Raw genomic sequence first — 54,256 nt, forward strand, 5'->3', positions numbered from 1 at the left:
GGCCCGCCGCGCCCCGCGGGCGCGGACGACGCGCTGACGCGGGCTCGCGGCATCCGCCGGAACGCCCGCTGCCGGGCGGTCGTCGTCGCGCCCGCTCGCGTCGCCCGTGCCCATCAGCTCGCCGCGGCCTCCGCCGGCTCCGCCTGCGCCTTCCCGAGCACCGCGGCAACCCGCTCGGCCACCGACTCCGGGTCGCCGAACAGCTCGAAGCTGTGCACGCGCAGGTAGTGCCACCCGAGTCGGCGCAGCACGTCGGGCCGCAGGCGCAGCGACTCGCGGAGGCTCTGCCCGGCGAGCGCCGGATCGGTCTCGACCACCACCGCGCGGCCGGCGTGCGCCGCCGCGAGCGACAGCGTGCCGCGGTGTCCGACGCTCACCCGGATGCCGCGCCGCTCGAGCCGCGTCGCGAGGTCGACGAGCATGGGGTCGCCGCGACCGCGGTCGCGCAGGCCGTCCTTCTGCTCCTCCGTGTGCGAGAGCACGCTCGCGAGGGCCACCACGCCGTGCCGCTGCCGGCCGTCGTCGATGTCCTCGGGCCGGAACGCCGACACGATGTCCATCGACCGCCGGGCGCGGGTCATCGCGACCGCGAGCAGGCGCTCTCCCCCGGGCTCGCCGAGCGAGCCGAAGTTCGACAGCAACCGGCCGTGCGGGGTGCGCCCGTACCCGATCGAGAAGATGACCCGGTCGCGGCTCTGGGCGACGGCCTGCTCGAGCGTGAGCACCGTGAACGGCTCCGCGCGGTCGCGCAGGATGAAGTCCGACAGGTCGGTGCGCTTGGCGAACGCGGCGAGCACCGACTGGTGCACGCGGGCGGCGTGGCGGGCGCTCGCCGTGATCACCATGAGCGACTCGCGGGGCCGCTTCACGGCGTGCTCCATGACGAGCTCGACGACCTTGCCCACCTCGGCGTCGAGGCTCTCGACCGTGCCCGTCACGGGATCCGGCAGGCCGTTGCCCCGCACGTAGTGCAGGCCGAGGCTGCCGTGGCCGAGGAAGCTCCCCGCCCAGGGCATCGACACGATGCGCCCGCCGTAGAAGCGCCGGTTGACGAGCTCGGCCAGGTCTTCGCCGCCCGCTCGGTAGCTGCGGGTGAGCGTCAGCGTGGGCAGGAGGTCGGCGAGCCGGGCGAGCGCCGAGTCCGCGTGGAGGGCGTCGACGTCGTCGGCATGCGCCGCGCCGTCGGGTTCGCTGCGGATGGCCGTCTCGAAGCGGGTCGGCGTCTGCGTCACGGGGTCGCCGAACGCGACGACCTGCGTCGCGCGTCGGATGGCGCCCAGGTTCTCGGCGATCGTCGTCGCGCCCGCGTCGACGAGGATGACCGTGTCGAAGGGGATGGCGTCGTCGATCGCGGGCACCTCGTACGGCGAGGACAACCACACGGGCGCGAGCGCGCGGAACAGGTGCGGCGCCTCGCGGTGCAGGCGGTCGGGCCGGACCCGGTCGCCCCGCAGCATCCGCCGCAGTCGCTCGGCCTCGTCGGGATGGTCGACGAGCGCGACCCGCCAGGCCTCGGACAGGCGCCACGCGAGGAGCGGTCCGGCGGCCGACGCGTGCGCGTCGTCGACGAGCCGGAAGTCGGCCTCGAGGCGATCGAGCACCGTCGTGTTCGCGCCGAGCAGCGCACGGTCCGAGCCGAGCATCGTCTCCAGGACCGACTGCCACCAGGCGAGGTCGAGCTCGGATGCCACGAGGTGCTCGGGAACGTGCCGACGGGCCAGGTCGACGAGGAGCGGGTCGAGGCCGAGGTCGCGCAGACGCTGCAGCAGTGCGGTGCGCTCCTGGAGGTTGTGCAGCACCTCCGACTCGGCGGCGAGGCCGACGAGCGTGGCCTCGAGGTCGCGGAGCGGCCGGGCCGCGAGGCGGCGCGGCGTGCCGTCGAGCCCGAGCGGCACGTCGAGCGCCTGCAGGTCGGACGCGACCGTGTGGAACGCCACGTGCACGTCGTCGAGGCCGACGGGGACGCTGGGCACGGCGCCCGCCTCGGAGTACCGGTGCCACAGCGTGCGCTGCTGCTGGATGCCGCGGAGCGCCGCGTTGAGGTCGCCGACGTGCACCCCGGGGCGCACGTACTCGAGCGCGAGTCGCTTCAGCCGCCGGCGGTTCGTTCCCGACATACCGGTCTCGCGCCGGGGCGCGGTCGCCGCGATGAGTTCGCCGAGCGGACGGTCGTACACCGCCGGGAGGAACTTGTCGAGCGTGTCGCGCACGTCGTGCAGCAGCCGGAGGAACACGCCGAGCTCGGCCACCGACTCGAACTGCCGCAGCCGCGTCTGCCCGATGAGCTGCCGGGCCCGCTCGAGCAGTCGCGGCACGTCGGTGCTGCTCAGGCGCTTCGCGAGCTCGTGTGCGGCCGACGCCTCCTCGGAGGTCTCGAACGAGGCGCCGTACCACGGCGAGTCCCCGGGGCCGTAGCGGAACTCGCCGAGCGTGGCGGCCCGCACGAGGTCGGCCGCGGCGGCCTCCCGTCCCTTCGCGAGCGCGACGAGCGAGTCGCGATCGAGTCGAGACGTGGTGTCGGGCGGCGTGGGCAGCGCGGCGAGTCCGGCCAGCGCGGTGAGGGCGTCGAGCACCGAGACGCCGAGCTCGGGATCGGTCCGCGTGAGGGCGTGACGGTAGTCGAGGAGCACGCGACGCAGCCGCACGAGCGCGTCGTCGACGTCCGCGATCCGCGGCTGCTCGGCCTTCTCGTTGCGCGAGATCGACTGGATGAGGTCGCGGCGCAGGCCCGAGGTGGTCACGGCGAGCCCGCCGAGCCCGACCTGTCCCAGGCGGTGCGCGATGCCGTCGAGGCTCGCGCGGCGGGCGCCCACGACGAGGACGCGCCGGTCGTTGGAGACGAGCGCGCCGATCGCGTTGACGATGGTCTGGGTGCCGCCCGTGCCCGGGAGCGTCTTGACCACGAGCGAGGCGCCCTGCTCGATCCGCGCGATGACCTGCTCCTGCTCGGCGTCGGCGTCCAGGAGGAGCCGGTCGGTCGAGGGCGGGCGCTCGTCCTGCGGGACGATGCGCGGCGGCTCGAGGGGCCGGGCGACCTCCGTGCGGGCCGAGGGGTTGCCGGCGATCGCGTCGATGACCGGATGCTCGAGCCGCGCGGCATCCGCCCCCATGGCCGGGCCGACCTCGGCGAACGAGGAGACGACGAGGCGCGGGGCGACGTGGAAGTGCGGCAGGTGGGAGGTGAGGCCGCGAAGCCGGTCGATGACGGGCTGGGGCTTGAAGACGCCGTTGGTGATCGCGAGCGCGACGAACGCGTCGGCGTCGAGCGTGATCTGGAAGCGGTCGTGGAGCTCGCGCGCGAGGGCCGGGTTGAGGAACGGCTGGCCCTTGAGCTTCAGCTCGAAGTCGCGACCGTACCGACGGATGGCGAGGGGCCGGAGCAGCACGGGCGCGAGGAAGTCCTCGCCCTGGTCGTGCCACGAGGCGAGGCCGATCGCGAGGTGCACCGACTCGATGCCGCGCACCGACCGGAGCTCGATGCCCTTCTGCGTGATCTCGGCGGCGGCGAGCCGGGCGTTGCGGAGGGCGAGCTCGTCGCGGATCAGGCTCGACAGCAGTGTGGAGTTGCCCGTGATGAACTGCGGCAGGCCGCCCGGGTGCGTCGTCGAGAGCTCGATGCGCGTGCGCGCCGAGTCGTCGAAGTGGATGAGCGGCGACCGGCCGCCGAGCTCGCGCAGTTCCGCATGCCAGCGACGCCAGCTGGGCTCCGCGATGTTCGACGCGGTCACGCCGGGCTCGCCGACGGACACCGCGTGGGGCGCCGCGGGGTCGCGATGGAAGGCCGAGGGCCCCGGCGAGCCGGGGGCGGCGTCCTCGGCCTCGTCCTCGAGGAACCCGTCCCCGCTGTCGTTCCGATCGAGCCGTTGCACACCGACACCATACGGCCCGGTTGCCGGATCGCTCGGAGCATCGCCGCGCACGGCGCTATTTGAATACCCACGGGGTATGAAATACCATCGGGGTATGCCTGTGAAGTCGACCACCCCCGCCGAGGCGCACGCCGCCGCCGACCTCTACCTCCTCGACGTCCGCGAACCCGATGAGGTCGCGCAGGCCCGCGTCGAGGGCGCGCACCACATCCCGCTCGGGTCCCTCGTCGACCGCCTCGACGAGGTCCCGCGCGACCGCACGGTGCACGTCATGTGCCACGCGGGCGGGCGCAGCGCCCGCGCCGCCGCCTACCTCGACGCCCAGGGCATCGAGGCCGTGAACGTCGAGGGCGGCATCGCCGAGTGGCACCGCACCGGCCTGCCCGTCACGATCGGAGGAATCGCATGAGCATCGCCTCGGAGTCCACTCCGAAGTCCGACGCCCAGCGCCGCATCGCCAATCGGTTGAAGCGCGCGCGCGGCCAGCTCAACGCCGTGATCGAGGCCGTCGAGTCCGGCGCCGACTGCCGCACCGTCGTGAACCAGCTCGCCGCCGTCTCCAGCGCCCTCGATCGCGCCGGGTTCGCCGTGATCTCCACGGCGATGCGCGACTGCGCGACCGACCCGGAGGGCGCCGGCGAGGGCGACCGGCTCGATTTCGACGAGCTCGAGAAGCTCTTCCTCTCGCTGTCCTGACCGCGGGCCCCGGCCGGTTCGCCCCGCGACGACGACGGCCGCCGATCGATGATCTCCGATCGGCGGCCGTCGCGTGCCCGAGGGTGCGCCGGATCGGCGCCCCGGCGTCAGACGAGGGAGGACAGTTCGAGTCCGTGCGCCTTGGCGACGCCCTCGTTGGTCAGCTTGCCGGCCGTGGCGTTCAGCCCCTTCGCCAGTGCCGCGTCGTCGGCGAGCGCGGCCTCCCAGCCGCGGTCGGCGATCTTCAGCACATACGGCAGGGTCGCGTTGGTGAGGGCCGGCGTCGACGTCGCCGGCACGGCGCCCGGCATGTTCGCGACGCAGTAGTAGATGGCTTCGTGCACGCGGAACGTCGGCTCGGCGTGGGTGGTGGGGCGCGAACCCTCGAAGCAGCCGCCCTGGTCGATGGCGATGTCCACGAGCACGGCACCGCGCTTCATGGTGGAGACCATCTCGTCGGTGACGACCTTCGGCGCCGCCGCGCCGGGCACGAGCACCGCGCCGATGACGAGGTCGGCGTCGCGGACCTGGCGCGCGATCTCGTAGGGCGACGACGCGAGCGTCTTGATGCGGTGCTCGTACCGCGCGTCGAGCTCCCGGAGCTTCGGCAGCGAGATGTCCATGACGGTGACGTCGGCGCCGAGGCCGAGGGCCGTCGCGGCGGCCTGCTCGCCGGCGACGCCGCCGCCGATCACGAGGACCTTCGCCGGGGCGGTGCCGGGCACGCCCGCCAGCAGGACGCCGCGGCCGCCCTTCGAGGCGTGCAGCTCGGCGGCGCCGACCTGCGGCGCCAGGCGACCGGCGACCTCGCTCATCGGCGTGAGGAGCGGCAGGGAGCGGTCGGGAAGCTGCACGGTCTCGTAGGCGATCGCGGTGACGCCGGAGTCGAGGATCGCGCGCGTCAGCGGCAGGTCGGCCGCGAGGTGCAGGTAGGTGAAGAGCGTGAGGTCCTCGCGCAGGTAGCCGTACTCGGAGGCGACCGGCTCCTTCACCTTCAGCACGAGCTCGGCCGCCCACGCCTCGGCGGCCGTCTCCACGATGTGGGCACCGGCGGAGCGGTACTCGTCGTCGTGGTAGCCGGCGCCGGCGCCGGCGCCGGCCTGGATGTCGACGCGGTGACCGCGCTGGGCGAGCGCGTGCGCTCCGGCCGGCGTCATCGCGACGCGGAATTCGTTGTTCTTGACCTCAGCGGGCACGCCGATGTGCATGGTTTCTCCGAATGCTGTGTGGACTGGTCCTTCCATCGTCGCCTGTCGTTCGCCGGAACGGAAGTGAAGCCGCATGTCGTTCGGTAGACTTGCGGCATCCGTCTCGAAAGTTCGAAGGAGGGCTCGGCCGTGACCGATCTGCCGCAGTTCAGCGAACCCGCCCGCGTCGTCCTCGACGACATCGACCGGCAGATCATCGCGCGACTCCACGCGAACGCCCGCATCCCCAACGTCGACCTGGCCCGCGAGGTCGGCGTCTCGCCGTCGACCTGCCTCGCCAGGGTGCGAGCGCTGCGGGAGCGCGGCGTGATCACGCGCTACACCGCGGAGATCAACCCCGCGGCTCTCGGCTACACCCTCCAGGCGCTGATCTCGGTCCGCATCCGCCCCGGGGCCCGGCACCTCATGGAGCAGATCTCCGACGAACTGCGCGGCGAGCCCGAGGTGGCGCAGCTGTTCTTCCTCGGCGGCAGCGAGGACTTCCTCATCCACGTGCGCGTCCGCGACAGCGAGCACGTGCGCCAGTTCGTGCTGAAGAACCTCTCCGCGAATCCCGCCGTCGCCCTCACCGAGACCAACCTCGTGTTCGAGCACCACACGGCGAACTCCGCGGGGCTGCGCACCGTGCTCTGACCGCGCGCGCTCAGGTGCCGACGGGCAGGATCTCGCCGAGGTCCAACCCCTGCGGCGCCTCGAGCTGGTCGTAGGTGCAGCTCTCGGGCGTGCGATCCGGTCGCCACCGGCGGAACTGGGCGGTGTGACGGAACCGGTCCCCCTCCATGTGGTCGTAGGCGACCTCGACGACGAGCTGGGGACGGAGCGGCACGAACGAGAGGTCCTTCCCCGCGCTCCATCGGCTCACCGCGCCCGGCATCCGGCCCGTCCGATGCGCCTCCTCGTCGGCCCACTCCCCCCAGGGATGCCGCGACAGGTCCTCCTCCACGAACGGAGCCAGCTCATCGACGAGTTCGCGCCGTCGCGCCATCGGGAACGACGCCGCGACGCCCACGTGCTGCAGCCGGCCGTCGGCGCCGTACAACCCGAGCAGGAGCGAACCCACGACGTCGCCGGACTTGTGCCAGCGGTACCCCGCGACGACGCAGTCGGCCGTGCGCTCGTGCTTGATCTTGAACATCGTGCGGCGGTCCGGCTCGTACGTGCCATCGAGCGGCTTGGCGACGACCCCGTCGAGCCCCGCCCCCTCGAAGCGCTCGAACCAGTCGCGGGCTTCGACCGGGTCGCCCGTCGACGGCGTCACGAAGACCGGGTCGGATGCCGCGGCGAGCGCTTCCTCGAGCCGCGCCCGCCGCTCCGAGAACGGGCGCCCGGTGAGATCGTCGTCGCCGATCGCGAGCAGATCGAACGCGACGAACGACACGGGCGTCTGCTCGGCAAGCAGACGCACGCGGCTCGCCGCCGGATGGATGCGCTGCTGCAGCGCGTCGAAGTCGAGTCGGCCGTCGCGGACGAGGATGATCTCGCCGTCGACGACGCAGCGCTCCGGCAGGTTGGCGCGCAGCGCGTCGACGAGCTCGGGGAAGTACCGGGTCATCGGTCGCTCGTTCCGGCTTCCGAGTTCGACCTCCTCGCCGTCGCGGAAGACGATCGTGCGGAAACCGTCCCATTTCGGCTCGACGTGGCCGACATCCGGGATCTCCTTGACCGACTTGGCGAGCATCGGCTTCACGGGCGGCATCACCGGCAGGTCCATCCGACCATCATGCGCCCTGGGTGCGTCACCGCGCAGCCGTCGACGTGGGACACCGGGCCGGGTAGCATCCGCCTCTCGAACGGTCAAGGGACTCCCCGGGGATGTCCCCACCGCGTACCGTCGAAGACGGCGGTCGCGCACGGGGGGTGCCGACCTGCCGCCGAGAAGGGGATGACGATGTCCGACCCGCAGAGCGGCGACCCGGAGACGGAGCGCGAACTCGACGCCGCCGTCGCCGAGGCCGAACGCCATGCCCGCGCCGAAGAGGACGCGGATCCGAACGAACAAGTCGCCGTGCAGGACGAATCCGGCGAGATCACCGAGGAGCCAGCACAATGACGTCGCTACTCGAACCAGACCAGGAGACGCCGACCGCGGAGGGACCGCTTCCGTCGATCGGGATCTGGTGGCCCATGCTCGAGGCACCGCTCCAGCGGGAGATCCTCGAGCACCCGACCGCACCGCTGCGCATGAGCGTGGTGCGGCGCATCTACGACCTGTGCGAGCTCGACGACCGGCCCGTGCCCCGGTCCGGGGTCCGCCTCGGCCCGAACGAGCGGGCGTACATCGCCGGATGGGTGCACGCCGTCGACTGGACCTGATGGGCGCATGAGAACACGCCGACCCCGGCTCGCGCAAGATCTTGTCGCGTCGGATCGGAGGCGGATAGACCTGTACGCATGGAGCGGATCCACTACGCCGGGGGCGTGCTGCTGACCGGGAGCGACATCGCCGGCGCGGTGGTCGACTACGCCGCGGCGCTCGCGGCGCGTCGCACCGCGGCATCCGTCGACATCCCGGTCCGCGTCGCGGACGGGCGCACGAGCCGCGCCCACATGCTCATCGGACCCTCCAGCCAGCTGGTCACCGAGCCGATCGAGTCCGACCTCGACGAGCTCGTCGACGAGGACCTCGTCACGGCGCTCCGGATCGCGACCACGGCGCTCGAGACGACGCGCCCGGTCATCGGCGCGACGGGGCCCGACGACCTCATCGACGACGGCGACACGGACGCCCTCGACTGGCCGCCTATCACCTGACCGGCTCGACGGCGTGCCGTCAGTCGACCTCGAGCGGCGTGTCGGACCGATCGGACACCTCGCCGCGCCGCGCCGGGTCCCCGTCCCCGTCGTCCGACGGAATCGGGATGATGCTGACCGGGATGCCCGGTCCGACGAGCAGGTCGGCCGGCTGCGGACGCCCCTCGCCGAAGTTGACCGTGATCCACCGCGGGGTGCCCGTGGCGAACGCCTCCTCGATGGCCGCCTTGAGGGCCTCGACGTCGGCCTGGCCCACGGAGTACTGCGCGCCGTCGTACATGATGTTGACCCGCTTCACGATTCGTTCCCTCCCGCGTGGTTCGCCGAATCGTGCTCGGTGCGCGCCTCGGGCTCGGGCACGAGGACGAGACCTCCCGGCGAGTTCGCGGTGGACATGAGCGCATCGACCCAGGCGCGGTTGATCGACGGCTGCCGGCCCCCGGCGTACTTGAACACCAGCGAGATCCGCGGATGGAGCCAGAGCGTGCTGCGCCCGTCGCCGATCGCCGGATCGTCGCGCCAGCTGAAGTAGAAGGACTCGCCGCGACGCAGCTTCGCGCCGATCACGAGCTGCAGGTGCGCGAGCACCCGATCGTCGAAGTCGACGCCGAGCGTCGAGTCGTACGTGAGCTTTCCCACGAGTACCTCCGCGCTCAGTTCCGGGCCCACGCCGGTCCCGTGTGGCAAGGATATCGCCCGGTGGAGTCCCAAGACAGGGGCTTGCCTCGCCGCTCCGCCGGTGTCAAGCCTCTGGCCCGGGTGCCCGAGGTCGCGTAGGAAGGATGGGGAGGGATGCACCCGCGTCCCAGCCGAGGAGGGTGATGACGATGACGACGCACCACGGCACGACGGCCCGACCGGTCGTCGAGGTGGTCCCGCTGACCCCGACCACCTGGCGAGTGTGCGACTCACGCCGAGACGGGGAGACGAAGCGGATCGTCGGCTACATCACGACGGCCCAGGACGGGTTCGAGATGCTCTGGATGCGGCCGCGCCCGGGCGTCATGTACCGCTACGACACCTTCGACGACGCCGTGGATGCCACGGCGACCCGACTGCGGCTCCTGCGCAGCTGAGCCGCACCGGATCGGTGCCCCTGGAGGGACTCGAACCCCCAACCCTTTCCTTAGGACGGAACTGCTCTTCCATTGAGCTACAGAGGCTGACCGCACGAGTCTACCGGCCCCGTGCGGGCCGGGCGGCCCGGGCAGGGTGGCACGCGCGCGCCTCGGACCGGAGCGTCGACGTCGCTCAGTTGTAGCCGAGCACGACGATCGCGGAGGTCGCCGGGGCGAGCTCGTCGACGAAGGCGATCTCGTCGGTCCGGTCGTCGTCGGAGGGCTGCGTCATCGCGGTCACCTGCTTCTTCCGTGGGGGATGCCGGTCAGGCTAACCGCCCGCGGCCGGCGAGGTCATTGGCCGGAACGTCCAAGTTCCGTACCGCGATTCGCCATGATGTCGCACGGTCGCCGGTCGGCGCACGCCGGCTCAGGCGGGCGGATACAGGTACAGGGCGTCGCCGACCGAGATCGTGCGCCGGTGGTACGAGTGGTCGGAGTTCCAGTTGTACTCCTCGATCGTGACCGTGCCGTCGCCGTTCACCGCCTGCACGTACGCGACGTGGTTGTAGGGGAACCACGCCACCGCGCCGACCACCGGCTCGCTGCTCGTCGGCCAGCCCTTCGAACGCCACGAGTCGGCCCACGTCCAGGCGCTGCCGGAGGCGAGGTTCGACCAGTCCCACTTCCACGGCGCGCCGTACACGCCCGCGTCGCGGTTGAGCCGCCACGCGACGAAGTCGACGCATTCGCGGTAGTAGTACCGGAGCGGGGAGAGCCCGCCGCCGTAGTCGTCGGGCGTCTCGTACCACCACGGGTAGTCGTCGCCCTCGGCCTGCTGCGCGACCCGGGCGTAGTCCCCCGTGGCTGCCCGGGAGGCGAGCTCTGCGGCGCGAGCCTCGGCCTCCGCCTCGGCGGCCGCCGCGGCCGCGGCGTCGATCTCGGCCTTGGTCGTGACCGCGTAGCCGTCGGTGGACAGCGTCGCCCCGCCGGCATTGACGGACACCTCGACCGCCTGGGCCTCGGCCACCGACAGGCTGAACTGGGTCGGCCCGCCGGGCAGTCGGCCGCCCGGCAGGAACGCGTAGGCCGGCAGTGCGAGCGTGCCGACGAGCGCGGGCACGATCAGCACGGTGGCCGCGACCCGGGCCGGGCCGTTGCGGCGAGCGCGGCGGGCAGCCGGCGCTGCGGCCGGCCGTGCCGGCACGAGGTGGGCGTCGTCGCGGACTCGCCGGACGCCGGGGCGTCGCTCGGTCCGCCGTCTCGGCCGGGTGGGGGGCTGGCCGATCGCGTCGTCACCGTTCAAGGGTCGTGAACCTCCGGGACCCGCGTCCGGAGGGCTCCGGATGCGGGAGGCGTACAGGTCGCGGAGAGGGGGGTCGCTCCGGACTCGTACCACCATAGGGCACGGCTCCGAGCCGTGCCAGCGTCCCCGTCGCGGCGTGCCGCGAGGTCGGGCGGCGTCAGGCGGCCTGTCCGAGGAAGTCGCTCCACTGCGGCAGGGGGCGCTCGAATCCGCGCACGACCCAGCCGCGTCCGTGCGGCATCCGCGGCGTGATGCGGAGGTCCCAGCCCATCTCCGCCGGCGTGTGGTCGCCCTTGGCGTTGTTGCAGCGCAGGCAGCACGCCACCAGGTTCTCCCAGGTGTCGCGGCCGCCGCGGGAGCGCGGGAGCACGTGGTCGATCGTCGCCGCCGACTTGCCACAGTAGGCGCACCGGTGCTCGTCGCGCCGAAGCACGCCGCGGCGGCTCACGGGGACCTGGTGGACCCGAGGGGTCCGCACGTACCGGGTCAGGAGGATCACGCTGGGGCGGACCCAGTCGCCGTTGGCACCGTGCACCGGATTGCCCTCGTCGTGGAGGATGACGGTGGCCTTCTCGTTCATCACGAGGAGCAGCGCTCTCTTGAACGAGACGACGGCGAGGGGCTCATATCCGGCGTTCAGCACCAGGGTGCGCATGACGTGCCTTTCGATCGGTGCTGGATGGCTTCCAGCCGCGTGAAGGGATCGACGACACGGATGCCGCGGGGCGGAGCGCACTCCCCCGGAAACGCGAAACGGGCACCGTCGTGAAGACAGTGCCCGTCGGCATCCCGGCGCAGTCGCGACTCGGCTGACTGCCGCGTCGCTGGTCGTAGAGCGCGCGCGCACCCGCGGAATGGGTGCTGCTGCGCGGAACGACCATCGACTTCCCCTACCCGGTATTCGGATCGTCAGAACCCAAGGCTACGACACGAATGGCGTGCCGGGTCCTCCCGGCACGCCATTTCGCATCACGCTTCATGCGTCGTTCACGCGTCAGATGCGCACGATCCAGTAGTCGCTGGTCCAGATCGGCTGGATCCGGACGACGGTGCCCTCGTAGGGGGCGTGCAGGATCTGGCCGTCGCCGGCGTAGAACCCGATGTGCCCCGACATGACGACGAGGTCGCCCGGCACCGCCTCGGACAGCGGGATCTGCGTGCCCGCCGCGCCCTGCGCGGTGGACGAGTGCGGGAGGTCGATGCCGAACTGCGCGTAGACGTACTTGACGAGGCCCGAGCAGTCGAAGCCCGCGGGCGTCGCACCGCCGTAGACGTACGGCACGCCGAGGTACTGCTGGGCCACGGAGAAGACGGCCGACGGGCTCGCGGCGCCGGACACCTGCGCCGGAGCGTACTGGCTGGCCTCGGCGGCGTAGGAGGTCATCGCCGCGGCGGCGGCCTGACGGGCCTCCTCTGCGGCGCGGGCCTCCTCGGCGGCGCGGATCTCCTCGCCGGAGACGGCGTCGTAGCCGTCCTGCGAGAGCGGCGCGGCGATCACGTCGTCGGCCACGTCGACGGCCTGGGGCTGCGCCTTCGTCAGCTGCGTCTCGGCGGTGGCGCCGAACTGGATCCCGTCGGTGCCGGGGGCGAACGCGTACGCCGGGATGGCGAACGTGCCCACGAGGCCGGCGGCGACGGCCATGACGACGACGTTCTTCGCGCCGCCGGAGCGCATGCGGCGGCCGAGCGAGCGGTGCTCGCGGCGCACCGGCGCCGGCGCGGTCTCGGTGCCGACGGGCGCCGAGGGCGTCTCGCGGCGGACGAGAGCGGTTCGGATGGGGGGCTTGGGGGAAGTGGTCGCGCGGGAGCGCCGGGGGAATCGAGCCAAAACGTGTCCTCCGCCCCACGACGCCGGAGCATCGTCCCACCTTGTGCGCCGGGGGCGCGTCACGGGTATCGGGGGCGAGCGGTGGGCACCGGAGGCGTCTCGACCCTGTTCCGCCGACTGGCTTGGCGCCGGCGGACTCGATCGAGGATACGCGACGCTCGGCCGATTGTCACATTTCGATCACGGAGCGGCGGAATCGCTTTCCGCAGGCGCCCCGGACGCCGCGGATCAGCGGCGCGGGAGCCCGGTCAACCGTGCTCGAGCGCGGTGCCCGAGACCACGCGCGGAGCGGCGCCGGGAAGCTCGGCGCGGGCCGAGCCCGCGTCTGGCGCCTCGGGCGCGGCGCCCGCATCGCCGATGAAGAGGTGGCCGGCCATGCCGACCGGCATCGGCAGCGCCTCGTGCCCGGCGGCCTCGGCGACGACGAGGTCGCCCTCGCGGCGGAACTCGACGACCGCACCGGGGAGGATCCCGGCGCCCTTGAACCGGGCGAGCAGCTCGGGGTCGAACTGGGCCGGCTCCGCCAGCCGGCGGATGACGCCCGTCGCGCGGCCCGACCCCTCGTCGAGGGCCGTCAGCACGTTGCGCACCCCGGACATGAACGGCGCGGCGGGCTCGACACCCAGCTCCTCGAGGCCGGGGATGGGGTTGCCGTACGGCGAGTGCGTCGGGTTGCCCAGGATCTCGACGAGGCGGCGCTCGACCTGCTCGCTCATGACGTGCTCCCACCGGCAGGCCTCGTCGTGCACGTACTCCCAGTCGAGCCCGATGACGTCGGCGAGCAGCCGTTCGGCGAGCCGGTGCTTGCGCATCACGTGCACGGCCTTGCTCCGCCCGGCCTCCGTGAGCTCGAGGTGGCGATCGCCGGAGACGACGACGAGCCCGTCGCGCTCCATGCGGGCGACGGTCTGGGACACGGTCGGCCCGGAGTGCCCGAGGCGCTCGGAGATGCGGGCGCGCAGCGGCACGATGTGCTCCTCCTCGAGGTCGAGGATGGTGCGCAGGTACATCTCGGTCGTGTCGATGAGATCCGTCAACTCACTCCTCCTCGGCCATGGGGCGCGTCCGACCCACAAGCCTACTTGTCCCCGCCGGACCGGGAGCCGGCACGGGGAGCGGCCGGATCCGACACCGCGACGGTCCGGGCCCGCGTCATCCGCCGCCATGGCGAACGGGGCTCGCCGTAGGATCGGACCATGCCTGAGCTCGTCATCCCCTCGTCGCTCCTGCCCGCCGACGGCCGCTTCGGCTGCGGACCGTCGAAGGTGCGGCCCGAGCAGCTCGCGCACCTGGCCGAGGTGGGCCCGCGCCTGCTCGGCACGTCCCACCGGCAGGCGCCGGTGAAGCAGCTCGTCGGCCGCGTCCGCCGGGGCATCGCCGACCTGTACGCCCTGCCCGACGGCTACGAGGTGGTGCTCGGCAACGGCGGCTCGACCGCGTTCTGGGATGCCGCCGCGTTCGGGCTGATCGAGCGCCGCGCGCAGCTCGCCTCGTTCGGCGAGTTCGGCGCGAAGTTCGCCAAGGCCGCCGCCGCCCCGTGGCTCGAGGCACCCGACGTGCGGAAGGCCGAACCCGGTTCGCGCGCCGACGCGGCGCCCGTCGAGGGCGTCGACGTGTACGGCTGGCCCCAGAACGAGACGTCCACGGGCGTGCAGGCGCCCGTGCGCCGGGTGCACGGCGACGAGGGCGCCCTCACGGTCATCGACGCGACCAGCGCCGCCGGCGGGGTCCTCGTCGACCCGGCCGAGTTCGACGTCCTCTACTTCGCGCCGCAGAAGAACTTCGCCTCGGACGGCGGGATCTGGTTCGCGATCATGTCCCCGGCCGCCATCGAGCGCATCGAGCGGATCGCCGCGTCCGAGCGGTACATCCCCGAGTTCCTCTCGCTGAAGAACGCGGTCGACAACTCGCGCCTCGACCAGACGCTGAACACGCCCGCACTCGCGACCCTGCTCCTCCTCGAGAACCAGCTCGAGTGGATGAACGCGTCCGGCGGGCTCGCCTGGGCCGACGCGCGCACGCGCGAGTCGTCGGGCGTCCTCTACGACTGGGCCGAGTCGCGCGAGGTCGCGAGCCCGTTCGTCGCCGACCCGGCGCACCGCTCGCAGGTCGTCGTCACCATCGACTTCGACGAGTCGACGGATGCCGCGGCCCTGGCGAAGACGCTCCGGTCGAACGGCATCGTCGACACCGAGCCGTACCGGAAGCTCGGCCGCAACCAGCTGCGCGTGGCGACGTTCACCGCGATCGAGCCGGACGACGTGCGGGCCCTCACGGCGTCGCTCGACTGGGTGCTCGAGCAGGCCCGATAGGGTTTCGGCCATGCGGCTGTGGCTCAGGGAGTCCGAGCGGCGTCCCGATCCGGCGCCGGTCCGGACCGATGCGCGCAAGGCGCTGCTGGCGGGCACGGCCGCCTGGGCCGTGGTGCTCGTGGTCGCCCTGGTGATGCGCGACTGGCTCGACTCGATCGGCGCGGGCTGGTTCGTCACCGCCGCGATCATCGGCGTGGCCCTCGGCCTCGTCGGACTCGCGGTGGTGCAGCTGCGCCGTCGGGGCCGGCGCGACCCGGCCGACCGCGACTCAGTCGACTGAGCCGGGCGTCTCCGCCTCGTCGTCGACGACTGCCTCGTCAGCGGCGTCGTCGTCAGCTGCGTCGTCGTCAGCCGCGTCGTCGTCCACGGCTGCGTCGTCAGCGTCGGCGTCGTCGGCGAGCGCGTCGATGTCGATCCCGTCGAACACGTCTTCGTCGTCGTCGGCCGCGGCGTCGTCGGCGTCGTCCGCATCGTCATCGGCGTCGTCGTAGCCGTCGTCCGTCGCATCCGCGTCGTCGGGCCCGGCGTCGCCGTCGTCGCCCGATCCGTCGCCGTCACCGTCGACCTCGTCGCCCGTCGCGGCCTCGGCCGCCGCAGCCTGCGCGGCCCGGTACTCGGCCAGTCGCTCCGACCACGGCACCCACTCCGGCGCGAGCAGCGCGCGCTCGCCGGGCAGCAGCTCGGTCTCGAGCACCGTGGGCTCGCCGTCCTCGACGCGCGCGAGCGTGACGCTCCAGTGCCAGCCCGGGTACCCGGTCAGGTCGGCCGCGAAGTGCAGCGAGAGCACGTGCTCGCCCTCGGCGACGTGACCGATCACCGAGCCGACGGTCTCCGGTGCCGTCACCTCGAGCAGCGCGCGCTGCGCGAGCGCCACCGAACCGAGCAGCACCTCGTCGGGCGCCCATGAGGGTGCCGGGGCCTGCTCGGCCGTCTCGTCCGGGCCGGCGGGCTCGAGCTCGGGTGCGTCAGACATCCAGCTCGTCCGCGACACGCCGCAGCAGCGCCGCGATCTTCCGGCTGTGCGCGTTGTCGGGGTAGCGGCCGCGCTTGAGGTTGGCGCCGATGCCGTCGAGCACCTTCACGAGGTCCTCGACGATGACCGCCATGTCGTCGGCCGGCTTGCGGTTCAGGCGCGCGAGACTCGGCGGCGCGTCGAGGACGCGGACCGAGAGGGCCTGCGCACCGCGCTTGCCCTCGGCGACGCCGTACTCGAGGCGGCTGCCCGAGCGGACGGTCGCTCCGGCGGGAAGCGCCGAGGCGTGGAGGAAGACCTCCTGGCCGTCATCGCCCTGGATGAAGCCGAACCCCTTCTCCTCGTCGTAGAACTTGACCTTGCCGGTGGGCATACGAATGAACCTCGCTCTGTCGTGGGGGCGCGCCGGAACCGCGGCGACGTCGGATTCCAGTCTAGGTCCCGCACGCGAGCGGGGCGGCTGGGCCTATTCTGGACGAGTGAGCAGTCAGGGTCCCATCGCCGACCAGCGCGTCGAGCGTATCCTCGCCTACATGGTGGCGGCGACCGTGGGCCTGTCGATCATCGCGTTCCTCGCGGTCATGTTCGGCACGCTCGCCGGCGTCGGCGCCGACGACGGGTTCAGCCAGGGCATCTGGCCGTTCGTGCTGGTGCTGCCGCTGATCGGGCTCCCCATCGGGTTCCTCCTTCTCATCGCACTCCTCATCGTCAACGGCGTCCGCCGGTCGAGGGAGTCCCGGCAGGGCTCCGACTGAGACATGCTGGTGCTCGCCGCGAGGCTCCGCGCGCTGCAGCGCGAGCGGCTCGCGGACGCGCTCCGGACCCGCGAATTCGACGCCGCGGGCGTGCGCGACCTGTTCGACCTCGCCGAGGCGATCACCTCGCACGACTCGATCGACCATGCACTGGACCGCCTCGAGCGACCGACCCTCGCGGTCCTCGCGGCGAGCGCCGCCACCGCCGACGACGCGGGGTGGACCTCGAGCGCCCTCGTCGACGCCGAGCTGGCTCGGCTCGGCGCCGCCGAGCCGCTGGCGGATGACGCGGCATCCGCCCTCGACCGGCTGGATGCCTCGTTGCTCGCGCTGCGCGACGGTGACCGCGTGCACGTGCCCGGCGAGGTGCGCGCCCGCCTGGCCGCACGGCTCGGCGACGACCTGCCCGACGCCGAGGCGCTCGCCGCGCCCGCACCGCCGGTGGCCGTGCGGGCCGACCGCCCCGACCACGGCCTGCTCGAGCGTCGCGCGGCCGAGGCCGCGTACGCGACGGTCGCCGCGACCGCCGAGCTGCTCGCCGGACTCGCCGCGCAGCCCGCGCGCGAACTCGCGAAGGGCGGGCTCGCACTGCCCGACGCCAAGCGACTCGCCGAGGCGACCGGCGTCGACCTCGCCGAGCTCCCCCGGCTCGTCCGTCGCGCCATCGAGGCCGGCCTCGTCATGCGAGACGGTCCCGTGTGGCTCGAGTCGGACCGCGGCGCCGAGTGGGCGATGAACGCCACCGCGGCGCGCTGGACCCGCCTCGCCGAGTCGTGGCGCGAACGCATCCCGGCCGCGCTGCGCGACCTCGTCGTGCGCCGCAGCGAGGGGCTCAGCGCGAGCTCGGTGCGCGACGACGCGACCTGGTACTACCCCGGCGGCGGCCGCTGGCTCGCCGACGGCCTCGATCGACTGCTCGAGGACGCCGAGGCGCTCGGCCTGGCGGTCGCGGGCGAGCCCGTCGAGACGGCGCGTCTCGTGCTCGCGGGCGATCTCACGGGCGCGGCCGAACGCCTCGCGCGGCACTTCCCCCACCAGGTCGACCGCGTCTACGTGCAGCACGACCTGACGATCGTCTCGCCGGGCCCCCTCGAGCCGTCGCTCGACGCGCGGCTGCGCGGCTTCGCCGACGTCGAGGGGCGCGACCTGGCCTCGAGCTACCGGGTGACCGCGGCATCCGTCAATCGCGCACTCGCCGCGGGCGAGACCGCCGAATCCATCCGCTCGTTCCTCGAGTCCATCTCGCTGACCGGCATCCCGCAGCCGCTCGAGTACCTCGTGGGCGAGTCGGCGGCGCGATTCGGCAGCGTGCGGGTGAGCGCGGCGGATGCCTCCGACGCCCCCGCTCGTTCGTCCGTCCGCTCGGACGACGCGCAGCTGATCGGCACCCTCGCGGTCGACCAGTCGCTCTCGGCGCTCGGCCTGCGCCAGGCCGGGCCGCACCGCCTGATGTCCCGCTTCCCGCCGGACGTCGTGTTCTGGGGTCTCAGCGACGCCCGCTACCCCGTCGCCGCGGAGGACGCGCAGGGCCGCATCATCCGGCTGCGCCGCCACCACGTGGGCCACGTCCCGGCTGCGGCGCCCCGCTCCGATCCGATCGAGGACCTGCTCGACCGGATCGCCGAGGCCGACGCGGGCGGGGGAACCGAGCAGGCGTGGCTCGCGCGCCAGCTCGAGGCCGCGGCCCGGGCGAAGGAGACCCTGACCGTGACCGTGCGGATGCCCGGCGGCGACACGGCCGACTACCTGCTGGCGCCCGCGAGCGTCGCGAACGGACGACTGCGCGCCCGCGACCGCAAGGCCGACATCGAGCGCACCCTCCCGATCTCGGCGATCGCCGCGGTCGCTCCGGCGCCCGCCGGCAGTTGAGTCCGCGTCGAGGCGCCGAGGCGACCGCTCCGGGTGACCTCGGAGGATCCGGGCATAGACTGGTCCGCTATGTCAGACGGCCCCCTGATCGTCCAGAGCGACCGCACCGTGCTCCTCGAGGTGGCGCACCCGCTCGCCGAGGACGCGAGGCACGACCTCGCGATCTTCGCCGAGCTCGAACGCGCGCCCGAGCACATCCACACGTACCGCATCACGCGGCTCGGACTGTGGAACGCGCGCGCGGCCGGACACACGGCCGAGGACATGCTCGGCACGCTCGAGCGGTATGCGAAGTTCCCCGTGCCGCAGACCGTGGCCGTCGACATGCGCGAGACGGTCGGGAGGTACGGCCGGCTGGTGGTCGACCGCACGGATGACGGCGCACTGCGGCTCCGCAGCGACGACCTCGCGGTGCTCACGGAGGTCGCGGGCGCCAAGCGCATCGCGCCCCTGCTCACCGAACGCATCGACGAGGCCAGCTTCCTCGTCGAGGCGTGGGCGCGCGGGCAGCTCAAGCAGGAACTCGTGAAGCTGGGCTGGCCGGCCGAGGACCTCGCCGGCTACACGCCCGGCACGCCGCATCCGATCGACCTCGAGCAGAACGGATGGCACCTGCGCGACTACCAGCAGAAGGCCGTCGACAACTTCTTCGACGGCGGCTCGGGCGTCGTCGTCCTGCCGTGCGGCGCGGGCAAGACCCTCGTCGGCGCGGGCGCGATGGCGACCGCGAAGACCACGACGCTCATCCTCGTCACGAACACCGTGTCGGCGCGGCAGTGGCGCGACGAGCTGCTGAAGCGCACGTCGCTCACCGCCGACGAGATCGGCGAGTACTCGGGCCAGGTCAAGGAGATCAAGCCCGTCACCATCGCGACCTACCAGATCCTGACGGCGAAGCGGAAGGGCGAGTACGCCCACCTCGCGCTCCTCGACGCGCTCGACTGGGGCCTCGTGGTCTACGACGAGGTGCACCTGCTGCCCGCGCCGGTGTTCAAGCTCACGGCCGAGCTGCAGGCGCGCCGCCGCCTCGGGCTGACCGCGACCCTGGTCCGCGAGGACGGGCGGGAGGGCGACGTCTTCTCGCTCATCGGGCCCAAGCGCTTCGACGCGCCGTGGAAGGAGATCGAGGCGCAGGGCTTCATCTCCCCCGCGGCCTGCTACGAGGTGCGCATCGACCTGCCGCAGTCCGAGCGGCTCGCGTACGCGGCATCCGCCGACGACGAGCGATACCGGCTGGCGGCCACCGCGCCGGCCAAGCTCGGAGTGGTGAAGGAACTCGTGGCGCGGCACGCGGGCGAGCGGATCCTCGTCATCGGCCAGTACCTCGACCAGATCGAGGAGCTCGCCGACGCGCTCGGCGCACCCCAGCTGACCGGCGCGACTCCGGTCGACGAGCGCGAGCGGCTGTTCCAGGAGTTCCGCGACGGGACCACGCCGGTGCTGGTCGTGTCGAAGGTCGCGAACTTCTCGGTCGACCTGCCCGAGGCGACCGTCGCCATCCAGGTCTCGGGCTCGTTCGGCTCGCGGCAGGAGGAGGCGCAGCGACTCGGACGCCTGCTGCGGCCGAAGGAGTCGGGTCTCTCGGCCAACTTCTACACCCTGGTCGCGCGCGACACGGTCGACCAGGACTTCGCGCAGAACCGGCAGCGCTTCCTCGCCGAGCAGGGTTACTCGTACACGATCCTCGACGCGCACGCCCTGGCGGCCTGAGGCTCGGCGGGCATCCGCCGGTCGGGGCCCGCTGCGTCTTCTCCGGTGAGGCGCGCTACGTCTCGTCGACGCGGTCGGCACGCCCGCGCCCGGCGCGCCGGCCGACCCACCAGGCGAGCCGATCGAGCAGGATCACGAGCGCCGAGAGCACGGAGATGTACACGAGCACCTCGAGCATCGCCACGAACGAACCGAGCGCGCCGAGCTCGTCGGTGTCGAGGAACGGGTAGGGGAAGCGGTCGGGGACCTCCGGCAGCGCGAGGGCGCGCCAGAGGAAGATCATCCCGTACGCGAACGGGTACAGCACCCACCATCCGATGTCGCGCCAGCGGACGACGCGGTGCGGCCCGAACAGCACCCAGTCCACGAGCACCATCACGGGGACCACGTAGTGCACCGCGAAGAGCGCCCGCTCCGACAGCTGCTCGCGCGGGTCCTCGACGAACAGGCCCGGGATCGGATTCGCCAGGTCGTTCAGCAGCACGTGCGACACGATCATGGTCGTGAGGATCCAGACCGTGACGCCGCCGCGCAGGCGCGGTGCGGGTGTCGCCGTCGTGGCGCGCCGCACCATCCAGTACAGCGCCGCGGCGTAGTAGCCGAAGACGATGACGTTGCTCTGCGTCGTGAAGTACGCCAGGCGCCGTTCCGCGGCGATGAGTCCCCAGAGCACCACGACGACGATCGCGACGCGCCACCAGAATTGCGGGGTCGCCCACACGTTCACGCGACGCTCCTCGCGCGTCCCGGGGTCGCTCATCGCCTGTTCCGACGCCTCGATCGCCACCCGGTCACCCTCCTCGTCGAGCGGTCGCCGCGCGCGCCGCAGGCCGAATCTAGGCACGCGCCCGGCCACTGTCAACCGGCCCGGCCGTAGCGGAGGAACAGCATCCGCTCCCCCGCGATCGCGTGCACGAGGCGCATGCGGCGGGCGACCTCGTGCGCCGACGACGCCGTGCGCGGCGCGTCGCCCGCGACGATCGTCGGACTGAGCGTGAGGCACGTCTCATCGACGAGGTCGGCCTCGGCGAGCGCGCCGTACAGGCCGGGACCGCCCTCGCAGAGCACGGACGGCATGCCGCGAGCGGCCAGCTCGTCGAGCGCCCCTCCCAGGTCGACGCGGTGCTCGCCCGAGACGATCACGTCGGCGACCTCCGCGAGCGCCGCGCGGCGGTCGGCGGGCGCGTGCTCGGACGTGACGACGAGCGGTCGCGCGACGGCGTCCGTGAAGAACGGATGCCGCGGCGGGAGCCCCAGCCGCGAGGAGACCACGGCGAACCTGGGCTGCGGTTCGCGGCCGCGCGCGGTCCGCCATGCGGCATCCGCGTCGACCACGGCGGCGCCGCCGTAGCCCTCTGCTTCGACCGTGCCGGCGCCGACGAGCACCACGTCGGCGTGCGAGCGGAGGACCGACAGCAGTCGCTGGTCCTCGTGGTCGCCGAGGCTGCCGCTGCGTCCGCCGAGCGTCGCCGCGCCGTCGAGGCTCGCGACCATGTTCACGCGGCAGAACGCCTCGGCGCCCGGCGCGCCCGCGTCGACCACGTCGACCGCGTAGGCGGCGTGCATGCGGTCGGCGTCGAAGCGCGCCCGGCCGGGGCCGACGGATGCCGCGGCGCTCATGCCACGCCGCCGGGCATGTTGTGCTCGAGGAACGCGGGCTCGCGCCACCCCTCGATGGCCTCGACCATGCGGACCGCGTCGACGGTCTCGCGCACGTTGTGCACCCGGACGATGCGGGCGCCCCGGCCGATGCAGTACACGGCGGCGGCGAGCGACCCGGCGAGGCGGTCCCGACGGTCGCGGCGACCCAGGCTCTCGCCGACGAAGTCCTTGTTCGACAGCGCCACGAGCAGGGGCGGCCCGATCGACGCGATCTCGTCGAGCCTCCGCGTGAGCGCCAACGAATGCCGGGTGTTCTTGTTCAGGTCGTGGCCCGGGTCGATCACGATCCGCTCCGGCGGCACCCCGTGCGCGAGCGCGAGGTCGATGCGTTCCCGCAGGAACGTCGACACCTCGGCCACCACGTCGCCGTAGGTCGGCGCGGGGTGCGGCGTGCGCGGCGCGGCGCGGCTGTGGGTGATGACGATCGTGGCATCGCTGTCGGCGACGACGTCGGCCATGGCGGGGTCGTGGATGCCGGTGGTGTCGTTGATGACGTGCGCGCCCGCGTCGATGGCGCGGCGGGCGACCTCGGGCTGGAACGTGTCGACCGAGACGACCGCGGCCGTACCCGCGAGCGCCGCGACGACCGGCACGACCCGGTCCGCCTCCTCGTCGACGGGCACGGGCGGACCGGGCGCGAACTTCGCCCCGCCGATGTCGACCCAGTCGGCCCCCTCGTCGAGGGCGGCGTGCGCGGCGGCGACCGCCCGGTCCAGCTCGAACGTGGCACCCCGGTCGTAGAACGAGTCCGGCGTGCGGTTCACGATCGCCATGACCGCGACCTGACGCGAGAAGTCGAACTCGCGCGGGCCGATCCGGCGACGACCGACGGCCGTCATCGGAGGCTCCCCCGGACCTGCGCCGGTCTCTTCACGCGCCATGACGCGAGTCTCCCACGCCCGGAGCGCCCGGACGGCGCTCATGGCATCCGCTCGTCGCCCGTTCGAGCGATTCCCAGCCAAGTTCCAGCCCACGCGCAGGAGAATCGGGGGCATGAGCGACGGACCTCGAATCCTCATCGTCGACGACGAGCCCAACATCCGCGATCTCCTCACGACCAGCCTCCGCTTCGCCGGCTTCGCGGTGCGCGCCGTGGCCAACGGCGCGCAGACGATCTCCGCGGTGCTCGAGGAGGAGCCCGACCTCATCATCCTCGACGTGATGCTGCCCGACATGAACGGCTTCGGCGTGACCAAGCGCCTGAGGTCTGCCGGCTACACCGCGCCGATCCTCTTCCTCACCGCGAAGGACGACACCGAGGACAAGATCACCGGCCTCACCGTCGGCGGTGACGACTACGTCACCAAGCCCTTCAGCCTCGACGAGATCGTCGCGCGCATCCGCGCCATCCTGCGCCGCACCATGCACGCCGAGGAGGACGCGGTGATCCGCACCGGCGAGCTCACCATGGACCAGGACACGCACGAGGTGCTCGTGGGCGACACCCCGGTCGAGCTCTCCCCCACCGAGTTCAAGCTGCTGCGCTACCTCATGCTGAACCCGAACCGGGTGCTCTCCAAGGCGCAGATCCTCGACCACGTCTGGGAGTACGACTTCAACGGCGACGCCGGCATCGTCGAGAGCTACATCTCGTACCTGCGCCGCAAGCTCGACCAGCACTCCTCCGAGCCGCTCATCCAGACCAAGCGCGGCTTCGGCTACATGCTGAAGTCGTCGAAGCCGTAGCCCAGCGCCGGTACAGGGTGCCTGCGTAGACTCGCCGACGCCATGCATCAGAGCCTCGCCGACCGCTGGAGCCGCGTCTCGCTCCGCACCAAGATCACGGGCGTCACCGTGCTCATGCTGACGCTCGGGCTCCTCGTGTCCGGCATCGGCACCGCGGCGATGCTGCGCACCTACGTCGAGGCGCAGCTCGAGTCCAAGCTCAGCGCCATCGCGTCCGGCGACCTCGACAAGTACTTCGACGGCGGACCGGGCTCCGGCCGCGACGCCGGCGGCCTGGACTTCAGCGACGCGAACGACGACGTGTTCATCGCGCTGTACGACGCGCGCACGGGCGAGTTCCGCGACCACAACTGGAAGGACCGCGACCCGTCGACCTACCCGATGCTGCCGGAGCGGCTGACGCAGGGCGAGGTGTACGCGTGGAACTCCAGCGGGGGCTTCCGCGTCTTCTCCCTCTACGACGCCGGCGGCGAGCCGACGTTCCGGGGCGTCTACGCGGTGGTGACGGCCGACCAGCAGGGCGGGCTCGCGCCGATCATCGTCGCGATCTCCTCGCGCGACACCGAGCGGATCCTCGCGGCGTACCTGACGATCTTCCTCGGCTTCGGCCTCGGCGTCGTGCTCGTCGGCGCGCTGCTCACCCGGATGCTCGTGACCTCGACGTTCGCTCCCCTGCGGGAGGTCGAGCGCACGGCGGCCGCGATCGCCGACGGCGACTTCGGCCAGCGGCTCGGCGGCGCGACGCCCAACACCGAGGTGGGCCGGCTGAATCGCTCGCTCAACACGATGCTGAACCGCATCGACCGGGCGTTCCGCGACCGCGCACGCACGATCGACCAGATGCGGCGATTCGTCGGCGACGCGTCCCACGAGCTCCGCACGCCGCTCGTGTCCGTGCGGGGCTACGCCGAGCTCTACCGGATGGGCGCGCTGCAGACCCCCGAGGACGTCGCGCAGGCGATGGACCGGATCGAGAAGGAGGCCATCCGGATGGGCGGCCTCGTCGAGGACCTGCTCGCCCTCGCACGCCTCGACGAGGCGAAGCCGCTCGACCTCGCCGAGGTCGACCTGGTGCCGCTTGCACGCGATGCCGCGCTCGACGCGATGGCCGCGAACCCCGGCCGCGTGGTGACGGTGATCGCGCCCGAGGAGGTGCGAACGGGCTCGAACGACACGGTGCCGGCCGACGTCGAGGTCGACCTCGATTCCGCGACGACGCGTCCCGGTGGCGCGATGGCGCTCGCCGGCGCGACGCTCGCGCGCCTCCGGGGACGCCGCACGCCGACCTCGTCCGAGAACGGCGGGCGCACCCGACGCGGTCGCGGGTCGCGCGGGGCCGCGACGCGCACGGGCGAGCTGGCCCTGCCCGCGGCCACCCGCACGGGCGACCTGGCCGCACCCACGCGCACCGGCGAGCTCTCGGTACCCGCCGCCGGCGGCCAGTCCGGCGAGGCGCCCATCGTCCCGGTCCGCCGCGCGGTGGTCCTGGCCGAGGAGAACAAGGTCCGGCAGGTCATCACCAACCTCATGGGCAACGCCATGCGCTTCACCCCCGAGGACAGCCCGATCGAGATCCGCGTCTCGGTGGACGACGCGGCCGAGCGCGCGGTACTCGAGATCATCGACCACGGCGAGGGCATCCCGCCGCAGATCCGCGAGAAGATCTTCCAGCGCTTCTGGCGGGCCGACACCTCGCGCACGCGCGAGACGGGCGGATCGGGCCTGGGACTGGCGATCGTCTCCTCGATCGTGAGCGCGCACAACGGCCAGGTCGACGTGGTCGAGACGCCCGGTGGCGGCGCGACCTTCCGCGTGGCGCTGCCCCTGGCGGGCTCGTCGGCGGCGCCGCACCCGGTCGCGACCTCCTGAGCCCGACGGGCCGGTCCTCCGGGGCCACGACCGCTCCTCCCCACCTCTCCCGCGGGCGCGATCGGGCAACGGATGCCGCGGCACCCGCCGTGCCCCCGGTCGCGCCCGCGTAGCGTCCGACGGGCACCCCGGGAGGTTCCCGGGGCTCCCGACGAGAGGACCATCCATGACCCGATACCAGGTCGACAGCGAGCAGGTCGCGGCGGCGACCGCGAGTGCGCAGGGCACGATCGGACGCATCCAGTCGGAGATCGCGTCGCTCGTCGCCCAGCTGACGGGCCTGCAGGCCTCGTGGTCGGGCCAGGCGGCGACGGCGTTCCAGGCGGCGGTGACCGACTGGCGCGCCACGCAGCAGCAGGTCGAGCAGAGCCTCGCGGGGCTGAGCCAGGCGCTCGGCGCGGCGGCGTCGCACTACGCCGACGCCGAGTCGGCCAACGCCCGGCTGTTCCTGCGCTGAGCGCTCGGCACGACGACGAAGGGCGCCTCCCGGAGGAGGCGCCCTTCGCGCGTGGTGGTGCCGTGCGGACTAGAAGTCCATGCCGCCCGTCGGGTCGGCGGGAGCCGCAGCAGCCTTCTCGGGCTTGTCGGCGACGACGGCCTCGGTGGTGAGGAAGAGGCCGGCGATCGACGCGGCGTTCTGCAGCGCCGAGCGGGTGACCTTCGCCGGGTCGATGATGCCCTGCGCGATGAGGTCGCCGTACTCGCCGGTCGCGGCGTTGAGGCCGTGACCCGCGGGGAGCTCGGAGACCTTGTTCGCGACGACGCCCGGCTCGAGGCCGGCGTTGAGGGCGATCTGCTTGAGCGGCGCCTCGATGGCCACGCGCACGATGTTCGCGCCCGTCGCCTCGTCGCCCTCGAGCGTGAGGGTCTCGAACGCCTTGGCACCGGCCTGGATGAGGGCGACGCCACCACCGGCGACGATGCCCTCCTCGACGGCGGCCTTCGCGTTGCGGACGGCGTCCTCGATGCGGTGCTTGCGCTCCTTGAGCTCGACCTCGGTGGCCGCGCCCGCCTTGATGACGGCGACGCCGCCGGCGAGCTTGGCGAGGCGCTCCTGGAGCTTCTCGCGGTCGTAGTCCGAGTCGGTGTTCTCGATCTCCGAACGGATCTGGGCGACGCGGCCCGCGATCTGGTCGGGGTCGCCCGCGCCCTCGACGATGGTGGTCTCGTCCTTGGTGATGACGACCTTGCGCGCCTGGCCGAGCAGGTCGAGCGTCGCGTTCTCGAGCTTGAGGCCGACCTCCTCGGAGATGACCTGGCCGCCGGTGAGGATCGCGATGTCCTGGAGCTGGGCCTTGCGGCGGTCGCCGAAGCCCGGCGCCTTGACGGCGACCGACTTGAAGATGCCGCGGATCTTGTTCACGACGAGCGTGGCCAGGGCCTCGCCGTCGACGTCCTCGGCGATGATCAGGAGCTGCTTGCCCGACTGGATCACCTTGTCGACGATCGGGAGCAGGTCCTTGATGTTCGAGATCTTCTGGTTGGCGATGAGGATGTACGGGTCCTCGAAGACCGCCTCCTGGCGCTCGGGGTCCGTGACGAAGTACGCCGACAGGTAGCCCTTGTCGAAGCGCATGCCCTCGGTGAGCTCGAGCTCGGTGCCGAAGGTGTTCGACTCCTCGACGGTGACGACGCCCTCCTTGCCGACCTTGTCGATCGCCTCGGCGATGATCTCGCCGATCTGGGGGTCGGCGGCCGAGATGGACGCGGTCGCGGCGATCTCGTCCTTGGTCTCGACCTCCTTCGCCGTCGCGAGCAGCTGCTCGGAGACGGCCGTGACGGCCTTCTCGATGCCGCGCTTCAGCGAGATGGGGTCGGCGCCGGCGGCGACGTTGCGGAGGCCCTCGCGCACGAGCGCCTGGGCGAGCACGACCGACGTGGTGGTGCCGTCGCCGGCGACGTCGTCGGTCTTCTTCGCGACCTCCTTGACCAGCTCGGCGCCGATCTTCTCGTACGGGTCGTCGAGCTCGATCTCCTTGGCGATCGACACGCCGTCGTTGGTGATGGTGGGGGCGCCCCACTTCTTCTCGAGGACGACGTTGCGGCCGCGCGGGCCGAGGGTCACCTTGACCGCGTCGGCGAGCTGGTTGAGCCCGCGCTCGAGACCGCGGCGGGCCTCCTCATCGAAAGCAATGATCTTTGCCATGTGTGTCTCTCGTCCCTTCCGGACGTTCAAAGATTCCAAGGGTTAGCACTCAAAACGAGTGAGTGCTAAAGCGATTCTGGCACTCACCCGGCCCGAGTGCAAGCGAGCGACGGATGCCGCATCCCCGGGGAACGCGGAAGCGCCGCCGGGCGAGCCGACGGCGCTTCGACGCTGAGGGGATCAGGCGGGGCGGACCGCCTCGGCCTGGGGGCCCTTGGAGCCTGAGCCGACCTCGAAGGTCACCTGCTGGCCCTCTTCGAGCACCTTGTAGCCCGCCATGTCGATCGCGGAGTAGTGGACGAAGACGTCCTGACCGCCCCCGTCGACGGTGATGAATCCGTAGCCCTTTTCAGCGTTGAACCACTTCACGGTTCCGTTCGCCATGCGTTGCTCCCATGTTGCCGAGTTTCCGAGTCAGCACGTGCCTTCGCCTGTACCGGGCCGTCGACGTGCCGACACGGCGCCGGGGCCCCGGCACCGGATGCTCCACACGCGATCGAGCGGCCGAATCCAGATAGTCACAGCGCGCGCGCCCGGCACAAGGGTTCCGCGGCCCCGAATGGTCGCAGAATGGCAACGATTCGGTCACCGTCAGCGGCCGGACGCCTCCACGTAGTCCGCCCCGAGCACCACGACGAGCTGCATGCCGGTCGCCCCGTACTCCTCCGAGAGCCGGACGTCGCCGACGGGCAGCAGCCCCAGCACTCCGCGGGCCGCGCCCTCGAGCTCCGGCGCCGCGTAGTACACGACGGTGGTCTCGATGTCGGACGTGTCGGCGTTCGAGGTGATGCCCACCGTGAGCCCGCTCGCCGTCAGCGTCTCGCCGACGCTCGCCGCCAGGCCCGAGGTGCCCGTACCGTTCAGCACCGCGACCGGGACGTCGGGCGCCAGGGTCGGCGGCGCCGTCGCCACCGGAGTCTGCGTGGGGACCGGCTGCCCCCCGCCGAAGTCGAGCCGGTCGTTGTAGACGCTCACCGCGGCGATGCCCGCACCGGCCAGCACGACCGTCGCGAGGGCGGCCCAGCCGAACGCGATCCACCGGGCGCCACGGCGGGCGGGGGCACGGTGCGCGCCGACGCGCTCGATACCGTGCGGGATCGAATCGAACCGGTCTCGGGGGAACTTCTGCGTCATGGATCCTGCCGGGGTCGTGGTCGGCCCGTCTCGATCGCCGCGCCGGTGGGGATGGCGCGTTCGGCCCGCGCCGCCGCCCGCGCCGCGCGCTGCCGCTGCAGGCGCTTCACGAGCATGGGATCGTGCCGCAGGGCGGCGGGGTCGTCGACGAGTTCGGCGAGCAACCGGTAGTACCGGGCCGGCGAGAGATCCAGCTCGTCGCGGATCGCATCGGCCTTCCGCGCCGGGTCGCGCCACGCGCGCGCCTCGAAGGCGAGGATGCGCCGACGTCGCTCGTCCAGTCCGTCCGTGCTCCGGTGCGTGGTCGCGGAGTCGGGGTCGGGCCTGCCTGCGGCGTCCATCGCACCTCCTCGTCGGTCTCGGTCGGCGGTCGCCCGCTCGTCTGACGACATCCTAGAGAGCGGATGCCGCGCACCCGCCGCACTCGGGCGGAGCGCCGTCACGGAACACGCGTCGAGCGTCATGCGTTGCACCGCACGTCGCCGGAACTGCGACGATGGGATGACCGCACACGACGAGGAGACCGCATGCCGTACGAGGTGGAGAAGTCCGAGGAGCAGTGGCGAGAGGAGCTCGGCGACGAGCGCTACGCCGTGCTCCGCGGCGCCGGGACCGAGCGCGCGTGGACCGGCGAGCTGCTCGACGAGGAACGCGCCGGCGTCTACGCGTGCGGCGCCTGCGGCGCCGAGCTGTTCAAGAGCGGCACGAAGTTCGACTCCGGATGCGGCTGGCCGAGCTTCTACGAGTCGGTCCGGCCCGAGGCGGTCGAGCTCCTCGAGGACACCTCGCTCGGCATGGTGCGCACCGAGGTCCGCTGCGCGCGCTGCGGCTCGCACCTCGGCCACGTCTTCCCCGACGGCTTCGGCACGCCCACCGGCGACCGGTACTGCATGAACTCGATCGCCCTCGACTTCACGCCCGAGTCCTGAGCGTGGCATCCGTGCGCGAGGCGGCGCTCGCCCGCCGGTCGTGGCCCGAGGTGACGGATGCCGCACCCGGCGACGACGAGCTCCGCGACCTGCTCGAAGCGGCCGGTCGGGTCGCCGACCACGCGTCGCTCGCCCCGTGGCGCGTGATCGCCGTGCGCGGCGACGCCCGCGCCCGCGTGGGCCGGTCGCTCGCGGCCGCCGCCGGCGCCGAGGGAGCCGCGGCCGAGAAGCTCGCGGCGAAGCCCCTGCGCGCCCCGCTCCTGCTCGCGGTCGTCGCCTGCACGAGGCCGCATCCGAAGGTCCCCGAGTGGGAGCAGGACGCCGCGGCGGCCGGGGTCGCCCACCTGCTCTCGCTCCTGCTCGACGAGGCCGGGTGGGGCGTGATGTGGCGGACGGGGCCGCTCACGCGGCATCCGCTCGTCGCCGACGCGCACCACCTCGCACCGGGCGAGCACCTGCTGGGGTGGCTCTACGTCGGCGGCCGGCCGGAACGCGTCCGCCCGGAGCGGCGAGTCGGCCCCGACGTGGCGCAGCGGTTCAGCTCGTTGGCCTGACCGCCGCGGTCGACCCGGTGACCGACTCGGGCTCCGGCGGCGCCGCGTGCTTCGCGCGCCCCCAGCGGATGCTCGCCAGCGCGACCGCGACGAGCGCCAGCACCGTGCCGCCGACCGTGGCCAGCCCGACGGGGCGGCCGGTGGCCGGCAGGAGCAGGTCGAGCGCGAGCGCCGCCGTGAGCTGCCCGGCCACGAGCCCCAGCGCGAGCAGCAGCACCCCCACCCGGCGCACCAGCACCGCCTGCGCGGCGATGAACACGCAGCCGATCGCGCCGCCCGTGTAGAGCCACCAGTCGGCGGGCATGCGATCGGGCCAGCCGACGGATGCCGCATGCACGAGCATCACGCCGACGAGCACCGCCGTGCCCACCGCGAAGTTGGCGACGGTCGCGGCGAGCGCGCTCGCCGATGCGGTGCGGACCCGCCCGTTCATCGCCTGCTGCCAGGAGGCGCCGATGCCGGCCGTGAACGGCAGGAGCATGACCCACAGCGGGACCGACGCGGACACCTGCGCGGAGACCGCCCACCCCACCGCCGCGAGCGCGAGCACGGCGCCCGCGACGCGCGCGACCGACAGGGGCCGGCGCCCCCCGGGACCGATGCCGATCACGTCGAACACGACCCCGCCGAGCGTCTGTCCGGCGACGATCCCGATCGTGAACAGGGCGACGCCGAGGACGCCGACGGCGATGCCCTGGGTCGCGACGAACCAGGCGCCCGCGACGCCGCCGAGCAGCATCCACCACGGCACCGCGCCGGCGCGGAACGCGACGCCGAGGCGGACGAGCCCGCGGCGCCCTCCGGGCCACGCCGCCGCGAGCACCAGGAGGAGCACGAGGCCGGACCCGAACGAGATCACCGCAGCGACGGAGTAGTCGTCGAGGGCGCGCGCCAGCTGCCCGTTCACCCGGGACTGCAGCGCCACGAGGCCGCCGGACACCACGGTGAGGGCGATGGCGACCCACATCGGCACCCGCGAATCGGCCGCGTGCGCGTGCGGGGGCGAGTGGTGCGGATGACTCGCCGCGCCGCCCGCTGCGGGCTGCGACGACGGGGCGGGTGTGCTCGACATGGAGCCGGCTACGGGACTCGAACCCGTAACCACCGCTTTACAAGAGCGGTGCGCTACCAATTGCGCCAAGCCGGCGTGACTCCCCCACATCCTACCGATCGCGCGGCGCGAGCGGACGACGACGGCCCGGCCCCGCGAGGGGACCGGGCCGTCGGCACGACCGGGGGCGGCGCTCAGCCGGCGGGGGTCGGGGTGGGCGTCGGCGTCGGCGTGCCGTTGGACTCCGAGTAGCTCTGGCCGGCCGCCTGCAGCACGAAGGCGCGGAACTCGGCCGGGTCCTCGAGCGAGCCGACGTACTGCTTGCCGTTCACCAGCACCGTCGGCGTGCCCTTGACCGACTCGAGCTCGGAGTTCGGGATCGGCTGGGTCAGCGCCCGGTTGGTGGCATCCTCGACCCAGCTCTTGAACCGCGTCTCGTCGATGCACTCGTCGACCGACGAGGACGCGCCGGCCTCGGCGGCGAGCGCCTTGATCTCCTCATTCGAGAGGCCCGCCGAGAGCTCCTCCGGCTGGTTCTCGAACATGAGCGCGTTGAAGTCGAAGAACGCCTCGGGCGACCGGTCGGCCACGCACGCCGCGGCGTTGGCGGCGCGGAGCGAGTACTGGGTGCCGGCGGACTTGTTCGTGAGGATGGCGATCGGGTGCACCTCGAGCGTCGCGGCGCCCTGCTCGACCATCGTGCGCATCGACTCGGAGTTCGTCTGCTCGAACTGGCCGCAGTAGGGGCAGAGGTAGTCGACGTAGACGACGATGTTCGCGACCGTGCCGCTGTCGTCGGGCTCGCTCGGCGTCGGCTCGCCGTTCGCGGGGATCGCGCGGGTCGAGACCGGCTCGATGCCGCTCTCGCCGCCGACGAGCAGGATGCCGTCGCTGGCCATGTTCTGCGGGCCGGGACCCTCGGGACGGACGCTGTTGAAGATCATCGTGCCGATGAGCGCCGCGATGGCGAGCACCACGACGATGACGCCGCCCTGGATCAGGAACTTCTTGCGGCGGTCCTTCCGCCGCTGCTCCTCGCGCAGCAGGCGGGCCTTCTCACGGGCCGCCTCGCGTCGCTCGTTGCGGCTGGGGCGCGGCTGGATGGATCCAGTGCTCATCGATGGTCAACTCCGGGTCAGCTGTGGGGGCGCGCGGGAATGCAGGCGCACGCACCGATGAGTGTAGGAGCGGACACTGTGAATCGCCCAAACGGCGCCCGAGCGGCGGCTGGTCGCGGCATCCGCGGATCCCGGTCGCACGCTGCGGCCACCGACGCGGATGCGGCGATGCGGAGCTCGCGTGACATACTGAGGGAGCGTCGACACCGAGGTCGGCGTTTCCATTCACTACGGATCGTCCGGCACGTACCTGCCGGTGAAGGAGAACAGAACCATGGCGTCAGTCACGTTCGACAAGGCCACCCGCCTCTATCCCGGTGGCACCCGTCCCGCCGTCGACCAGCTCGACCTCGAGATCGAAGACGGGGAGTTCCTCGTCCTGGTCGGCCCCTCCGGCTGCGGCAAGTCCACGTCGCTCCGCATGCTCGCGGGCCTCGAAGAGGTCAACGACGGCAACATCTTCATCGGCGACCGGAACGTCACCGACGTGCCGCCGAAGGACCGTGACATCGCGATGGTCTTCCAGAACTACGCGCTGTACCCGCACATGACCGTCGCCGAGAACATGGGCTTCGCGCTCAAGATCGCCGGCATCGGCAAGGAGGAACGGGCCGCGCGCGTCCTCGAGGCCGCCAAGCTGCTCGACCTCGAGCCGTACCTGAACCGCAAGCCGAAGGCGCTCTCGGGCGGCCAGCGCCAGCGCGTCGCCATGGGCCGCGCGATCGTGCGCCAGCCGCAGGTGTTCCTCATGGACGAGCCGCTGTCGAACCTCGACGCCAAGCTCCGCGTCCAGACGCGCACCCAGATCGCCTCGCTCCAGCGCCGCCTCGGCGTCACCACGGTCTACGTCACGCACGACCAGACCGAGGCCCTCACCATGGGCGACCGCATCGCCGTGCTGAAGGACGGCGTCCTCCAGCAGGTCGGCACCCCGCGCGAGCTGTACGAGCGGCCGAACAACGTCTTCGTCGCGGGCTTCATCGGCTCGCCGGCGATGAACCTGTTCCACGCCGACGTGGTCGAGGGCGGCATCAAGTTCGGCACCGCGACCATCGACGTCGAGCGCGAGGCGCTCGCGTCGGCGTCCGGCCCCGTCGTCACGGTCGGCGTCCGCCCCGAGGACATCGTCGTGTCGAACACGCAGGGCGAGGGCCTCGAGGTCGTCGTCGACCTCGTCGAGGAGCTCGGCGCCGACGGCTACCTCTACGGCCACTCGACCATCGAGGGCAAGCGCACCGACATCGTCGCGCGCGTCGACGGCCGCGTCCACCCGTTCGCGGGCGACACCGTCTACCTCATGCCGACCCCGAAGCACGTGCACGTGTTCGACGCCGAGTCGGGTGCGCGCCTGCTGCAGGCGCCGGTCGCGAGCTGACGCACCGCACCATGCGACCGCGATGCCGGTCGGGCTCCGGCCCGGCCGGCATCGTCGTTCCCGGGTACGCTTGGGCCTGATGAGCGGCACACTCTCGATCACGTCGGCGATGACCGACCCCGCCCTGCTCGACCTCCCGTGGGACCTCCCGCTCGAGGCGTGGCCGAGCGAGACCATCGCGGCGCTCCCGAAGGGCATCTCGCGACACCTGGTCCGCTTCGCGCACCTCAGCGGCCACGTCGTGGCCATCAAGGAGACCACGGCCGAGATGGCCAAGGGCGAGTACGAGATGCTGCGCACCCTGCAGCGGCTCGAGATCCCCTGCGTCGAGCCCGTCGCGGTCATCACGAACCGAACGGATGCCGACGGCGAGGAGCTCGCGCCAGTGCTCGTCACCCGGCACCTGCGCTTCTCGCTGCCGTACCGGGCGCTGTTCTCGCAGACCCTCCGCCCCGACACCGCGACCCGCCTCGTCGACGCGCTCGCGGTCCTCCTCGTGCGACTGCACATCGTCGGGTTCTTCTGGGGCGACGTGTCGCTGTCGAACACGCTGTTCCGTCGCGACGCCGGAGCGTTCGCCGCGTACCTCGTCGACGCCGAGACGGGCAAGCTCTACGAGGGCGGCCTGTCGAACGGCCAGCGCGAGAACGACCTCGAGATCGCGCGAGTGAACATCGCCGGTGAACTGCTCGACCTCGAGGCGGGCGGCCGCGTCGCCGACGAGCTCGATCCGGTCAACATCTCGAACGGCATCGTCGACGCCTACCGCAGCCTCTGGACCGAGCTGACCGGCTCCGAGTCGTTCGGGCTCGCCGAACGGTGGCGCATCAACGAACGCGTCAACCGCCTCAACGAGCTCGGGTTCGACATCGAGGAACTCGCCATCCGCACCGACGAGTCCGGAACCACGCTGCGCATCCAGCCGAAGGTCGTCGATGCGGGCCACCACCAGCGTCGGCTGCTCCGCCTCACGGGGCTCGACGCGGGCGAGAACCAGGCCAGGCGCCTGCTGAACGACCTCGACTCGTACCGCGCCGCGTACAACAAGCAGGACCAGGACGAGGAGATGGTCGCGCACGAGTGGCAGATGCGCGTGTTCGAGCCCGTCGTCCGTGCCGTCCCGCAGGAGCTCCGCGGCAAGCTCGAGCCCGCCGAGGTGTTCCACGAGCTGCTCGAGCACCGGTGGTACATGGCGCAGCAGCAGGGTCACGACATCCCGCTGGCCGAGGCGCTCACCGCCTACATCAACGATGTGCTGCGGCACCGTCGCGACGAGGCCACGGTGATCGGTCCGCCGACCGAGGCGATCACGACCGCGCTGCCGGCCGTCGGCCCGGACACCGCCGAACTGGCCGTGCACGATCCCGACGACGAGGGCGACTGGCGCCTCAAGGTCTGATTCCCCCGGTGGTCGAGTAGGACGCGGCGGAGCCGTGCCCGTACCGACACCCGGTGTCGAGTAGGACGCGGCGGAGCTGCGCCCGTCGCCAGCCCCGGTGGTCGAGTAGGACGCGGCGGAGCCGCGCCCGTACCGAGACCACGTGTGCACAGTCCCGGCGGCCGTACGCCCGCCTGCGCCAGACTCGCCCACATGGCATACATGTACATGCTTCGGTGCGCCGACGGCACGACCTACGTGGGAAGCACGGTCGACCTCGAGCGCCGCATCGCCCAGCACCAGGCGGGGGAAGGTGCCGAGTACACGCGACGACGACGTCCCGTGGAACTCATCCACGTCGAGGAGTACGCACGCCTCGACGACGCCTTCCGCCGCGAGAAGCAGGTCCAGAACTGGGGTCGGGCGAAGCGGCTCGCGCTCGCTCGCGGGGATCACGAGACCCTGGCTTCGGCGAGCAGGAAGCGCTGGACGTGAGTCTCGGTACGGGCGCTTCGCGTCCTACTCGACCACCGGGTCTCGATACGGGCGCTTCGCGTCCTACTCGACCACCGGGTCTCGGTACGGGCGCTTCGCGTCCTACTCGACCACCGGGGGCTACTCGGCGCGCAGCTTCGCGATCTCGTAGAGCGTGACGGATGCCGCGATGCCGGCGTTCAGCGACTCGGTGGCCGCCGAGATCGGGATCGACACGATCGCGTCGCACGTCTCGGTGACCAACCGCGACAGCCCCTTGCCCTCGGACCCGACGACGACCACGATCGGCCGGTCGGCGAAGTCGAGGCCGGGCAGCGACACATCGCCGTCCCCGTCGAGACCGAGCACGAACACGCCGCGCTCCTTCAGCGCCTTGAGGGTCTGCGTCAGGTTGGGCGCCATCGCCACGGGGACCCGTGCCGCCGCGCCGGCGGAGGTCTTCCATGCCGCGGCCGTCACGCCGACCGACCGGCGCTGCGGCACGATCACGCCCTGCCCGCCGAACGCGGCCGTCGAGCGGATGATGGCACCGAGGTTGCGCGGGTCGGTGACGCCGTCGAGCGCCACGAGCAGCGGCGTCTCGTCGTCGGCGAGCACCTCGTCGAGCAGGTCGATCGGGTGCGCGTACTCGTACGGCGGCACCTTGAGTGCGAGGCCCTGGTGCACCCCGCCCTCGCCCGCGAGCCGGTCGAGCTCGGGCCGCATGACCTCGAGGATCGGGATGCCGCGGTTGGTCGCGATCTTCACGGCCTCCTTCACGCGGTCGTCCATCTCGATGCGTGCGGCGACGTAGAGCGTGGTGGCGGGGATGCGGGTGCGCAGCGCCTCCACGACGGCGTTGCGGCCGGTCACGATCTCCGACTCGTCACCCGACTTCGACCGGCGGGCGGCACCCGACGCGCCACGAGGTGCGCCGGCGCGCTGCGGCGTGCGGCCGCCCGACTTCTCCGCGGCGCGCTCGGCTGCGGCCTTGCGCTTGTAGGCCTTGTGGTACGGCCGGTCCTCGGCCTTGGGGGTCGGGCCCTTGCCTTCGAGCGCCTTGCGGCTGTGGCCGCCGGTCCCGACCTTCTGGCCCTTGCCCTTCTTGCGCACGGCTCCCGCGCGAGGCTTTCCGCTGCTGCCCTTCATGAGGTGAGGCTCCAATGCGTTCCGGTCTGGCTGTCTTCGATGGTGATGCCGGCGCCCGCGAGTTCGGCGCGGATGCGGTCGGCGGTGGCCCAGTCCTTCGCGTCGCGCGCTGCGCGACGGTCGTCGATGAGCCGGGTGACGAGGGCGTCGAGCGCGGATGCCGCAGGTCCGGCGTCCGTCGCCCAGGCCGGGTCGGCCGGGTCGATGCCGAGCACGCGCACCATGGCGTGCACCTGCCCGCGACGCTCGGCGGCGACCGGAAGGTCCTCGTCGTCGAGGGCCTGGTTGCCGGCCCGGACGGTCTCGTGCAGCACGGCGAGCGCCTGCGGCACGCCGAGGTCGTCGTCCATGGCCTCGGCGAAGGCGGCCGGCCACGTGGCATCCGTGCCGGTCTCGGCGTGGCGCGTGCCGGCGAGCCGGCGGTCGACGCGGGCGAGGAAGGTGCGGATGCGGTCGACGGCGGCCTCGGCCTCGGCGAGGGCCTCGGGCGAGTAGTCGAGGGTCGATCGATAGTGCGCCTGGCCGAGGTAGTACCGCACGGCGAGCGGGGAGGCGAGCTCGAGCAGTTCGTCGGCGTAGACGGAGTTGCCGAGCGACTTCGACATCTTCTGGCCGCCGACGTTCACGAGGCCGTTGTGCACCCAGTACCGGGCGAAGCGCTGGCCGTCGGCGCCGGACTGCGCGAGCTCGTTCTCGTGGTGCGGGAACCGCAGGTCGAGCCCGCCGCCGTGGATGTCGAACTCGGTGCCGAGGTAGCGCGCCGCCATCGCCGAGCACTCGATGTGCCAGCCCGGGCGCCCGTGTCCCCACGGCGCGTCCCATGCGGCCGAGGCGGGCTCGGTGTCCTTGCGGCCCTTCCAGAGCGCGAAGTCGCGCGGGTCGCGCTTGCCGCGCGGGTCGGCGTCGGCCGCCGCCTCCATGTGGTCGCGGGACTGCCTGGTGAGCTCGCCGTAGGCCGGCCATGTGGCCGTGTCGAAGTACACGTCGCCCGACCCGTCGGCCGCGACGTAGGCGTGCCCGGCCTCGATGAGGCGCGCGATGAGCTCCTGCATCTGCTGCACGCTCGCCGTGGCGCGCGGCTCGTACGTGGGCGGGAGGATGCCGAGCGCGTTGTAGGCGGCGGTGAACTCGAGCTCGACTCGATAGGCGAGCGACCACCACTGGTCGCCGATGCCCTCGTCGGCCGCGGCGTTCAGGATCTTGTCGTCGATGTCGGTGACGTTGCGGATGAAGGTGACCCGGTCGCCCCGCGCCGTGAACCACCGGCGCATGAGGTCGTAGACGAGCGCGCTCCGCAGGTGCCCGATGTGCGGGCTCGACTGCACGGTCGGGCCGCAGACGTACATGCCGACGTGTCCCTCGGTGAGGGGCACGAAGTCACGCAGGGCCTGGGCCTTCGAGTCGTAGAGTCGCACGGTCACCCCGCAAGCCTACCGGCGGGCCCGCTGCGAGACCGATGCGACGGATGCCGCGGCTCAGGCGGGCACGACGAGCGCCGTGGCGATCGCGGCCACGCCCTCGCCGCGGCCGGTGAAGCCGAGGCCGTCGGTCGTCGTCGCGGCGACGCTCACGGGTGCGCCGAGAATGCCGGACAAGAGCGCCTCCGCCTCCGCGCGGCGGGGCGCGAGCTTCGGGCGGTTGCCGACGACCTGCACCGAGACGTTGCCGACCCGGAAGCCGGCGTCGGCCAGGCGCCGCACGGTCTCGGCGAGGAACACCTCGCCGTGCGCGCCCGAGAAGCGCGGGTCGGCCGTGCCGAACGTGCCGCCGATGTCGCCGAGGCCGGCGGCGGCCAGCAGCGCATCGCAGACGGCGTGCGCGACGGCGTCGCCGTCCGAGTGACCGGAGAGCCCTCGCTCCCCCGGCCACTCGAGGCCGGCGAGCCACAGCGGCGTGTCGGCGTCGTCGGCGAACGCGTGCACGTCGATGCCCGTCCCGACGCGGGGCAGCGCGACGGATGCCGCGGGGTCGGCGGCCGCGGCGGGTGCGACGTCGGCGGCGGCATCCGCTCTGGCGCGCTCGGCCACGAGCTGCTCGGCCCGGTGCAGGTCGGCCGGGACCGTGATCTTGAAGGCCCGCGCGTCACCCGGGACGATGTCGATCGGCATGCCGACGGACTCGACGAGGGCCGCGTCGTCGGTGTGCTCGCCGTGCGCCCGCGAGTAGGCGTGCTCGAGCGCGGACCGCGGGAATCCCTGGGGCGTCTGCATCGCGGCGAGCTCCGATCGGTCGACGGTCGCGACGACCCGGCCCCGCGCGTCCACCCGCTTGATGGTGTCGATCACCGGCAGGCCGGGCACGACGCCGTGGCCCCGCGCCCGGACGGCCGCGGCGACCTCGTCGAACACGATCGACGGCGTGAGGGGCCGCGCCGCGTCGTGCACGAGCACGGTCTCGATGACGTGCGGCAGTGCGGCGATGCCGCGCGAGACCGACTTCTGGCGGGTCTCGCCGCCGGCGACGACGTCGAAGGCGACGGATGCCGCTCCGGCCCGGGACGTGACGATGGCCCGAGCCTCCTCGACGCGCTCGTCGGGCGCGACGACGACCAGGTACGGGGGGTCGCTCATGCCGAGCACGGCATCCAACGCGACACCGAGGACCGTGTCGTCGCCGAGCGGCACGAACGCCTTCGGCTCGGGGCGACCCAGGCGCGTGCCGCTGCCCGCGGCGACGACGATGACGGCGACGGTCGAATCGTTCACGCGTCGAGCGTATCGCCGCCCGGACGACGATCGCCGCCCTGCGCTGGTGCGCGGGCGGCGATCGTACGGGAGCCGGGCTCGGGCTAGGAGGCGAGGACCTCGTCGAGGACGGTCGACGCCTGCTCCTCGTCGGTCTTCTCGGCCAGCGCGAGCTCCGAGATCAGGATCTGTCGAGCCTTCGCCAGCATCCGCTTCTCGCCCGCGGACAGGCCGCGGTCCTGGTCGCGGCGCCACAGGTCGCGCACGACTTCGGAGACCTTGATCACGTCGCCGGAGGCGAGCTTCTCGAGGTTCGCCTTGTAGCGGCGCGACCAGTTGGTCGGCTCTTCGGTGAAGGGCGCTCGAAGCACCTCGAAGACCTTGTCGAGGCCTTCCTTGCCGATCACGTCACGAACGCCGACCAGGTCGACGTTCTCGGCGGGAACCTCGATGACGAGGTCGCCCTGCGTGACGTTCAGCTTGAGGTAGAGCTTCTCTTCGCCCTTGATGATGCGTTTCTTGACTTCGACGATCGTCGCGGCTCCGTGGTGCGGGTAGACAACGGTCTCGCCAACCTCAAACAGCATGAATAGACGTCCTTTCGGCAACTTTCAGGATATCACACCGAGGTAGTGCTAGGGTTCCGCCTCCACGCCCGAAGCCCCCTGCGCCCGTAGGCTAGACTCATCGAAGTCCCCTGCGCGCGGTTGCCTGCATCCGCGCGCACGCATGTCTCGTTGGAGGTTCTGTGAAGGCGCGTCTCGCGGCATCCGCTGCCCTGGCTCTCGGCATCGCCATCGGCGGAACCGGCTGCGGCATGATCACCTACCAGGCGACCACGGAGCGGTACGACCCCAGCGACGGCGTCTCGGCCGAGGTCGGTTCGCTCGCGGTGCGCAACATCCTCATCATCAGCGAGGACGGCGACGAGGGCAGCATGATCCTCTCCGTCTCGAACTCCGGCTCGGAGGACGCGACGCTCGAGCTCCAGGTCGGCAGCGAGACCGTCGAGGTCGACGTCGACGCCGGCCAGACCGTCGCCCCCGGCGCCGGCGACGAGGAGCCCCTGCTCATCGAGGGCCTCGACGCCGAGGTCGGCGGGCTCGTCCCCGTGTTCGTCACCACCGACGGCGCCGAGGGCCGCGAGATCTCCGTGCCCGTCCTCGACGGCCGCCTCCCCGAGTACGCCGACCTGGTGCCGTAACCCGGCCCACCACGACCGATCGAGCGGATGCCGCAGCGCGAGCGCGCGGCATCCGCTTCGTCGTCTCAGGCCTCGAACCGGTAGCCCAGACCCCGGACGGTGACCAGCTGCACCGGCTCCGAGGGCGTGACCTCGATCTTCGAGCGGATGCGCTTGATGTGCACGTCGAGCGTCTTGGTGTCGCCGAAGTAGTCGCTTCCCCAGACACGGTCGATGAGCTGGCCGCGCGTGAGCACGCGACCGGCGTTGCGCATGAGCAGCTCGAGCAGCTCGAACTCCTTCAGCGGCATCGCCACCGTCTCGCCGTCGACCTCGACGGTGTGGCGGTCCACGTCCATCCGGACGCGGCCGCCCGTGATGATCGCGTCGTCGAGGTCCTCCGGCTCGATCCGTCGACGCAGCACCGCCCGGATGCGAGCGAGCAGCTCGCGGGTCGAGTACGGCTTCGTGACGTAGTCGTCGGCGCCCAGCTCGAGGCCGACGACGATGTCGACCTCGGAGTCCTTCGCGGTCAGCATGATGATGGGCACCTGCGAGCGCTGGCGGATCTCGCGGCAGACCTCGGTCCCGGGCAGCCCGGGCAGCATGAGGTCGAGCAGCACCAGGTCGGCTCCCGCGCGGTCGAAGGCCGCGACGGCCGCCGGCCCGTCGGCGGCGACCTCCACCTCGTAGCCCTCGCGCTCGAGCAGGAAGCTCAACGGTTCGCTCAGCGCGATCTCGTCCTCGACGAGCAGGATGCGGGTCACGTGCGGTCTCCTCGGGAAGGGGCTGCGGCCGGCAGGGCCGCGGCGATGCGATCGGGGGTCTCGGACGATTCGCCGCGCCCCGCGCTGGCGGGTGCGGCCCCGTCGCCCTGACCGTCGACGACGGTCTCGGCGGCGGTGTCCTCGGGCTCGGGCGGGGATACGGGCGGCTCGGCGAGCGGCAGTCGGATGGTGAAGGTCGAGCCGCGCCCCGGCTGCGACCACACTCGGACGTCGCCGCCGTGGTTCTGCACCGTGTGCTTGACGATGCTGAGGCCGAGGCCCGACCCGCCCGTGTTGCGGGAGCGGGCCTGGTCGACCCGGTAGAACCGCTCGAACACGCGGTCCTGGTCCTCGGGGGCGATGCCGATGCCCTGGTCGGCCACGGCGATCTCCACCGCATCGTCGTCGACGGTGACGCCGACGCCCACGCGCCCGCCCTCGCTCGAGTACGCGAGCGCGTTCGCGATGAGGTTGTGCACCGCGACGACCATGAGCGCCTCGTCGCCGTAGACCTTCGCCTTCGACTTCGCGCGGAGCCGGACCTCGATGCCCTTGGCCGCGGCGACGACCCGGTTCTGGTCGACGGCGGCGGCGACGATGCGGTCGACGTCCAGCAGCTCGTCGCGGCGCAGGGCATCGCGGGCCTGCAGGCGGGACAGCTCGATCACCTCGCTCGTGATGTGCCCGAGGCGCGTCGACTCGACCGCGAGGCGATCGGCGAAGCGCCGCACCCGTTCCGGCTCGTCGGCGGCCTGGTCCAGCGCCTCGGCGAGCAGGCTCACCGAGGCGATCGGGGTCTTGAGCTCGTGGCTGATGTTCGCGATGAAGTCGCGACGCACCTCGTCGAGTCGTCGGGCCTCGGTCCGGTCGTCGGCGAGGAGCAGGACGAAGCGCGTGCCGAGCCGGGCGACCCGCACGTCGACCTGCATGGTGGCATCGCTGAACGGACCGCGCGCGAGCACGAGCTCGGTCGCCACGGGCTCGCCCGTGCGGCGGACGGCGGCGACGAGGTCGATGAGCTCCTGGTGGGCGAGCATCTGGTTGCGCACCAGGCCCATCGCGAGCGCGCCCGGCGAGGCGCGGAGCACGTTGTTCGACGGGTCGAGCACGACGCCCGCCGACTCGAGCACGTCGAGCACCTGGTCGACGCCGTCGGGGATCGTGGGCGCGACGACGCGCGCAGCGCTCTGCCCACGCCGTTCGGCGATGTGCAGCACGACGGTGAAGCCGGCCCCGATGAGCACGCCGAACGCGAGCGCGGCGAGCACGGACCAGGTGGAGTCCATGGGACCAACGATAACCACCGCCCGGGCCCGTCACGTCCGGGATGCCGGTGGACGAGGGTAGGTTAGGGAGTGTTCAGGAACGCGGCACCTGCCGTTCACCTGCACCGGGGAGGATGTCGCGGGTCGGCCGGCTGCCGGCTGCTCGCGCGTGCCCGACGCGCGAGCCGAGACCGAAGGGGTCGAATTACATGCGTGAGGTGTTCCAGCAGGAACTGCGAGAGGTCCAGGACGGCCTGGTCGAGATCGCGACGCTCGTCGCCGAGGCCATCGAGAAGGCCACGCGCGCCTTCAACGAGTCGAACGTGAGCCTCGCCGAGGAGGTCATCGCCGACGACCACCTCATCGACCAGCGAGCCCAGGCGCTCGACGAGCTCGCCATCACGATCCTCGCCCGCCAGCAGCCCGTCGCGCGCGACCTCCGCATCGTCGTGAGCGCGCTGCGCATCTCTGCGTCGCTCGAGCGCATGGGCGATATGGCGACGCACATCTCGCAGCTCGCGCGCTACCGCTTCCCCGACAAGGTCGTGCCGAAGAGCCTGCGCCCCACGTTCGCCGAGATGGGCACGCTCGACGTCGAGATCGCGCGGCGACTCGTCGAGCTGCTCCGCAACGAGGACGTCCGCCTCGCCGAGGAGATCCGCAACGAGGACGACAAGGTCGACGCCCTCCACCTCTCGGTGTTCGACAAGGTCCTCGGCGAGACCTGGAAGGGCGAGGCGGTCGACACGGTCGACGCGACGCTCGCCAGCCGGTACCACGAGCGGTTCGCCGACCACGCGGTGTCCATCGCCAAGAAGGTCCAGTACCTCGCCACGGGCGACTGGGTGCCGGACCCCGTCTGACCACCACGCGCCGCGAGGCGCGACGGCGAAGGGCCGAGCGGATGCGACATCCGCTCGGCCCTTCGCTCGTGTCGGGGCGTCGACCCTACTTCTTGCCCTGCGCGGCCACCGCCGCGGCGCCGGCCGCCGCCGCCTCGGGGTCGAGGTACTCGGCGGGCTTGGTCGGCATGAAGTCGTCGCCGAGCTCGTAGACCAGCGGGATGCCCGTGGGGATGTTCAGCTCGGCGATGTCGGCGTCGGAGATGCCGTCGAGGTGCTTCACGAGCGCCCGCAGCGAGTTGCCGTGCGCGGTCACGAGGACCGTCTTGCCGTCCTTCAGGTCGGGGATGATGTCGGTCTCCCAGTACGGGAGCATGCGCGCGATGACGTCCTTCAGGCACTCGGTGCGCGGCATCTCGTCGTCGGAGAGGCTCGCGTAGCGGGGGTCGCCGACCTGCGACCACTCGCCGTCGTCGTCGATGGGCGGCGGCGGGGTGTCGAACGAGCGACGCCACAGCATGAACTGGTCCTGGCCGTACTTCTCGAGGGTCTCGGCCTTGTCGAGGCCCTGCAGCGCACCGTAGTGGCGCTCGTTGAGGCGCCACGACCGGCGGACGTCGATCCAGAGCCGGTCGGCCTCCTCGAGGGCGAGGTTCGCGGTCTGGATGGCGCGCGTGAGCACCGAGGTGTGCAGCACGTCGGGCAGCACGCCCTTCTCGACGAGCAGCTCGCCGGCGCGGCGGGCCTCGGCGCTGCCGAGTTCACTGAGCCGCACGTCGACCCAGCCGGTGAACAGGTTCTTCTGGTTCCAGTCGCTCTGGCCGTGGCGCAGCAGCACGAGGGTGTAGACCATGCGCCCCAGCCTACCGGCGCGGCATGGCGCCCCCATTCCCGCGGTCGCGGCGTGACGGATGCCGCGCAGCGGAGCGGTACGCCCTTGGCGCGCCTGCGAGACTGGGAGCATGCCGGTCGGATCCATCACGCGGGGGACGACGAACACGAACCGCCTCCGCCGCGTCGACCGATGGATCGCCGACCAGCCGGAGTTCCGCCGCGCGGCCGATCCGCTCGTCGTCGACCTCGGCTTCGGTGCGAGCGGCGTCACGGCCTTCGAGCTCGCGACGCGGCTGCGACGCACGCGCCCCGACGTGCGCGTGCTCGGCCTCGAGATCGAGCCCGGGCGCGTGCGCACCGCCGAGGCGCAGCTCGCCGACGTGCGGGCGGGTCGCACCCACTTCGCCGCGGACCTCCCGGTCTCCTTCGGGCTCGGCGGCTTCGAGGTGCCCGTGCGCGGCGGCGGCTCCCCCGCCGTGATCCGAGCGTTCAACGTGCTGCGGCAGTACGACGAGTCCGACGTGACCGGCGCCTGGGCGCGCATGCGCGAACGGCTCGCGCGCGGCGGGCTGCTCGTCGAGGGCACCTGCGACGAGCTCGGCCGCATCGCGGCGTGGGCGGGGGTGACGGATGCCGGCCCGCGCACCTTCACGATCAGCCTGCGCCTGCGCGACCTCGACGCGCCGTCCGTGGTCGCCGAGCGCCTGCCCAAGGCGCTCATCCACCGGAACGTGCCCGGTGAGCGCGTGCACGACCTCCTCGTCGCGCTCGACCGCGGATGGCGGGTCCACGCGCCGCTGTCCGTCTACGGCCCCTCGCAGCGGTGGATCGCGGTGGCGCGCGGACTCCGCGACGAGGGGTGGCCCGTGCTCGGCGGGGTGCGCCGCTGGCGACTCGGCGAGCTCACGCTCGCGTGGGACGCGGTCGCGCCGGGCGCGGCGGCATCCGCTCGCTGAACGGCCGCAGGTCGGATGCCGGTAGCTCCGGGTGCCGGCTCAGGGGCGGACGCCGAGCCGCGGCAGGCGGGGCACGTCGACCGCGGCCCCCGCGCCGGCCGGGACGATCTCGACCTGCGCGGCCGCCACGTCGATGCCATGGCTCTCGACGATGAGCTCGAGCTGCGGGGGCACCGCACGCTTGACCACCGCGAGGGCGATCGGACCGAGTTCGTGGTGCATGGCGGCCGAGGTGATGTGGCCGACGACCCGGCGCTCGGGCTCCTCACCGGGCGCGGGCTCGGGCCTGACCTTGACGCCGACGACCTCGTCGCCGGCCTTCGGCAGGACGGTGTCGCTGCCGTCGAGGTGCAGCATCACGAGCCGACGCGGCGGGCGGCCGAGGTTCACGACCTTCGCCACCGTCTCCTGGCCGCGGTAGCAGCCCTTGTGCAGGTCGACCGCGCTGCGGAGCCAGTCGAGCTCGTGCGGCAGGGTCTTCTCGTCGACCTCGGTCGCGAACCGGGGACGCCACGCGGCGACGCGCAGCGCCTCGAGCGCGAGCACCCCGGCCGGTTCGGCGGCCCCCGACCGGACAGCCGCGGCGAGGCCCGCGAGCGACGCGCGCGGCACGATCACCTCGACGTACCGCCAGAACGCGCCGGGATGCGCCGGGTCGACGCTGTAGCGGTGCCCGCCCGGGAGCTCGAGGCGCCAGGGATCGGTCCAGCGCAGCGCGCCGTCGGGCAGGTCGAGCGGGAACCCGTCGCCCTCGGGCATCGCACCGACGACCGCGACCTCGGCGGAGACGTCGGCGACCTCGACGCGGAGCATGAAGCGCATGCGGTCGAGCCACGACGCCAGCGCGGGCGCGTCGTCGCGCTCGGCGACGAGCCAGGTTCGCTCGCCGTCGTCGACGACGTGCACGGCGTGCTCGACGTGGCCGGCGGCGTCGAGGAAGAGCGCCTCGGCCGATTCGCCCGGGCGGAGGTGGTCGAGCCGCTGGCTCGCCATCGAGTTCAGCCAGGAGAGACGGTCGGGGCCGGTGACGGTCACGACGCCGCGGTGCGAGAGATCGACGACCGCTCGCCCCTGCTCGAGTCGGCGCTGCTCGACCATGGGATTGCCGTAGTGACCCGCGACGCCCTCATCCACGCCCTCGGCGGGCACGGCACCGGGGAGCGCGAGGAACGGGGAGCCGGTCATCAGTCGACCTTCGCCAGCCGCGCCGAGGCGTGCGTACGGAGGTCCTGCCCGAGGGCGGCGATGTCCCAGGCCCAGAGCAGGTGGTTCTCGACGAGGCCGTACAGGCGTGTGGCGGCCGCGTACTCCTTCGCGCCGGCGGCGCGCATCACCGCGTCGGTCGCGAGGTCGATGCGCGGGCCCTTGACCTGCCCGAGGTACAGCTCGCTGACCCCGCCGGGATGCACGACCGAGACCTCGAGGTCGAACCCGCCGGCGGCGTTGCGCAGCGTCTCGACGGCCTCGGCGTCGGGGAACCGGGAGGGTCCGGTCGCGGGCAGGAGCGCGGGGCCGGGGTCGCCCTCGCCGAGCGGCCGGGCGAGCCGCCAGTATCCGGTCTCCGCGGCGATCGGCGTGGGCTCCGCACCCTCGTCACCCGGGAAGAGCCACGTGGACGAGGTGTAGTTGAGGTACGGCAGGCCGTCGTGGCTGAAGCTCACGCGCTGCCCGAACTCGTGCGTGACCGACTCGTCGCCGACCTTGTAGTCGATGACGCCGGAACCCTCCCACACCCCGATGAGCCAGGAGAGCGGAACGAGCTCCGGGGGGAGGTCGACCGGGAGTTCGATCACGGCCTAGCGCTGCCCCTTGAAGAGCCGGAAGACGACCACGCCGCTCACCCAGGCGATGGCGAGGCTCGCGAGCCCGAGCAGGCCGATGAAGAAGAGTTCGAGGGCGAGCAGCGAATCCATGCAGCGAGTCTACCCGCTGCTCAGAGCACGACCGGCAGCAGCGCGAGCGCGGCCACGGCGACGACCACGACGGCGCCCGCGATCGAGGCGCTCACCCGTCCGACGAATCCGTGCGGCTCCCGCGAGGCGAGCTGCAGGGCCATCGACGCGATGACGGATGCCGCGAGCACCATGCCGAGCGCCACGTAGACCGCCCCCGGCGCGTCGTCGCCGAACCACACGCGGCGTCCGGAGTACGCGGCGGCGACCACGAGCACCGAGCCCACCGCGGCGAGCGCCCACACGACGGGGATCGCCCACCGCCCCCATGCCGACGCCGGCGCCGATGCCGGGGCCGGCGGTGCCGTGTGACCGTGTGCGTCGCCCATGCCGTCCCTCGTTCCGTGGCGCCCCTTCGGGCGTCCCGTAGTATTGACCGCACCTTACTACTGGAGGGTGTGCGTGGCGCAGCTGCTGATCCTGACGCCGGCAGCCAACGATGACGTTCTCCCGGCCCTGTCTCTCCTGACCCATCGGGTGCGCGTGATCCCCGCGTCACCCGACCAGCTCGTGCGCGCACCCGAGTCCGATCTCGTCTTCCTCGACGCCCGCACGAACCTCGCGGGAGCCAAGGCGCTGGCGCAGATCCTCCGCACCACCGGGCTCTCGGTGCCGCTCGTGCTCGTGGTCACCGAGGGCGGCCTCACCGCGGTCACCCCGGACTGGGGCGTCGACGACGTGATCCTCGAGCACGCCGGCCCCGCCGAGATCGACGCGCGCATCCGCCTCGCCGTGGGCCGGGCGCAGGCATCCCAGCCGGCCGAGCGCATCCAGACCTCCGGCGTCGTCATCGACGAGGCCAGCTACTCGGCGAAGGTGCACGGGCGCACCCTCGACCTCACCTACAAGGAGTTCGAGCTGCTCCGCTTCCTCGCGGCGCATCCGTCGCGCGTGTTCACGCGCGAGCAGCTGCTCAGCGAGGTGTGGGGCTACGACTACTTCGGCGGCACGCGCACGGTCGACGTGCACGTGCGGCGGCTGCGCGCGAAGCTCGGCGACCTCGACTCCCTCATCGGCACCGTGCGCAACGTGGGCTACCGCTTCAACGTGCACGAGGAGGACGAGCGCGACGCCGACGTCACCATCCGGTGACATCCGCTTCACCACCCGGTCGCACCCCGGTGGCATGATGTGGGGATGACGGCCGAGACCACCCTCGACGAAGACCGCACCTCGAGCGATTTCGACGACGACTTCGAGCCGCTCGACACGGATGGCGCTCCTGAGCTCGTCTCGGAGCGCTACCTCGACCGCGAGCTCAGCTGGTTGGCGTTCAACCAGCGCGTGCTCGAACTCGCCGAGGACCCGCGCCTGCCGGTGCTCGAACGGGCCAACTTCCTGGCCATCTTCGCGACGAACCTCGACGAGTTCTTCATGGTCCGCGTCGCGGGCCTCAAGCGCCGCATCAACACGGGACTCGCGGTGCCGACGAACGTGGGGCGCACCCCGCACGAGGTGCTCACCGACATCTCCCGCAAGGCGCACGAGCTGCAGCTGCGGCACGCCGCCGCGTACCAGGAGCTCGTCAAGCCCGCCCTGGCCGATGCCGGCATCCGCATCGTCTCGTGGGAGGACCTCGACGAGGCCGAGCACGCGCACCTCCACGAGTTCTTCAGCTCGCAGATCTTCCCGGTGCTCATGCCGCTCGCCGTCGACCCGGCCCACCCCTTCCCCTACATCTCGGGGCTCTCGCTCAACCTGTCGGTGCGCGTGCGCAACAGCCGGACGGGCCGGCTCGAGTTCGCCCGCGTGAAGGTGCCGCAGATGCTCCACCGGTTCGTGCGGGTCGACCCCGACGAGCCGGTCGAGGATGCGCGCTACATCGCCCTCGAGGACCTCATCTCGAACCATCTCGAGGACCTCTTCCCCGGGATGGAGATCCTCGACCACCACGTGTTCCGCGTCACCCGCAACGAGGACGTCGAGATCGAGGAGGATGAGACCGAGAACCTCATCAAGGCGCTCGAGAAGGAGCTCCTTCGCCGCCGGTTCGGTCCGCCCATCCGCCTCGAGATCTCGAACGACATGGACGACGTCACGCTCGGCCTGCTCGTCCGCGAGCTCGACGTGACCGAGCAGGAGGTGTACCGGCTCCCGGCCCCGCTCGACCTCGGCGGCCTGTTCGACCTCGCACGCATCGACCGGCCGGAACTGCACTACCCCACGCACGTGCCCGCGACCAACGCGCAGCTGATGCGGTCCGAGCCGAACCTGCCAGCCGACGTCTTCGGCGCGGTCGCCCGCAAGGACATCCTCCTGCACCACCCGTACGAGTCCTTCGCGACGAGCGTGCAGGCCTTCCTCGAGCAGGCCGCCGCCGACCCCGACGTGCTCGCGATCAAGCAGACCCTGTACCGCACCTCGGGCGACAGCCCCATCGTCGAGGCGCTCATCGACGCCGCCGAGTCGGGCAAGCAGGTGCTCGCGCTCGTCGAGATCAAGGCCCGCTTCGACGAGCAGGCGAACATCTCGTGGGCGCGCAAGCTCGAGAAGGCGGGCGTCCATGTCGTGTACGGCCTCGTCGGGCTGAAGACGCACTGCAAGCTCGCGCTCGTCATCCGCCAGGAGAAGGGGCGGCTGGTCCACTACAGCCATATCGGCACCGGCAACTACAACCCGAAGACCAGCCGCATCTACGAGGACCTCGGCCTGCTCACCGCCGACGACCAGGTCGGCAAGGACCTCACGCGGCTGTTCAACGAGCTCTCCGGGTACGCCATCGAGAAGAAGTTCAAGCGCCTGCTCGTCGCGCCGCTGCACCTGCGGAAGGGTCTGCTCAAGCTCATCACGCAGGAGATCCGCAACGCCGAGGCCGGCCGGCCGAGCGGCATCCGCATCAAGGTCAACTCGATGGTCGACGAGGCGATCATCGACGGGCTGTACCGGGCGTCGAACGCGGGCGTGCCCGTCGAGATCTGGGTGCGCGGCATCTGCAGCCTGCGGCCGGGCATCCCCGGCCTGAGCGAGAACATCACGGTGCGCTCCATCCTCGGCCGTTACCTCGAGCACTCGCGCATCTTCACCTTCCACAACGACGGCGACCCCATCGTCTACATCGGCTCGGCCGACATGATGCACCGCAACCTCGACCGCCGCGTCGAGGCGCTGGTCCGCCTCACCGACCCCGACCACGTCGCCGACATCGGCGAGCTCTTCGACGAGGCCATGGACGACGGCACGAGCTCGTGGCACCTCGACGGCGACGGCATCTGGACCCGGCACTCCACCGACGACGAGGGCCGGCCCCTCGCCGACCTGCAGCACCTGCGCATCGAGCGCGTCGCGCAGCGCACGTCGCGCGTGGTCCGGAGCGCACGATCGGCGAAGCGACGATGAGCCCCGTCGCGACCGCCGTCTACGCAGCCGGCGCGGTGTGCTGGCGCGTCATCGACGGGCGCGTGCACGTGCTCGTCGTCCACCGCACCGTCTACGGCGACGTCACCATCCCGAAGGGGAAGGTCGACCCCGGCGAGACCCTCCCCCGCACCGCCGTCCGCGAGATCGCGGAGGAGACCGGACTGTCGGTCGCCCTCGGGGTGCCGCTCGGCGTCTCGCGCTACGCGCTGCCGAGCGGGCGCGAGAAGATCGTGCACTACTGGGCGGCCCGCGTCAGCGAGAAGGCCGTCCAGCGCTCGACGTTCCGCCCGAACGCCGAGATCGCCGCGCTCGAGTGGGTGACCATCAAGCGCGCCCGCAGCTACCTCACCTACGAGCCCGACCGCGAGATCCTCGACAACTTCGCGAAGCTCGTCGACCAGGGCGTGACGTCGACGTTCGCGCTCATCGTGCTCCGGCACGGCAAGGCCCAGGCGCGCGGCTCGTGGGACGGCCCCGACACGACGCGTCCGCTCGTCGAGCGCGGGGTGCGGCAGGCGGTCGCCCTCGCCGACACGCTGACCGCGTGGCGGCCGAAGAAGATCGTCTCGAGCCCGGCCGTGCGCTGCGTGACCACCGTGACCCCGCTCTCCGCGGCATCCGGCATCACGGTCAAGCGCGACGACGGCATCAGCCAGGACGCGTGGGAGGCCGGGCACGACGAGGTCCGGCGGGTCATCGGCAAGCGCGTGCGGGTCGGCAAGACCGCCGTCGTCTGCAGCCACGGGCCGGTCCTGCCGGAGATCATGCGGGAGATCGCCCTCGCGACGGGGACGCCGCTCGGCTCGTACGTGACGGATGCCGCGGGCATCGACGTCGGCGAGTTCAGCGTCGTCCACCTGTCGGCCACGAACCCCTCCTCGGGCATCATCGCCATCGAGACGCACGCCCCGAAGTCCTGAGCCTTCGGACGCGACCGACATGCAGCGGATGCGCAGCTTCCCCACCCGGTCTCGGCACCGGCTGTTCACCTTCCGTTCACCGAGGTGGGTTTCGCTGTTCACGCGATCGCGAGTCGGAATCGGCCGCGCCGGTCGATCCCCGCTCCCGTGTCCCCCACCCGAAGGATCCCAGTGAATCGCACGCGCCTGCTCGCGTCCGCCGCGCTCGCCGCGACCACCGCCCTCCTCCTCTCCTCGTGCGCCGTCAACGAGATGGGCCTCGACGACACCGGTTCGAACCTCGACGGGTACGTCATCGGCGCCGGATCCTCGGCCCAGGGCGCCGCGCAGCAGGCCTGGGTCGCCGGTTTCCAGACGGCGCACCCGCACGTGACCGTCGACTACGACCCGTCCGGGTCCGGAGCCGGCCGCGACACCTTCATGGAGGGTGCGAGCGACTTCGCCGGATCCGACCGCGCCTACACGCTCGACGAGCTCGACGAGGGCCGGTTCGGCCGCTGCGCACCGGACTCCACCGTCATCCAGCTGCCGCTCTACATCTCCCCCATCGCGGTCGTGTTCCGGCTCGACGGCATCGACACGCTCGACCTCGACGCCGCCACCATCGCGGGCATCTTCGCCGGCGACATCGTGAACTGGAGCGACCCGGCCATCGCCGCGACGAACCCCGACGTGGAGCTGCCCGACCTGCCCATCACGGCCGTGCACCGCTCGGACGACTCCGGCACCACCGAGAACTTCACGGAGTACCTCAACGCGGCCGCGCCAGACGTGTGGGAGTGGGAGGCCGACGGCGTGTGGCCGTTCGCCGGCGGCGAGGCCGCCCAGGGCAACTCGGGCGTCGTCGACACCGTCGGCAAGGGCGTGGGCACGATCGGCTACGCCGACGCGTCGCGCGCCGGCGACCTGGGCACGGTCGCCGTGCAGGTCGGCGAGGAGTTCGTGCCCTTCTCGCCCGAAGCCGCGGCGGCGATCGTCGACGCGTCGCCGCTCGAGGAGGGCCGCGCCGAGGGCGACCTCACCATCGCCATCGACCGCACCACCGAGCAGGCGGGCGTCTACCCGATCGTGCTCGTCAGCTACCTCATCGCCTGCGAGGAGTACGTCTCGCCCGAGAACGTCGAGGTGGTGCGGGAGTACCTCGCCTACATCGCGAGCGAGGAGGGCCAGCAGGCCGCTGCCGAGGACGCCGGCTCGGCGCCGATCTCGGATGCGCTGCGCGACCGCGCCATGCAGGCGATCGAGTCGATCCGGTAGGCGGACTCCCAGCTGCGGCTCCCCCGCCGGTCGATCCCGGTTCACCTGCCGTTCACCCTCGTGGGGGACGCTCGTCACGCACGCTGGTTAGCGTCGCAGGCGGGTCGGCACCGGCCCACCCCCTGCATTCCAACCCCGGAAGGGAATCACGTGAACCTCAAGCGTTTCGGCGCGCCCGCCGTCATCGCCATGACCGCGGCGCTCGCACTCAGCTCCTGTGCTGCGAACGAGGGCGGCGCCACCGAGAACGGCGACGCCGGCTCGGAGTCGACGCTCTCCGGCAACCTCGTCGGCGCCGGCTCGTCCGCCATGGATGCCGCCCAGCAGGCCTGGATCGCGGAGTTCCAGAACGCCAACCCCGACGTCACCATCGACTACGACCCGTCCGGTTCGGGCGCGGGGCGCGACACGTTCCTCGAGGGCGCGAGCGGCTACGCCGGCTCCGACCGCGCGTTCAACGACGAGGAGATCGCCGCCGGCGGCTTCGCCGCGTGCGCGCCGGACTCGACGATCATCCAGCTCCCGCTCTACATCTCGCCGATCGCCGTCATCTTCAACCTCGACGGCATCGACTCACTGAACCTCGACCCGGCCACCATCGCCGGCATCTTCGCGGGCCAGATCACCAACTGGAACGACCCGGCGATCGCCGCGACGAACGAGGGCGTCGAGCTGCCCGACCTGGCGATCACCCCGGTCCACCGCTCCGATGACTCGGGCACGACCGAGAACTTCACCGACTACCTCGCCCAGGCCGCTCCCGAGGTGTGGACGTACGAGGCCGACGGCGTCTGGCCGTTCGAGGGCGGCGAGGCCGCGCAGGGCACGTCCGGCGTGGTCGACGCTGTGACCAACGGCACGGGCACCATCGGCTACGCCGACGCGTCGCGCGCCGGCGACCTCGGCACCGCCGCGGTGCAGGTCGGCGACGAGTTCCTCGAGTACTCGCCGGAGGCGGCCGCCGCCATCGTCGACGTCTCGCCGTTCGTCGAGGGCCGTCCGGACGGCGACCTCTCGCTCGAGCTCGACCGCACGCCGGACGAGGCCGCCTACCCGATCGTCCTCGTCGCGTACTCGATCGCGTGCCAGCAGTACGAGGACTCGGCCACAGCCGAGCTGGTGAAGGCGTACTTCTCGTACATCGCCAGCGCCGAGGGCCAGGACGTGGCCGCCGAGAACGCCGGCTCGGCCCCGATCTCCGACACCCTGCGTGAGCAGGCGGTCGCGGCGATCGACTCCATCCAGTAAGAAGGTCGTGCCCGGCCCCGACGCTTCCGCGGAAGCCGGGGCCGGGCACAGCCCTGTTTTCGAATCAGACCAGAGGAACTCGCCAGATGAGCACCGCACCCGCCCCGATCCGGGCGAAACAGCGACCGGGG

The 54,256-nt window shown here is 72.1% G+C and carries 59 protein-coding genes and 2 tRNA genes (1 of these 61 cut by a window edge); 29 read left to right on the forward strand and 32 right to left on the reverse strand.

Features of this window, described 5'->3' with window-relative positions; translation table 11 throughout:
* Positions 1-113 precede the first annotated feature (113 nt).
* Positions 114-3,869 carry an ATP-binding protein gene (locus AVP42_RS10070; protein ID WP_067948631.1) on the reverse strand — a complete coding sequence of 1,252 codons (3,756 nt, stop codon included), beginning with the start codon at positions 3,867-3,869 and terminating at the stop codon, positions 114-116.
* A gap of 94 nt (positions 3,870-3,963) precedes the next feature.
* Here AVP42_RS10070 and AVP42_RS10075 point away from each other — a divergent pair, with 94 nt between their 5' ends.
* Both AVP42_RS10075 and AVP42_RS10080 read left to right on the forward strand, forming a co-directional pair.
* Positions 3,964-4,278, forward strand: a complete 315-nt coding sequence (locus AVP42_RS10075; protein ID WP_067948633.1) for a rhodanese-like domain-containing protein — start codon at positions 3,964-3,966, stop codon at positions 4,276-4,278.
* Positions 4,275-4,565 (forward strand): metal-sensitive transcriptional regulator, encoded by a 291-nt coding sequence (locus AVP42_RS10080; protein ID WP_067948635.1) that lies wholly within the window; start codon positions 4,275-4,277, stop codon positions 4,563-4,565. The genes AVP42_RS10075 and AVP42_RS10080 overlap by 4 nt, the downstream gene beginning before the upstream one ends.
* Before the next feature lie 107 nt (positions 4,566-4,672).
* Here AVP42_RS10080 and ald read toward each other — a convergent pair whose 3' ends face one another.
* Positions 4,673-5,773 (reverse strand): alanine dehydrogenase, encoded by a 1,101-nt coding sequence (gene ald / locus AVP42_RS10085; RefSeq protein WP_067948637.1) that lies wholly within the window; start codon positions 5,771-5,773, stop codon positions 4,673-4,675.
* Between the two features lie 129 nt (positions 5,774-5,902).
* Here ald and AVP42_RS10090 point away from each other — a divergent pair, with 129 nt between their 5' ends.
* Positions 5,903-6,406 (forward strand): Lrp/AsnC family transcriptional regulator, encoded by a 504-nt coding sequence (locus tag AVP42_RS10090; protein WP_231878603.1) that lies wholly within the window; start codon positions 5,903-5,905, stop codon positions 6,404-6,406.
* A gap of 10 nt (positions 6,407-6,416) precedes the next feature.
* Here the strand turns inward: AVP42_RS10090 and AVP42_RS10095 are convergent, their stop codons facing one another.
* Positions 6,417-7,484: an ATP-dependent DNA ligase gene (locus AVP42_RS10095; RefSeq protein ID WP_067948639.1), complete on the reverse strand. Its 1,068-nt coding sequence runs from the start codon at positions 7,482-7,484 to the stop codon at positions 6,417-6,419.
* 177 nt (positions 7,485-7,661) lie between these two features.
* Between AVP42_RS10095 and AVP42_RS16425 the strand changes: the two genes are divergently transcribed.
* From AVP42_RS16425 to AVP42_RS10105, 3 genes are all read left to right on the forward strand, one after another.
* Positions 7,662-7,823, forward strand: a complete 162-nt coding sequence (locus tag AVP42_RS16425) for a hypothetical protein (RefSeq protein WP_157356789.1) — start codon at positions 7,662-7,664, stop codon at positions 7,821-7,823.
* Positions 7,820-8,086: a hypothetical protein gene (locus tag AVP42_RS10100; RefSeq protein ID WP_067948641.1), complete on the forward strand. Its 267-nt coding sequence runs from the start codon at positions 7,820-7,822 to the stop codon at positions 8,084-8,086. The genes AVP42_RS16425 and AVP42_RS10100 overlap by 4 nt, the downstream gene beginning before the upstream one ends.
* 78 nt (positions 8,087-8,164) lie before the next feature.
* Complete coding sequence (locus AVP42_RS10105) at positions 8,165-8,524, forward strand: hypothetical protein (RefSeq protein ID WP_067948643.1); 360 nt, start codon at positions 8,165-8,167, stop codon at positions 8,522-8,524.
* Positions 8,525-8,543: 19 nt separating this feature from the next.
* On the opposite strand, the gene AVP42_RS10110 is transcribed toward AVP42_RS10105, so the two are convergent.
* Positions 8,544-8,822, reverse strand: coding sequence for a hypothetical protein (locus AVP42_RS10110; RefSeq protein ID WP_067948645.1), 279 nt, complete (start codon positions 8,820-8,822; stop codon positions 8,544-8,546).
* Positions 8,819-9,163 (reverse strand): ATP-dependent DNA ligase, encoded by a 345-nt coding sequence (locus AVP42_RS10115; RefSeq protein WP_067948647.1) that lies wholly within the window; start codon positions 9,161-9,163, stop codon positions 8,819-8,821. Before AVP42_RS10115 ends, AVP42_RS10110 begins: the two co-directional genes overlap by 4 nt.
* Positions 9,164-9,345: 182 nt before the next feature.
* On the opposite strand from AVP42_RS10115, the gene AVP42_RS10120 reads away from it, so the two are divergent.
* A complete protein-coding gene (locus tag AVP42_RS10120) occupies positions 9,346-9,600 on the forward strand; it encodes a hypothetical protein (RefSeq protein ID WP_067948657.1) in 255 nt (84 codons plus the stop codon).
* 15 nt (positions 9,601-9,615) lie between these two features.
* Here AVP42_RS10120 and AVP42_RS10125 read toward each other — a convergent pair.
* The 5 genes from AVP42_RS10125 to AVP42_RS10145 all read right to left on the reverse strand — a co-directional run bounded on the left by AVP42_RS10125 (position 9,616) and on the right by AVP42_RS10145 (position 13,753).
* A tRNA-Arg gene (locus AVP42_RS10125) sits at positions 9,616-9,687 on the reverse strand.
* A 325-nt stretch (positions 9,688-10,012) separates the two neighbouring features.
* Positions 10,013-10,789 (reverse strand): CHAP domain-containing protein, encoded by a 777-nt coding sequence (locus tag AVP42_RS10130; RefSeq protein ID WP_157356791.1) that lies wholly within the window; start codon positions 10,787-10,789, stop codon positions 10,013-10,015.
* 256 nt (positions 10,790-11,045) lie between these two features.
* Complete coding sequence (locus AVP42_RS10135; protein ID WP_067948660.1) at positions 11,046-11,543, reverse strand: HNH endonuclease; 498 nt, start codon at positions 11,541-11,543, stop codon at positions 11,046-11,048.
* Positions 11,544-11,882: 339 nt separating this feature from the next.
* The gene (locus tag AVP42_RS16700; protein ID WP_067948663.1) at positions 11,883-12,716 is read right to left on the reverse strand and encodes a C40 family peptidase; all 834 of its coding nucleotides are present in this window, start codon (positions 12,714-12,716) and stop codon (positions 11,883-11,885) included.
* Positions 12,717-12,964: 248 nt separating this feature from the next.
* Positions 12,965-13,753: a metal-dependent transcriptional regulator gene (locus AVP42_RS10145; RefSeq protein WP_082847158.1), complete on the reverse strand. Its 789-nt coding sequence runs from the start codon at positions 13,751-13,753 to the stop codon at positions 12,965-12,967.
* A gap of 159 nt (positions 13,754-13,912) precedes the next feature.
* Between AVP42_RS10145 and serC the strand changes: the two genes are divergently transcribed.
* Both serC and AVP42_RS10155 read left to right on the forward strand, forming a co-directional pair.
* Positions 13,913-15,028 (forward strand): phosphoserine transaminase, encoded by a 1,116-nt coding sequence (serC, locus tag AVP42_RS10150; protein WP_067948665.1) that lies wholly within the window; start codon positions 13,913-13,915, stop codon positions 15,026-15,028.
* A 10-nt stretch (positions 15,029-15,038) separates the two neighbouring features.
* Positions 15,039-15,308, forward strand: coding sequence for a DUF2530 domain-containing protein (locus tag AVP42_RS10155; protein WP_067948667.1), 270 nt, complete (start codon positions 15,039-15,041; stop codon positions 15,306-15,308).
* Here AVP42_RS10155 and AVP42_RS10160 read toward each other — a convergent pair.
* Both AVP42_RS10160 and AVP42_RS10165 read right to left on the reverse strand, forming a co-directional pair.
* On the reverse strand, positions 15,297-16,001 hold the full coding sequence (locus tag AVP42_RS10160; protein WP_082847159.1) for a DUF3027 domain-containing protein: 705 nt from the start codon (positions 15,999-16,001) through the stop codon (positions 15,297-15,299). The genes AVP42_RS10155 and AVP42_RS10160 overlap by 12 nt on opposite strands.
* Positions 15,994-16,374, reverse strand: coding sequence for a cold-shock protein (locus tag AVP42_RS10165; protein ID WP_067948668.1), 381 nt, complete (start codon positions 16,372-16,374; stop codon positions 15,994-15,996). Before AVP42_RS10165 ends, AVP42_RS10160 begins: the two co-directional genes overlap by 8 nt.
* A 106-nt stretch (positions 16,375-16,480) precedes the next feature.
* Between AVP42_RS10165 and AVP42_RS10170 the strand changes: the two genes are divergently transcribed.
* The 3 genes from AVP42_RS10170 (at position 16,481) to AVP42_RS10180 (ending at position 20,335) form a co-directional block, all read left to right on the forward strand.
* The gene (locus tag AVP42_RS10170; protein ID WP_067948671.1) at positions 16,481-16,756 is read left to right on the forward strand and encodes a hypothetical protein; all 276 of its coding nucleotides are present in this window, start codon (positions 16,481-16,483) and stop codon (positions 16,754-16,756) included.
* A 3-nt stretch (positions 16,757-16,759) separates the two neighbouring features.
* Positions 16,760-18,625 (forward strand): helicase-associated domain-containing protein, encoded by a 1,866-nt coding sequence (locus AVP42_RS10175; RefSeq protein ID WP_067948673.1) that lies wholly within the window; start codon positions 16,760-16,762, stop codon positions 18,623-18,625.
* Positions 18,626-18,694: 69 nt separating this feature from the next.
* A complete protein-coding gene (locus tag AVP42_RS10180) occupies positions 18,695-20,335 on the forward strand; it encodes a DNA repair helicase XPB (RefSeq protein ID WP_067948675.1) in 1,641 nt (546 codons plus the stop codon).
* A gap of 55 nt (positions 20,336-20,390) precedes the next feature.
* Here AVP42_RS10180 and AVP42_RS10185 read toward each other — a convergent pair whose 3' ends face one another.
* The 3 genes from AVP42_RS10185 to folP all read right to left on the reverse strand — a co-directional run bounded on the left by AVP42_RS10185 (position 20,391) and on the right by folP (position 22,836).
* Entirely contained in the window at positions 20,391-21,095 is a 705-nt protein-coding gene (locus AVP42_RS10185) for a Pr6Pr family membrane protein (protein WP_082847165.1), read from the reverse strand.
* A 98-nt stretch (positions 21,096-21,193) separates the two neighbouring features.
* Complete coding sequence (locus AVP42_RS10190) at positions 21,194-21,955, reverse strand: pyrimidine reductase family protein (RefSeq protein WP_067948679.1); 762 nt, start codon at positions 21,953-21,955, stop codon at positions 21,194-21,196.
* Complete coding sequence (gene folP / locus AVP42_RS10195; protein WP_157356792.1) at positions 21,952-22,836, reverse strand: dihydropteroate synthase; 885 nt, start codon at positions 22,834-22,836, stop codon at positions 21,952-21,954. Before folP ends, AVP42_RS10190 begins: the two co-directional genes overlap by 4 nt.
* A 154-nt stretch (positions 22,837-22,990) precedes the next feature.
* Here folP and AVP42_RS10200 point away from each other — a divergent pair, with 154 nt between their 5' ends.
* The 3 genes from AVP42_RS10200 (at position 22,991) to AVP42_RS10210 (ending at position 26,009) form a co-directional block, all read left to right on the forward strand.
* Positions 22,991-23,683, forward strand: a complete 693-nt coding sequence (locus AVP42_RS10200; RefSeq protein ID WP_067948682.1) for a response regulator transcription factor — start codon at positions 22,991-22,993, stop codon at positions 23,681-23,683.
* Between the two features lie 42 nt (positions 23,684-23,725).
* Complete coding sequence (locus tag AVP42_RS10205) at positions 23,726-25,552, forward strand: cell wall metabolism sensor histidine kinase WalK (RefSeq protein ID WP_067948684.1); 1,827 nt, start codon at positions 23,726-23,728, stop codon at positions 25,550-25,552.
* A 166-nt stretch (positions 25,553-25,718) separates the two neighbouring features.
* On the forward strand, positions 25,719-26,009 hold the full coding sequence (locus AVP42_RS10210; protein WP_067948686.1) for a WXG100 family type VII secretion target: 291 nt from the start codon (positions 25,719-25,721) through the stop codon (positions 26,007-26,009).
* A 69-nt stretch (positions 26,010-26,078) separates the two neighbouring features.
* On the opposite strand, the gene groL is transcribed toward AVP42_RS10210, so the two are convergent.
* From groL to AVP42_RS10230, 4 genes are all read right to left on the reverse strand, one after another.
* Positions 26,079-27,698 carry a chaperonin GroEL gene (gene groL / locus AVP42_RS10215; RefSeq protein ID WP_067948688.1) on the reverse strand — a complete coding sequence of 540 codons (1,620 nt, stop codon included), beginning with the start codon at positions 27,696-27,698 and terminating at the stop codon, positions 26,079-26,081.
* Positions 27,699-27,878: 180 nt separating this feature from the next.
* Entirely contained in the window at positions 27,879-28,082 is a 204-nt protein-coding gene (locus AVP42_RS10220) for a cold-shock protein (protein WP_067948690.1), read from the reverse strand.
* 207 nt (positions 28,083-28,289) lie between these two features.
* Entirely contained in the window at positions 28,290-28,832 is a 543-nt protein-coding gene (locus AVP42_RS10225; protein ID WP_067948692.1) for a LytR C-terminal domain-containing protein, read from the reverse strand.
* Positions 28,829-29,173 carry a DUF3263 domain-containing protein gene (locus AVP42_RS10230; protein ID WP_067948694.1) on the reverse strand — a complete coding sequence of 115 codons (345 nt, stop codon included), beginning with the start codon at positions 29,171-29,173 and terminating at the stop codon, positions 28,829-28,831. Before AVP42_RS10230 ends, AVP42_RS10225 begins: the two co-directional genes overlap by 4 nt.
* Before the next feature lie 186 nt (positions 29,174-29,359).
* On the opposite strand from AVP42_RS10230, the gene msrB reads away from it, so the two are divergent.
* Positions 29,360-29,761: a peptide-methionine (R)-S-oxide reductase MsrB gene (gene msrB, locus AVP42_RS10235; protein WP_067948696.1), complete on the forward strand. Its 402-nt coding sequence runs from the start codon at positions 29,360-29,362 to the stop codon at positions 29,759-29,761.
* Positions 29,762-29,763: 2 nt separating this feature from the next.
* A complete protein-coding gene (locus tag AVP42_RS10240; RefSeq protein WP_067948698.1) occupies positions 29,764-30,315 on the forward strand; it encodes a nitroreductase family protein in 552 nt (183 codons plus the stop codon).
* On the opposite strand, the gene AVP42_RS10245 is transcribed toward AVP42_RS10240, so the two are convergent.
* The 3 genes from AVP42_RS10245 to AVP42_RS10255 form a co-directional block, all read right to left on the reverse strand.
* Positions 30,299-31,387 carry a DMT family transporter gene (locus AVP42_RS10245; RefSeq protein WP_082847160.1) on the reverse strand — a complete coding sequence of 363 codons (1,089 nt, stop codon included), beginning with the start codon at positions 31,385-31,387 and terminating at the stop codon, positions 30,299-30,301. The genes AVP42_RS10240 and AVP42_RS10245 overlap by 17 nt on opposite strands.
* Positions 31,387-31,462, reverse strand: a tRNA-Thr gene (locus AVP42_RS10250). Before AVP42_RS10250 ends, AVP42_RS10245 begins: the two co-directional genes overlap by 1 nt.
* A 98-nt stretch (positions 31,463-31,560) precedes the next feature.
* On the reverse strand, positions 31,561-32,484 hold the full coding sequence (locus tag AVP42_RS10255) for a thioredoxin domain-containing protein (protein ID WP_067948700.1): 924 nt from the start codon (positions 32,482-32,484) through the stop codon (positions 31,561-31,563).
* A gap of 274 nt (positions 32,485-32,758) precedes the next feature.
* On the opposite strand from AVP42_RS10255, the gene AVP42_RS10260 reads away from it, so the two are divergent.
* The 3 genes from AVP42_RS10260 to AVP42_RS10270 all read left to right on the forward strand — a co-directional run bounded on the left by AVP42_RS10260 (position 32,759) and on the right by AVP42_RS10270 (position 35,732).
* The gene (locus AVP42_RS10260) at positions 32,759-33,859 is read left to right on the forward strand and encodes an ABC transporter ATP-binding protein (RefSeq protein ID WP_067948702.1); all 1,101 of its coding nucleotides are present in this window, start codon (positions 32,759-32,761) and stop codon (positions 33,857-33,859) included.
* A 79-nt stretch (positions 33,860-33,938) separates the two neighbouring features.
* Positions 33,939-35,258, forward strand: a complete 1,320-nt coding sequence (locus AVP42_RS10265) for a DUF4032 domain-containing protein (RefSeq protein ID WP_067948704.1) — start codon at positions 33,939-33,941, stop codon at positions 35,256-35,258.
* A 192-nt stretch (positions 35,259-35,450) separates the two neighbouring features.
* A complete protein-coding gene (locus AVP42_RS10270) occupies positions 35,451-35,732 on the forward strand; it encodes a GIY-YIG nuclease family protein (protein WP_067948706.1) in 282 nt (93 codons plus the stop codon).
* Between the two features lie 120 nt (positions 35,733-35,852).
* Here the strand turns inward: AVP42_RS10270 and rlmB are convergent, their stop codons facing one another.
* The 4 genes from rlmB to AVP42_RS10290 form a co-directional block, all read right to left on the reverse strand.
* Positions 35,853-36,860: a 23S rRNA (guanosine(2251)-2'-O)-methyltransferase RlmB gene (gene rlmB, locus AVP42_RS10275; RefSeq protein ID WP_067948708.1), complete on the reverse strand. Its 1,008-nt coding sequence runs from the start codon at positions 36,858-36,860 to the stop codon at positions 35,853-35,855.
* Positions 36,857-38,281 (reverse strand): cysteine--tRNA ligase, encoded by a 1,425-nt coding sequence (gene cysS / locus AVP42_RS10280; RefSeq protein ID WP_067948710.1) that lies wholly within the window; start codon positions 38,279-38,281, stop codon positions 36,857-36,859. Before cysS ends, rlmB begins: the two co-directional genes overlap by 4 nt.
* Positions 38,282-38,335: 54 nt before the next feature.
* The gene (locus tag AVP42_RS10285) at positions 38,336-39,565 is read right to left on the reverse strand and encodes a bifunctional 2-C-methyl-D-erythritol 4-phosphate cytidylyltransferase/2-C-methyl-D-erythritol 2,4-cyclodiphosphate synthase (protein WP_067948712.1); all 1,230 of its coding nucleotides are present in this window, start codon (positions 39,563-39,565) and stop codon (positions 38,336-38,338) included.
* An 83-nt stretch (positions 39,566-39,648) separates the two neighbouring features.
* Positions 39,649-40,131: a CarD family transcriptional regulator gene (locus AVP42_RS10290; protein WP_067948714.1), complete on the reverse strand. Its 483-nt coding sequence runs from the start codon at positions 40,129-40,131 to the stop codon at positions 39,649-39,651.
* A 161-nt stretch (positions 40,132-40,292) separates the two neighbouring features.
* On the opposite strand from AVP42_RS10290, the gene AVP42_RS10295 reads away from it, so the two are divergent.
* Positions 40,293-40,748 (forward strand): hypothetical protein, encoded by a 456-nt coding sequence (locus AVP42_RS10295; protein ID WP_067948716.1) that lies wholly within the window; start codon positions 40,293-40,295, stop codon positions 40,746-40,748.
* A gap of 65 nt (positions 40,749-40,813) precedes the next feature.
* On the opposite strand, the gene AVP42_RS10300 is transcribed toward AVP42_RS10295, so the two are convergent.
* Positions 40,814-41,494 carry a response regulator transcription factor gene (locus tag AVP42_RS10300; protein WP_067948718.1) on the reverse strand — a complete coding sequence of 227 codons (681 nt, stop codon included), beginning with the start codon at positions 41,492-41,494 and terminating at the stop codon, positions 40,814-40,816.
* The gene (locus AVP42_RS10305) at positions 41,491-42,780 is read right to left on the reverse strand and encodes a cell wall metabolism sensor histidine kinase WalK (RefSeq protein WP_082847161.1); all 1,290 of its coding nucleotides are present in this window, start codon (positions 42,778-42,780) and stop codon (positions 41,491-41,493) included. The genes AVP42_RS10300 and AVP42_RS10305 overlap by 4 nt, the downstream gene beginning before the upstream one ends.
* 188 nt (positions 42,781-42,968) lie before the next feature.
* Here AVP42_RS10305 and phoU point away from each other — a divergent pair, with 188 nt between their 5' ends.
* Positions 42,969-43,622 (forward strand): phosphate signaling complex protein PhoU, encoded by a 654-nt coding sequence (gene phoU / locus AVP42_RS10310; RefSeq protein ID WP_067948720.1) that lies wholly within the window; start codon positions 42,969-42,971, stop codon positions 43,620-43,622.
* Between the two features lie 85 nt (positions 43,623-43,707).
* Here phoU and AVP42_RS10315 read toward each other — a convergent pair whose 3' ends face one another.
* Complete coding sequence (locus AVP42_RS10315; RefSeq protein ID WP_067948722.1) at positions 43,708-44,454, reverse strand: phosphoglyceromutase; 747 nt, start codon at positions 44,452-44,454, stop codon at positions 43,708-43,710.
* 109 nt (positions 44,455-44,563) lie between these two features.
* Here AVP42_RS10315 and AVP42_RS10320 point away from each other — a divergent pair, with 109 nt between their 5' ends.
* Positions 44,564-45,391: a class I SAM-dependent methyltransferase gene (locus AVP42_RS10320; RefSeq protein WP_067948724.1), complete on the forward strand. Its 828-nt coding sequence runs from the start codon at positions 44,564-44,566 to the stop codon at positions 45,389-45,391.
* A 39-nt stretch (positions 45,392-45,430) separates the two neighbouring features.
* Here AVP42_RS10320 and AVP42_RS10325 read toward each other — a convergent pair whose 3' ends face one another.
* From AVP42_RS10325 to AVP42_RS10335, 3 genes are all read right to left on the reverse strand, one after another.
* Positions 45,431-46,576, reverse strand: a complete 1,146-nt coding sequence (locus AVP42_RS10325; RefSeq protein WP_067948726.1) for a folate-binding protein YgfZ — start codon at positions 46,574-46,576, stop codon at positions 45,431-45,433.
* Positions 46,576-47,184 (reverse strand): FABP family protein, encoded by a 609-nt coding sequence (locus AVP42_RS10330; RefSeq protein ID WP_067948728.1) that lies wholly within the window; start codon positions 47,182-47,184, stop codon positions 46,576-46,578. The genes AVP42_RS10325 and AVP42_RS10330 overlap by 1 nt, the downstream gene beginning before the upstream one ends.
* A gap of 140 nt (positions 47,185-47,324) precedes the next feature.
* Positions 47,325-47,672, reverse strand: a complete 348-nt coding sequence (locus tag AVP42_RS10335; RefSeq protein WP_067948730.1) for a hypothetical protein — start codon at positions 47,670-47,672, stop codon at positions 47,325-47,327.
* A 73-nt stretch (positions 47,673-47,745) separates the two neighbouring features.
* Here AVP42_RS10335 and AVP42_RS10340 point away from each other — a divergent pair, with 73 nt between their 5' ends.
* The 6 genes from AVP42_RS10340 to pstC all read left to right on the forward strand — a co-directional run.
* Positions 47,746-48,435 carry a response regulator transcription factor gene (locus AVP42_RS10340; protein WP_067948732.1) on the forward strand — a complete coding sequence of 230 codons (690 nt, stop codon included), beginning with the start codon at positions 47,746-47,748 and terminating at the stop codon, positions 48,433-48,435.
* Between the two features lie 45 nt (positions 48,436-48,480).
* On the forward strand, positions 48,481-50,679 hold the full coding sequence (locus AVP42_RS10345) for an RNA degradosome polyphosphate kinase (protein ID WP_067948734.1): 2,199 nt from the start codon (positions 48,481-48,483) through the stop codon (positions 50,677-50,679).
* The gene (locus tag AVP42_RS10350) at positions 50,676-51,620 is read left to right on the forward strand and encodes an NUDIX hydrolase (RefSeq protein ID WP_067948736.1); all 945 of its coding nucleotides are present in this window, start codon (positions 50,676-50,678) and stop codon (positions 51,618-51,620) included. The genes AVP42_RS10345 and AVP42_RS10350 overlap by 4 nt, the downstream gene beginning before the upstream one ends.
* Positions 51,621-51,791: 171 nt before the next feature.
* Positions 51,792-52,877, forward strand: coding sequence for a phosphate ABC transporter substrate-binding protein PstS (locus AVP42_RS10355; protein ID WP_067948738.1), 1,086 nt, complete (start codon positions 51,792-51,794; stop codon positions 52,875-52,877).
* A 150-nt stretch (positions 52,878-53,027) separates the two neighbouring features.
* Positions 53,028-54,125: a phosphate ABC transporter substrate-binding protein PstS gene (locus tag AVP42_RS10360; RefSeq protein WP_369798139.1), complete on the forward strand. Its 1,098-nt coding sequence runs from the start codon at positions 53,028-53,030 to the stop codon at positions 54,123-54,125.
* A gap of 86 nt (positions 54,126-54,211) precedes the next feature.
* On the forward strand, positions 54,212-54,256 hold the beginning of the coding sequence (gene pstC, locus AVP42_RS10365; RefSeq protein ID WP_067948740.1) for a phosphate ABC transporter permease subunit PstC. 894 nt of this gene lie beyond the right edge of the window; only the first 45 of its 939 coding nucleotides appear in the window; it begins with the start codon at positions 54,212-54,214; its stop codon lies off the right edge, out of view.

Origin of the sequence: Agromyces sp. NDB4Y10, assembly GCF_001620055.1 — a bacterium.
Taxonomy (GTDB): Bacteria; Actinomycetota; Actinomycetes; order Actinomycetales; family Microbacteriaceae; genus Agromyces; species Agromyces indicus.

What these genes read in the sequence shown, in the direction of transcription:
- AVP42_RS10075 (WP_067948633.1), top strand. Translation starts at nt 3,964, where the DNA reads ATGCCTGTGAAGTCGACCACCCCCGCCGAGGCGCACGCCGCCGCCGAC.
- AVP42_RS10080 (WP_067948635.1), top strand. Translation starts at nt 4,275, where the DNA reads ATGAGCATCGCCTCGGAGTCCACTCCGAAGTCCGACGCCCAGCGCCGC.
- ald (WP_067948637.1), bottom strand. Translation starts at nt 5,773, where the DNA reads ATGCACATCGGCGTGCCCGCTGAGGTCAAGAACAACGAATTCCGCGTC.
- AVP42_RS10095 (WP_067948639.1), bottom strand. Translation starts at nt 7,484, where the DNA reads ATGGACCTGCCGGTGATGCCGCCCGTGAAGCCGATGCTCGCCAAGTCG.
- AVP42_RS16425 (WP_157356789.1), top strand. Translation starts at nt 7,662, where the DNA reads ATGTCCGACCCGCAGAGCGGCGACCCGGAGACGGAGCGCGAACTCGAC.
- AVP42_RS10100 (WP_067948641.1), top strand. Translation starts at nt 7,820, where the DNA reads ATGACGTCGCTACTCGAACCAGACCAGGAGACGCCGACCGCGGAGGGA.
- AVP42_RS10105 (WP_067948643.1), top strand. Translation starts at nt 8,165, where the DNA reads ATGGAGCGGATCCACTACGCCGGGGGCGTGCTGCTGACCGGGAGCGAC.
- AVP42_RS10120 (WP_067948657.1), top strand. Translation starts at nt 9,346, where the DNA reads ATGACGATGACGACGCACCACGGCACGACGGCCCGACCGGTCGTCGAG.
- AVP42_RS10135 (WP_067948660.1), bottom strand. Translation starts at nt 11,543, where the DNA reads ATGCGCACCCTGGTGCTGAACGCCGGATATGAGCCCCTCGCCGTCGTC.
- serC (WP_067948665.1), top strand. Translation starts at nt 13,913, where the DNA reads ATGCCTGAGCTCGTCATCCCCTCGTCGCTCCTGCCCGCCGACGGCCGC.
- AVP42_RS10155 (WP_067948667.1), top strand. Translation starts at nt 15,039, where the DNA reads ATGCGGCTGTGGCTCAGGGAGTCCGAGCGGCGTCCCGATCCGGCGCCG.
- AVP42_RS10160 (WP_082847159.1), bottom strand. Translation starts at nt 16,001, where the DNA reads ATGTCTGACGCACCCGAGCTCGAGCCCGCCGGCCCGGACGAGACGGCC.
- AVP42_RS10165 (WP_067948668.1), bottom strand. Translation starts at nt 16,374, where the DNA reads ATGCCCACCGGCAAGGTCAAGTTCTACGACGAGGAGAAGGGGTTCGGC.
- AVP42_RS10175 (WP_067948673.1), top strand. Translation starts at nt 16,760, where the DNA reads ATGCTGGTGCTCGCCGCGAGGCTCCGCGCGCTGCAGCGCGAGCGGCTC.
- AVP42_RS10180 (WP_067948675.1), top strand. Translation starts at nt 18,695, where the DNA reads ATGTCAGACGGCCCCCTGATCGTCCAGAGCGACCGCACCGTGCTCCTC.
- AVP42_RS10185 (WP_082847165.1), bottom strand. Translation starts at nt 21,095, where the DNA reads ATGAGCGACCCCGGGACGCGCGAGGAGCGTCGCGTGAACGTGTGGGCG.
- AVP42_RS10190 (WP_067948679.1), bottom strand. Translation starts at nt 21,955, where the DNA reads ATGAGCGCCGCGGCATCCGTCGGCCCCGGCCGGGCGCGCTTCGACGCC.
- folP (WP_157356792.1), bottom strand. Translation starts at nt 22,836, where the DNA reads ATGACGGCCGTCGGTCGTCGCCGGATCGGCCCGCGCGAGTTCGACTTC.
- AVP42_RS10200 (WP_067948682.1), top strand. Translation starts at nt 22,991, where the DNA reads ATGAGCGACGGACCTCGAATCCTCATCGTCGACGACGAGCCCAACATC.
- AVP42_RS10205 (WP_067948684.1), top strand. Translation starts at nt 23,726, where the DNA reads ATGCATCAGAGCCTCGCCGACCGCTGGAGCCGCGTCTCGCTCCGCACC.
- AVP42_RS10210 (WP_067948686.1), top strand. Translation starts at nt 25,719, where the DNA reads ATGACCCGATACCAGGTCGACAGCGAGCAGGTCGCGGCGGCGACCGCG.
- groL (WP_067948688.1), bottom strand. Translation starts at nt 27,698, where the DNA reads ATGGCAAAGATCATTGCTTTCGATGAGGAGGCCCGCCGCGGTCTCGAG.
- AVP42_RS10220 (WP_067948690.1), bottom strand. Translation starts at nt 28,082, where the DNA reads ATGGCGAACGGAACCGTGAAGTGGTTCAACGCTGAAAAGGGCTACGGA.
- AVP42_RS10225 (WP_067948692.1), bottom strand. Translation starts at nt 28,832, where the DNA reads ATGACGCAGAAGTTCCCCCGAGACCGGTTCGATTCGATCCCGCACGGT.
- AVP42_RS10230 (WP_067948694.1), bottom strand. Translation starts at nt 29,173, where the DNA reads ATGGACGCCGCAGGCAGGCCCGACCCCGACTCCGCGACCACGCACCGG.
- msrB (WP_067948696.1), top strand. Translation starts at nt 29,360, where the DNA reads ATGCCGTACGAGGTGGAGAAGTCCGAGGAGCAGTGGCGAGAGGAGCTC.
- AVP42_RS10245 (WP_082847160.1), bottom strand. Translation starts at nt 31,387, where the DNA reads ATGTCGAGCACACCCGCCCCGTCGTCGCAGCCCGCAGCGGGCGGCGCG.
- AVP42_RS10255 (WP_067948700.1), bottom strand. Translation starts at nt 32,484, where the DNA reads ATGAGCACTGGATCCATCCAGCCGCGCCCCAGCCGCAACGAGCGACGC.
- AVP42_RS10260 (WP_067948702.1), top strand. Translation starts at nt 32,759, where the DNA reads ATGGCGTCAGTCACGTTCGACAAGGCCACCCGCCTCTATCCCGGTGGC.
- AVP42_RS10265 (WP_067948704.1), top strand. Translation starts at nt 33,939, where the DNA reads ATGAGCGGCACACTCTCGATCACGTCGGCGATGACCGACCCCGCCCTG.
- AVP42_RS10270 (WP_067948706.1), top strand. Translation starts at nt 35,451, where the DNA reads ATGGCATACATGTACATGCTTCGGTGCGCCGACGGCACGACCTACGTG.
- rlmB (WP_067948708.1), bottom strand. Translation starts at nt 36,860, where the DNA reads ATGAAGGGCAGCAGCGGAAAGCCTCGCGCGGGAGCCGTGCGCAAGAAG.
- AVP42_RS10290 (WP_067948714.1), bottom strand. Translation starts at nt 40,131, where the DNA reads ATGCTGTTTGAGGTTGGCGAGACCGTTGTCTACCCGCACCACGGAGCC.
- AVP42_RS10305 (WP_082847161.1), bottom strand. Translation starts at nt 42,780, where the DNA reads ATGGACTCCACCTGGTCCGTGCTCGCCGCGCTCGCGTTCGGCGTGCTC.
- phoU (WP_067948720.1), top strand. Translation starts at nt 42,969, where the DNA reads ATGCGTGAGGTGTTCCAGCAGGAACTGCGAGAGGTCCAGGACGGCCTG.
- AVP42_RS10315 (WP_067948722.1), bottom strand. Translation starts at nt 44,454, where the DNA reads ATGGTCTACACCCTCGTGCTGCTGCGCCACGGCCAGAGCGACTGGAAC.
- AVP42_RS10320 (WP_067948724.1), top strand. Translation starts at nt 44,564, where the DNA reads ATGCCGGTCGGATCCATCACGCGGGGGACGACGAACACGAACCGCCTC.
- AVP42_RS10325 (WP_067948726.1), bottom strand. Translation starts at nt 46,576, where the DNA reads ATGACCGGCTCCCCGTTCCTCGCGCTCCCCGGTGCCGTGCCCGCCGAG.
- AVP42_RS10335 (WP_067948730.1), bottom strand. Translation starts at nt 47,672, where the DNA reads ATGGGCGACGCACACGGTCACACGGCACCGCCGGCCCCGGCATCGGCG.
- AVP42_RS10345 (WP_067948734.1), top strand. Translation starts at nt 48,481, where the DNA reads ATGACGGCCGAGACCACCCTCGACGAAGACCGCACCTCGAGCGATTTC.
- AVP42_RS10350 (WP_067948736.1), top strand. Translation starts at nt 50,676, where the DNA reads ATGAGCCCCGTCGCGACCGCCGTCTACGCAGCCGGCGCGGTGTGCTGG.